Annotated in this window: 46 protein-coding genes and 1 rRNA gene; 17 read left to right on the top strand and 30 right to left on the bottom strand. The window is 46.0% G+C overall.

Annotated elements, in window-relative coordinates:
• Positions 1–92: 92 nt before the first annotated feature.
• The 6 genes from K384_RS08145 to K384_RS08120 all read right to left on the bottom strand — a co-directional run bounded on the left by K384_RS08145 (position 93) and on the right by K384_RS08120 (position 6,180).
• Entirely contained in the window at positions 93–794 is a 702-nt protein-coding gene (locus K384_RS08145; protein ID WP_038031254.1) for a WG repeat-containing protein, read from the bottom strand.
• Positions 791–1,753, bottom strand: coding sequence for a methyltransferase (locus K384_RS08140; protein WP_038031251.1), 963 nt, complete (start codon positions 1,751–1,753; stop codon positions 791–793). Before K384_RS08140 ends, K384_RS08145 begins: the two co-directional genes overlap by 4 nt.
• A complete protein-coding gene (locus K384_RS08135) occupies positions 1,743–3,179 on the bottom strand; it encodes a tyrosine-protein phosphatase (protein ID WP_169737636.1) in 1,437 nt (478 codons plus the stop codon). The genes K384_RS08140 and K384_RS08135 overlap by 11 nt, the downstream gene beginning before the upstream one ends.
• A 333-nt stretch (positions 3,180–3,512) precedes the next feature.
• Entirely contained in the window at positions 3,513–3,848 is a 336-nt protein-coding gene (locus tag K384_RS08130) for a hypothetical protein (protein WP_038031246.1), read from the bottom strand.
• 23 nt (positions 3,849–3,871) lie between these two features.
• On the bottom strand, positions 3,872–4,900 hold the full coding sequence (locus K384_RS08125; protein ID WP_038031245.1) for a radical SAM protein: 1,029 nt from the start codon (positions 4,898–4,900) through the stop codon (positions 3,872–3,874).
• A complete protein-coding gene (locus tag K384_RS08120) occupies positions 4,873–6,180 on the bottom strand; it encodes a glycosyltransferase (protein ID WP_051633251.1) in 1,308 nt (435 codons plus the stop codon). The genes K384_RS08125 and K384_RS08120 overlap by 28 nt, the downstream gene beginning before the upstream one ends.
• Before the next feature lie 277 nt (positions 6,181–6,457).
• On the opposite strand from K384_RS08120, the gene K384_RS13750 reads away from it, so the two are divergent.
• Positions 6,458–6,760: a transposase gene (locus tag K384_RS13750; RefSeq protein WP_051633250.1), complete on the top strand. Its 303-nt coding sequence runs from the start codon at positions 6,458–6,460 to the stop codon at positions 6,758–6,760.
• A complete protein-coding gene (locus K384_RS13395; protein ID WP_245605293.1) occupies positions 6,747–7,196 on the top strand; it encodes a transposase in 450 nt (149 codons plus the stop codon). Before K384_RS13750 ends, K384_RS13395 begins: the two co-directional genes overlap by 14 nt.
• Before the next feature lie 300 nt (positions 7,197–7,496).
• Here K384_RS13395 and K384_RS08110 read toward each other — a convergent pair whose 3' ends face one another.
• The 11 genes from K384_RS08110 to K384_RS08060 all read right to left on the bottom strand — a co-directional run bounded on the left by K384_RS08110 (position 7,497) and on the right by K384_RS08060 (position 20,353).
• Positions 7,497–8,057, bottom strand: coding sequence for a DUF3575 domain-containing protein (locus K384_RS08110; protein WP_038031242.1), 561 nt, complete (start codon positions 8,055–8,057; stop codon positions 7,497–7,499).
• 130 nt (positions 8,058–8,187) lie between these two features.
• Positions 8,188–9,351, bottom strand: a complete 1,164-nt coding sequence (locus K384_RS08105) for a cystathionine gamma-synthase (protein WP_038031239.1) — start codon at positions 9,349–9,351, stop codon at positions 8,188–8,190.
• A gap of 69 nt (positions 9,352–9,420) precedes the next feature.
• Positions 9,421–10,395, bottom strand: coding sequence for a polysaccharide biosynthesis protein (locus K384_RS08100; RefSeq protein ID WP_051633248.1), 975 nt, complete (start codon positions 10,393–10,395; stop codon positions 9,421–9,423).
• Between the two features lie 40 nt (positions 10,396–10,435).
• On the bottom strand, positions 10,436–11,641 hold the full coding sequence (locus K384_RS08095; protein WP_169737633.1) for a CgeB family protein: 1,206 nt from the start codon (positions 11,639–11,641) through the stop codon (positions 10,436–10,438).
• Positions 11,622–12,746 (bottom strand): DegT/DnrJ/EryC1/StrS family aminotransferase, encoded by a 1,125-nt coding sequence (locus K384_RS08090; protein ID WP_038031235.1) that lies wholly within the window; start codon positions 12,744–12,746, stop codon positions 11,622–11,624. The genes K384_RS08095 and K384_RS08090 overlap by 20 nt, the downstream gene beginning before the upstream one ends.
• Positions 12,747–12,750: 4 nt before the next feature.
• Complete coding sequence (locus K384_RS08085) at positions 12,751–13,500, bottom strand: formyltransferase family protein (protein WP_038031233.1); 750 nt, start codon at positions 13,498–13,500, stop codon at positions 12,751–12,753.
• Complete coding sequence (locus tag K384_RS08080; RefSeq protein ID WP_157630104.1) at positions 13,472–14,521, bottom strand: Gfo/Idh/MocA family protein; 1,050 nt, start codon at positions 14,519–14,521, stop codon at positions 13,472–13,474. The genes K384_RS08085 and K384_RS08080 overlap by 29 nt, the downstream gene beginning before the upstream one ends.
• Positions 14,505–15,281, bottom strand: a complete 777-nt coding sequence (locus tag K384_RS08075; RefSeq protein WP_038031230.1) for a class I SAM-dependent methyltransferase — start codon at positions 15,279–15,281, stop codon at positions 14,505–14,507. The genes K384_RS08080 and K384_RS08075 overlap by 17 nt, the downstream gene beginning before the upstream one ends.
• A gap of 8 nt (positions 15,282–15,289) precedes the next feature.
• Positions 15,290–16,573, bottom strand: a complete 1,284-nt coding sequence (locus K384_RS13845) for an ABC transporter ATP-binding protein (RefSeq protein ID WP_038031228.1) — start codon at positions 16,571–16,573, stop codon at positions 15,290–15,292.
• A gap of 9 nt (positions 16,574–16,582) precedes the next feature.
• Positions 16,583–17,458: an ABC transporter permease gene (locus K384_RS08065; RefSeq protein WP_038031225.1), complete on the bottom strand. Its 876-nt coding sequence runs from the start codon at positions 17,456–17,458 to the stop codon at positions 16,583–16,585.
• Between the two features lie 48 nt (positions 17,459–17,506).
• Positions 17,507–20,353: a PKD domain-containing protein gene (locus K384_RS08060; protein WP_038031222.1), complete on the bottom strand. Its 2,847-nt coding sequence runs from the start codon at positions 20,351–20,353 to the stop codon at positions 17,507–17,509.
• Positions 20,354–20,406: 53 nt separating this feature from the next.
• On the opposite strand from K384_RS08060, the gene K384_RS08055 reads away from it, so the two are divergent.
• Both K384_RS08055 and K384_RS08050 read left to right on the top strand, forming a co-directional pair.
• Positions 20,407–21,102 (top strand): hypothetical protein, encoded by a 696-nt coding sequence (locus K384_RS08055; RefSeq protein ID WP_038031219.1) that lies wholly within the window; start codon positions 20,407–20,409, stop codon positions 21,100–21,102.
• An 82-nt stretch (positions 21,103–21,184) separates the two neighbouring features.
• On the top strand, positions 21,185–22,048 hold the full coding sequence (locus K384_RS08050) for a hypothetical protein (RefSeq protein ID WP_038031217.1): 864 nt from the start codon (positions 21,185–21,187) through the stop codon (positions 22,046–22,048).
• A gap of 75 nt (positions 22,049–22,123) precedes the next feature.
• On the opposite strand, the gene rpiB is transcribed toward K384_RS08050, so the two are convergent.
• The 4 genes from rpiB to K384_RS08025 all read right to left on the bottom strand — a co-directional run bounded on the left by rpiB (position 22,124) and on the right by K384_RS08025 (position 29,020).
• Positions 22,124–22,564 carry a ribose 5-phosphate isomerase B gene (gene rpiB / locus K384_RS08045; protein ID WP_038031215.1) on the bottom strand — a complete coding sequence of 147 codons (441 nt, stop codon included), beginning with the start codon at positions 22,562–22,564 and terminating at the stop codon, positions 22,124–22,126.
• 46 nt (positions 22,565–22,610) lie between these two features.
• Positions 22,611–25,535, bottom strand: a complete 2,925-nt coding sequence (locus K384_RS13390) for a S8 family peptidase (protein WP_051633247.1) — start codon at positions 25,533–25,535, stop codon at positions 22,611–22,613.
• Positions 25,536–26,669: 1,134 nt separating this feature from the next.
• Positions 26,670–28,472, bottom strand: a complete 1,803-nt coding sequence (locus K384_RS08030) for a sensor histidine kinase (protein ID WP_038031211.1) — start codon at positions 28,470–28,472, stop codon at positions 26,670–26,672.
• 2 nt (positions 28,473–28,474) lie between these two features.
• Positions 28,475–29,020: a YfiR family protein gene (locus K384_RS08025; protein ID WP_038031208.1), complete on the bottom strand. Its 546-nt coding sequence runs from the start codon at positions 29,018–29,020 to the stop codon at positions 28,475–28,477.
• Positions 29,021–29,128: 108 nt separating this feature from the next.
• Here K384_RS08025 and miaB point away from each other — a divergent pair, with 108 nt between their 5' ends.
• From miaB to K384_RS08005, 4 genes are read left to right on the top strand one after another with little or no spacing between them, the layout of a single operon-like run.
• On the top strand, positions 29,129–30,625 hold the full coding sequence (gene miaB / locus K384_RS08020; RefSeq protein WP_038031385.1) for a tRNA (N6-isopentenyl adenosine(37)-C2)-methylthiotransferase MiaB: 1,497 nt from the start codon (positions 29,129–29,131) through the stop codon (positions 30,623–30,625).
• Positions 30,626–30,637: 12 nt separating this feature from the next.
• Positions 30,638–31,702 (top strand): nicotinate-nucleotide--dimethylbenzimidazole phosphoribosyltransferase, encoded by a 1,065-nt coding sequence (cobT, locus tag K384_RS08015; protein WP_038031206.1) that lies wholly within the window; start codon positions 30,638–30,640, stop codon positions 31,700–31,702.
• Between the two features lie 50 nt (positions 31,703–31,752).
• Positions 31,753–32,826, top strand: a complete 1,074-nt coding sequence (gene hemH, locus K384_RS08010; RefSeq protein ID WP_038031203.1) for a ferrochelatase — start codon at positions 31,753–31,755, stop codon at positions 32,824–32,826.
• A gap of 15 nt (positions 32,827–32,841) precedes the next feature.
• Positions 32,842–33,267, top strand: a complete 426-nt coding sequence (locus K384_RS08005) for a PaaI family thioesterase (protein ID WP_038031201.1) — start codon at positions 32,842–32,844, stop codon at positions 33,265–33,267.
• Between the two features lie 96 nt (positions 33,268–33,363).
• Here the strand turns inward: K384_RS08005 and rfaD are convergent, their stop codons facing one another.
• The 3 genes from rfaD to K384_RS07990 form a co-directional block, all read right to left on the bottom strand.
• Positions 33,364–34,329: an ADP-glyceromanno-heptose 6-epimerase gene (gene rfaD, locus K384_RS08000; RefSeq protein WP_038031199.1), complete on the bottom strand. Its 966-nt coding sequence runs from the start codon at positions 34,327–34,329 to the stop codon at positions 33,364–33,366.
• Between the two features lie 6 nt (positions 34,330–34,335).
• Positions 34,336–35,886, bottom strand: a complete 1,551-nt coding sequence (gene gltX / locus K384_RS07995; RefSeq protein WP_038031197.1) for a glutamate--tRNA ligase — start codon at positions 35,884–35,886, stop codon at positions 34,336–34,338.
• A gap of 113 nt (positions 35,887–35,999) precedes the next feature.
• Entirely contained in the window at positions 36,000–36,716 is a 717-nt protein-coding gene (locus tag K384_RS07990) for a hypothetical protein (RefSeq protein ID WP_038031383.1), read from the bottom strand.
• Positions 36,717–36,966: 250 nt separating this feature from the next.
• On the opposite strand from K384_RS07990, the gene K384_RS07985 reads away from it, so the two are divergent.
• The 5 genes from K384_RS07985 (at position 36,967) to K384_RS07965 (ending at position 42,827) form a co-directional block, all read left to right on the top strand.
• The gene (locus tag K384_RS07985; RefSeq protein WP_038031381.1) at positions 36,967–37,245 is read left to right on the top strand and encodes a co-chaperone GroES; all 279 of its coding nucleotides are present in this window, start codon (positions 36,967–36,969) and stop codon (positions 37,243–37,245) included.
• Between the two features lie 106 nt (positions 37,246–37,351).
• A complete protein-coding gene (gene groL, locus K384_RS07980) occupies positions 37,352–38,977 on the top strand; it encodes a chaperonin GroEL (RefSeq protein ID WP_038031194.1) in 1,626 nt (541 codons plus the stop codon).
• Positions 38,978–39,071: 94 nt separating this feature from the next.
• Positions 39,072–39,830 (top strand): YdcF family protein, encoded by a 759-nt coding sequence (locus tag K384_RS07975; protein WP_038031191.1) that lies wholly within the window; start codon positions 39,072–39,074, stop codon positions 39,828–39,830.
• A gap of 29 nt (positions 39,831–39,859) precedes the next feature.
• A complete protein-coding gene (locus K384_RS07970) occupies positions 39,860–42,388 on the top strand; it encodes a hypothetical protein (RefSeq protein WP_038031189.1) in 2,529 nt (842 codons plus the stop codon).
• A 67-nt stretch (positions 42,389–42,455) separates the two neighbouring features.
• On the top strand, positions 42,456–42,827 hold the full coding sequence (locus tag K384_RS07965) for a TM2 domain-containing protein (protein WP_038031187.1): 372 nt from the start codon (positions 42,456–42,458) through the stop codon (positions 42,825–42,827).
• Between the two features lie 92 nt (positions 42,828–42,919).
• Here K384_RS07965 and K384_RS07960 read toward each other — a convergent pair whose 3' ends face one another.
• From K384_RS07960 to K384_RS07945, 4 genes are read right to left on the bottom strand one after another with little or no spacing between them, the layout of a single operon-like run.
• Entirely contained in the window at positions 42,920–46,402 is a 3,483-nt protein-coding gene (locus tag K384_RS07960; RefSeq protein ID WP_051633246.1) for an efflux RND transporter permease subunit, read from the bottom strand.
• Between the two features lie 5 nt (positions 46,403–46,407).
• Complete coding sequence (locus K384_RS07955; protein WP_038031183.1) at positions 46,408–47,544, bottom strand: efflux RND transporter periplasmic adaptor subunit; 1,137 nt, start codon at positions 47,542–47,544, stop codon at positions 46,408–46,410.
• A gap of 35 nt (positions 47,545–47,579) precedes the next feature.
• Positions 47,580–48,944 carry a TolC family protein gene (locus K384_RS07950; protein WP_051633245.1) on the bottom strand — a complete coding sequence of 455 codons (1,365 nt, stop codon included), beginning with the start codon at positions 48,942–48,944 and terminating at the stop codon, positions 47,580–47,582.
• The gene (locus tag K384_RS07945; RefSeq protein WP_169737632.1) at positions 48,941–49,567 is read right to left on the bottom strand and encodes a TetR/AcrR family transcriptional regulator; all 627 of its coding nucleotides are present in this window, start codon (positions 49,565–49,567) and stop codon (positions 48,941–48,943) included. The genes K384_RS07950 and K384_RS07945 overlap by 4 nt, the downstream gene beginning before the upstream one ends.
• Before the next feature lie 179 nt (positions 49,568–49,746).
• Here K384_RS07945 and mtgA point away from each other — a divergent pair, with 179 nt between their 5' ends.
• Positions 49,747–50,526, top strand: a complete 780-nt coding sequence (gene mtgA / locus K384_RS07940; RefSeq protein WP_051633243.1) for a monofunctional biosynthetic peptidoglycan transglycosylase — start codon at positions 49,747–49,749, stop codon at positions 50,524–50,526.
• Here mtgA and K384_RS07935 read toward each other — a convergent pair.
• Positions 50,512–51,057, bottom strand: coding sequence for an RNA methyltransferase (locus K384_RS07935; RefSeq protein WP_038031181.1), 546 nt, complete (start codon positions 51,055–51,057; stop codon positions 50,512–50,514). The genes mtgA and K384_RS07935 overlap by 15 nt on opposite strands.
• Before the next feature lie 80 nt (positions 51,058–51,137).
• On the opposite strand from K384_RS07935, the gene mutS reads away from it, so the two are divergent.
• The 3 genes from mutS to K384_RS07920 are packed head-to-tail and all read left to right on the top strand — an operon-like array spanning position 51,138 to position 56,955.
• Positions 51,138–53,768: a DNA mismatch repair protein MutS gene (mutS, locus tag K384_RS07930; protein WP_038031370.1), complete on the top strand. Its 2,631-nt coding sequence runs from the start codon at positions 51,138–51,140 to the stop codon at positions 53,766–53,768.
• Positions 53,765–54,988 carry an ABC transporter permease gene (locus K384_RS07925; RefSeq protein WP_038031179.1) on the top strand — a complete coding sequence of 408 codons (1,224 nt, stop codon included), beginning with the start codon at positions 53,765–53,767 and terminating at the stop codon, positions 54,986–54,988. Before mutS ends, K384_RS07925 begins: the two co-directional genes overlap by 4 nt.
• A 56-nt stretch (positions 54,989–55,044) precedes the next feature.
• Positions 55,045–56,955, top strand: coding sequence for a GAF domain-containing protein (locus K384_RS07920; protein ID WP_169737631.1), 1,911 nt, complete (start codon positions 55,045–55,047; stop codon positions 56,953–56,955).
• A 474-nt stretch (positions 56,956–57,429) separates the two neighbouring features.
• Here the strand turns inward: K384_RS07920 and rrf are convergent.
• Positions 57,430–57,541: ribosomal RNA gene (rrf, locus tag K384_RS07915) — 5S ribosomal RNA — on the bottom strand.
• Positions 57,542–57,671: the final 130 nt, after the last annotated feature.

Genomic DNA, 57,671 nt, shown 5'->3' with positions numbered 1-57,671 from the left:
TGAAAAGACTATCAAACTAATTACTTTTTAAGAGAATATTTTTATCCGGTAAATCCTACATATTAATAGCTCACCAAATCCTATTATTGATATTAAATGTTTAATATTTTTTTCCCATTTTCATCTATGATGATTTTTTGATTGTCAAAAGTGGTCACTAATGCATAGCCGTTATAAAAAGGCTCTATCATTAAATACCTTTGGGAATATAATTCCATCCCTTGTTTATTGATATGAAACCAACCTTTTTTATCCTTTGCAATAGCAAATCCTTTATGAAATACGCCTAAATCTAAGAAACCTTTTTCATTCAAAAATTTTCCTTGTGTGTTAATATGCCTAAAAAGCCCATCGGAGCATTTTACGCAAGCATAGCCATCTTTGAAATCCCCTGCATATAAATAATTTTCTGAATAAACTCTATTCCCCTCTAAGTCAATGTGAAAATAAAAATTTTGATGATTTCTGACGGTGCAAAGGTTTTCTTGAAAATTACCTGCCCACGCATAATTTTGTGTATAAACGCGTTGTCCTTTCTCGTTGATATGAAACCATTCATTGGCTTTTACGACTGTAGCACGGTTGCAATAAAAACCAAATGCTCTGTCATACCGCTCGGGATACAATGGAGTCCCGTTGATTAGAATATGATACCAACCTGTTTCGTCTTTGACAGGTGCTAATCCCGGTTCGTGGAATTTTAATACGTTCAGAAACTTTTTATTAAAAAGCGGCTTCCCTTCATAAAGAAAATGAGTATTATCTTCTGATACTTTAATTTCTTTCCAATTCATATTTTTTTGAAAATTAAAATAGTTTGTAACTCGTTTAATGGCATTTCGTTATCTAATTGAAAGCCTGTACTTTCGCAAAGTTCAACATATTGTTGAGCGGTTCTTTCATAACTTTCACATATAGCTAACATATTCAATGAAAGCAAAGACAAATCAATTTTGATTTTATCAGAACAATTTTCAATAACATACAGAACACCTTTACTGTACAAGGCTTCGCAGCAGTTTTTTAAGATAAGTTTGGCTTTTTCGTCGTTCCAATCATGTAAAACTCTTGATAAAACAATGGCATCTGCTTGAATAGGAATTTTTTCGAAGAAACTTCCCCCAATTTTCTTGATATTAGAAATAGTTACGTTCTGTACGACTTGGGGCAAATCAAACAAAATACATTCAATACGAGGATTTTTTGTTTTAATACCTTGTAAAAGGGCGCCATATCCTCCGCCAACATCCATTATTGATTGGTACTGACTAAAATCTATTATATCGGGTAAATTCTTGTAGTCATCTCTGGCGTATTCATACATGGCTTTGTGATAAGTATCTAATTTTTCTGGGTATTGATTGAGGTAATCAAAAAAGGGCTTTTGATATAATTTTTCAAAGGAACTTTTTCCTGTTTTGATAGAGAATTCCAAGTTTTGCCAAGCAGTTAAGTGCTCTGCACTCCAGAGCATACAGGCATATTTTAAACTTTCAGGATTTTTTTCTGTAAGCAATTCCGATAAATCATTTATTTTGAATAAATCTTCTTTTTTATCTAAAAAACCGATGTGATGTAAAGAATTCAATAATAAAAGCAATGCATTTTCATTCCAAGAGTGTTCTGTTGCTAATTGTTTTGCAGTTTTATATTCTTGCAAATGGTCAAACAAATCAAGTTTACAAGCTGTACTAACTGCCATATATTTCCAATGTTCTGTAAAGAATGATTTAAGATTAATCTTAGTTTCCATTTAATAGCTTATATTTCAGTTGTTCAATTTGTGTTTCATGGAGTCCGCAGTCCATCAAATAGGGTACAATTCCTCCATGTTCATTGATGATATTCAACACCATTTCTAAACGATAAGGTTTAACATCAATTTCACTTGCCAAATAATCGGTATATATTATTTCCATAGGTGTATCTACGAGCAAATGAAGTAAAGAGACAAAAATACCAGTCCTATCTTTTCCTGCAAAACAATGAACAACAACCGCATCTTCTGCATTAATAATTGCTTCAATTGCTTTCTTAATTTTATCCTTACATCCGATTATGAAGAAACGATAAGCAATTTCTTCATTTGTACCATAATTATACTTTTCCTTAAACCATTCAGGTTGGTTCCAAGGGTCTAATTGTGCCATAACATAATTAATTTTCGAAAGAGTGTTATCATTATAGGGGGACTCGGCAATTTCTTTGTCTGCTCGTAAGTCAATAATAGTTTTAATATTCTTTTTATTGAGTAATTCTTGAAAGCGACTTTCATTCTGAAATAAACTCAATGTTGCACTTCGATAAATAACTCTACTTTTGATTTTTGGATTATAAGTGCTTATATCTCTAAAATTCCAAAAGAAATCACGTTCATAAATCCATTCTAGAAGTTGTTCTACTTCATCTTGTTTTTCTTTGTTTACAAGCGTTTTAATGGACGAATAAAAAAACTCTAATAATTTTCTCTTTTGGACATTTGCTTCAGGTAAATATAAAGTCCCTTTTAACTCATAAAAAGGATTTCGTTCTTGCTCCGTTAGTGAATTGACAACAAAATATTTTGGTAAAAAATTATATTTAATATCTCCTGTTGAAAGATGCTTAAGTTGTACAGCCACATGCAAAGCAATATTATAGAAAAAATAAAACTTATAGGCATCACTTCTACGGTGCATCGCTGAACAATTCTCAAATTCATAAATAAATTTATCTATTAGTTCTAATGCTCTATCATATATACCTTTCTTCTCTTTCTCAAGATTATAATTTTTAGTTATTGTGTGCAGATAATTCCTGATTTTTTCCTCCCAATAGTTATTTGCAAAAAGGATAGTTTGTTCAATGTTTGTAATTTCTGATCCTAGATAGTTTCTATTGATTTCGTCAATATCATTACAAATTTGAATTTCAATTTTAGGTTGATGGTTAAAATAAGCTACAATTTTATTTTTCAAAATCACATGTGTGATATAACGAATTTTATCTTTGAATTCATTTTTCAGAATATCAACTAAATTTTCAGCTTCAAAACTCCCATCTACCAAAATTTGAATATCAATATCTGAATTTGGATTTGCCTCGTTTCTTCCAAATGAACCGTAAAGTAAAGCTACTTGAACTCCTTTATGACTAGAAAATATGGCTCTCAATCTTTCAATTGTTTCAAGCTGCCTCATATCAATCATGTTATTTGAAATTTATTAATAAGGCTTAGCATGTTAAAGTTTTTTAGATGCAAAAAATATGTATTACTTGTTATGTTCTGAAAATCTGCATCATCACAGATATTTATCACAAAATCATCTAACCAATATTCACTTAAGGAGCATATATTTTCTGGTAAAACAGACTTCCATAAGAGTTCATCATTAGGTTCAGATACAACTGACTTAAAACTCTTTTCCATTAGTGGTACGTAGCATTTATTTAAGTAATAAACGGAACAGTTAATGGTTGCCCAATATTTTTAATGTATGTAAATTTTGGGTGTTCAGAACTAAAACATTTATTTATAAATTTAATGAATATGTATCCCAATCTAACCAAACTACATCATTAAATTCCTTTACGGCATTCAAAATTATCCAATGCTTCATTTTGTGAGCAGCATTAAACTTTATTTCATTCGGTGCGTCATCAAAAACTTTATGTACGTATAATCCTTTATCGGATAAAACTTTTGCCATTTCCTTCGTGTCTGCATAAAAAATAAGTTCTTGTCTATACCAGTAATTTAATTGCAATGATTTATCAATCTCTTGAATAACTTTATCTGGATAACTAACTTTACCATTTCTTCTGTAAAAGTATAAACCAGAAACAAATGTGACTTTTCTAGTATTCATTGTAATTCATCTCTTAATTTGTTCTATTTAGGTTTTCGCATATTACAAGTTTTACATAAATCCATTTTTTTATAGTTTTTTACAAGGTTTTGATAGGATTCACTCTGTAATACTTCTTCAAGAGTGGTATCCTGGATATTGCCAAAATATCCTAACGTCTTACGCTGTTCATCCGGTGCACAGCAAGGGGAAATAACTCCTTCAGCAGAAATCCAAAGTTCTTTATTTAGAAATGGGCATTCATAATGTTCTGGAACTTCATGTTGCTCTTCAGGTTGTAAGGGAAATATTTGTTCCAACAGTACTTTTTGTCCGTTGGGTCTTAAGAATTTTTCTCGTACCTGATACGCCTCTTCTACATATTGATTCCATTGTACTATGCTTTCGGGGCTTACTTTAACAGATAAGTGTTTAATTTCTTCAAAATGTGCCCATAGATGATGTCCTTTCACTCTGTCTACACCTAATTCTGCAGCTAAACGCACAATATCCGGCAATTCGTGCATGTTGTTTCGCATAAAAGTGAGTTGAAAAGTTACACGGCAGTAATGTCCTGTTTTTTGATAGTGTTCATCACGAATATTGATGAAAGTTTTTACATTTTGTAAGCTTTTTTCAAAGTTTTTGCCGATCATGACCTTTTCGTCTGTTTCCTTTTTAGCACCGTTCCAACTAAATTTTACATCCGTAGTGATAGGAACAATCCATTTTGCCCATTCTTCTACAGTTCTTCCATTCACTGAAGGAAAACTGCCATTGGTAGTAAGATTCATTTTTATGTTATACTTGTAACAAAACTCTACAATAGTGTCAAAATGTCTGTAAATTAAGGGTTCGCCCATCGTGGAAGGGATAATCTCTTTTACACCCAGTTTTTGCGCCTGCTTAAAGATTGGCTCTAACCACTCTTTAGGCATGCGCCTTCGCTTTCCGTTAAGTTTTTTACGAATATAATCCGAAAAAGGACTGTGCTCTTCGCACATGATACAATGAAAGTTACAATCCTCAGGATTGGTATCTAATGTTATTCGCCAGAGAGACAACTTTTGCATAGTTTTTTTTCTATTAGGCTTTCGTAAATTTTTTCTAATTCTCTACAATGACTTTGGATATCAGGAACTTGTCCGTCTTCAGAATACAGATATCCTCGTTTTCCGAGCTGTTTCATGATATTAGGATTCTGGACAGCATACTGCATTTTTTGTAATAAGGATTTGACATTACGATGTTCAAAGAGTAAGCCATTGACACCATCTTGCACATATTCAGCCATTCCTCCTACATTCGCAGTAATTACAGGAATACGGCATGCTTGGGCTTCATGAATCACCAAAGGAGAGTTCTCTGTCCATATACTTGGAACGACGATACAATCTATTTGGGAAAATACTTCATCGGCCAGGTTTTGGTTGATGTACTTTCCTTTAAATTCAATATTAGGGTTGGTAGCGGCTTGTTGCCTTAAAGCATTGGAACTTTGTTCATCTTTATAGCCCCAGATTAAGAGTTTTGCAGGCAATTGTAATTGATTAAATGCTTCAATAACCAAGTTGACACCTTTGGCAGGGATATGTGTGCCAATGTAACCAAAAGTAAAAACTTCATTAGATTTTTTGTGGATAGTGGGAGTAAGATAGTGTAAAGGGAAACCATAATCTAAATAGATGATTTTATCTTTGGGAACATGAAATTCATTTACGAAGCGGTTAAGTAAATATTTTGAAGGCGCAATAAAAAGGTCTGTTTTTGAGATAATAGCTTTAGTTTCTTTCATTCGTGCATTTATCCAGTTTGTCCAATATGCAATGTCTTGTTCTTCTAATTCGGGAATACCTGTGAAATAAGGACTGTAACAAATGGTTGCACATTTTTTATCTTCTTGTTTATCGCATAACTCCCAAACTTTGGTACCACAAGAGTTTCTTTGAAGGAATTGTCCTCTTGGACACATCAGCCAAAAATCGTGCAGGGTAAAAACAATGGGTATTCCATGGACATTCAGTACATCAATGATGCCCGTAGAAAGATGATTAAGATGTCCTACATGAGCAATATCAGGTTTTTGCTTAAGGAGTATTTGAGCAAAAGCAGCATCTAATTCTTTATGCCTGAAGCCATCTTTACCTTGTGCCATGTTCACATAAAAGAACTGAAGGTTTTCATGGCTTTTTTCATAGCGAACATGGAAATCAGGTAGATAAGGGTTTTCTTCGCGTGTCACTACGGTAACCTTATGTTTCTTAGACAGTTCATTGCATATAGATTGGCTGTAAACTTCTGAACCCGCATTATAATAAGGCGGATAACCATGTATGATTTTTAAGATATGCATAGAAAATTTGATTAAAATCTAAATACATTTATCGATTTAAGCCCAATTAAAAATACAAAAAAACATACTTCATAAAAATCAAATAATCCTTTTTTCAAATTTTTGACTATCATCCATATATTCATAAGAGATACTATCCCAAAAAGTGTGTAAAGTTGAACATTTCTAAATTTGAAAATGTAAACATTAAAAAACAATAACAATAGACGATGAAAAATCTAAATTTTACACAAGAGAAAGTTGCGAAAACCTTAGGAGAACCTGCTTTAAAAAAAGAATGATTTCCAAGAGGTTTAAAAAATCAGCTTTGAAGCGAGCATGCGGGCTGAAGGTGAACTCCATAACAAAAAAAGAAGATGATATGAGCAATGGACACCGCTATCGCAAGACCTTTGGACAAGGAAAACTACCGGAACTAAGAGTGCTGCGCAGTCGCCGGGGGAATTTCTATCCTATACTTTTGGCATTGTTGCGTAACCGGGAAGAAGAAGCCCGCAAACCGGAATTTAACTTGTGTGGTGCGGGGCTCACTACCGAACAGGTTGGGGAGATATTTGGAGACATTTATGGAAAACAATAGAGCAAGTCAAATCAGCCGGTTGTTTGAGTATGCCCGGTCGGAGGTTCAGGCGTGGTCAAGCCGGCCATTGAAATCATATTACCCCATCATTCTGATTGACGCAACTTTTATATACACCCGAAAAGCGGATCACGTAAACAAAGAGGCCTATTATACGATATTAGGTGTTCGAAAAGATCGCTCACGGCAGGTATTGGGCACTGTCAATTCCCCTACTGAAAGTGCTCAGGCATGGGAGGATGTTTTTGACGAGCTAAAAAGTCGTGTTCTTCAACAGAGGATGCCATATGGAAAAAAATTTCCTTCATCCCAACAATTATGCTCAATTCATTTGCAGAGAAATGTTCAAAAACGCGTCAAACCCAAAGATAAAGTCCAAGTAGCAGAAGGTTTAAAGATGTGTTCCGGACCGGCAACCGGCATGATAGCAGTATGAAGAGATGGCAACGTTGGATGAAATTTTGCCAAAAATGGGGGCATTATGCCAATGCTACCATTTTTTATTAGCAGTGCCCCGGAATACTTTCCCAAAGCTAAATTATGGGAAGAGTGAAAAAATGAGTAAAGTTGAAATTAGATTAAGAGACCATTACACACACAAAGATATACTACCGCACGGCTTTCAATCTACTAAAAAAGTATTTGCACGGTATTTTACTTTGCTTCATAAAAATGACTTTGGGACAATATGTTGCCACATTGCCCCAAAGCTTAAATAACAAGCTTCACGCTATGTTTAGAATGCAAAGCCGAGCATCAAGCCAAAACGCAAGCCAAAGCCGCTTCCCAAACCGGTGTTGAAATCATCTTCACTGCCGCTTTCTACCTTTACGTTGCCAACGTTGTACGAGGGTCCACCATAAAGTTCAAGTGTTACGGATTTGCCAAAATGCCACTGGCTACCAATAAGCAAGCCGGCACCTACAGAGCTCAATGTAGCCTTGGAAGTGTTGGAGTTGCCGTTGTCGTCACTTATCGTAGCTTCGAGGTTGTAGCTCTGATAACGTGGCGAAAGAGCCAAAAAGAAGCCTTGTACGGCATTGCCGGAAGGATAGAAACGGAACTCGGGCGTAATGCCAAAACCATTGAACTTGGTATCGCCTTGGTTCACCCCAAAAAGATACATCAAACCAAGCTGGGCACTCGTTTTGTCGCTCAAACCACGCTCATAGTTGAGATGAGCCGCACTCAGAAAAGGACTGAGTAAGTTCGTCTTGATTACATTTCTTTTTTCCGTTTGGGCAAACCCACCAAGGCTAAGCGCCACCAAAAACAAACTTAAGAACAGGTTTTTCATAATTTTTAAAAATTTAAATGTAAAACATGCTTATGCTTTTAGGCAAAGGGCGTGCCAAAAGCATTGGGCTGCTGAAATAATTGCAGCAGCCCAACATATTTAATTAAAAATCAAATTTTTATAACAAAAGTTACTTACTCACAGCTTGGAAAGCTTTTTCAATTGCCTGTGCCAAATCGGCAATGAGGTCTTCCACATCTTCCACGCCCACACTTAAGCGAATGAGCGTATCGCGCAAACCGGCTTTTTCACGCTCTTCTTTGGGAATGCTGGCATGGGTCATGGTAGCCGGGTGGCAACAGAGCGACTCTACCCCACCTAAAGACTCCGCCAAGGTAAAGACTTGCAGGTTGCTCATAAAAGCCTTCGCCAAGTCCATGTCGTCTTCTTTGAAAGTAAAAGACACCATGCCGCCAAAGTCTTTCATCTGTTTTCTTGCCACATGGTGATTGGGATGCGTTTCAAAGCCCGGATAATAAACTTTACCAACAGCGGGATGCTGTTCCAACCACTCGGCAATCACGCGCCCGTTTTCGCAATGTTGGCGCATACGCAGGTGCAGTGTTTTTATGCCACGTAAAACCAGGAAACAGTCCATGGGGCCCGGCACAGCCCCCACGGCATTTTGTAAGAAAGCAAGTTGCTCGGCAAGTGCCTCGTGCGAAGTAACCAACGCGCCCATCACCACATCGGAGTGCCCGCCAAGGTACTTGGTTACTGAGTGCATCACAATATCAGCACCTAAATCCAAAGGGTTCTGCAAATAAGGTGAAGCAAAGGTGTTGTCCACCGTCAACAGCAGCCCGTGTTTTTTGGCAATGCGTGCCACGCCAGCAATATCTATGATTTTCATGAGTGGGTTGGTGGGTGTTTCTACCCAAATCATGCGTGTGTTTTCATTGATATATTGCTCTACGTCCGCTACGTTTTCCATGTTGATAAAATGGAACTTCAAACCGTAGGTTTCATGCACACGCCGGAAAAGACGGTAGGTGCCGCCATACAGGTCGTTGGTAACAATGACTTCATCGCCGGGTTTAAGGGTGCGCATCAGTGTGTCGGTGGCTGCCAGACCGGAGCTGAAAACAAAGCCATATTTGCCGTTTTCAAGTGCCGCCAGGTTTTTTTGTAAGGCATCACGGGTGGGGTTATGGGTGCGCGAGTATTCATAGCCCTTGTGTACGCCGGGGGCCTCTTGTGCGTAGGTCGAGGTCTGAAAGATGGGGGTCATCACTGCCCCGGTCGAGGGATCAGGGTGTACGCCTGCATGTATGGCTTTAGTTCCGAATTTCATAGCTTATGTTTTTTAAAGTAAGAGAGAATACCTATGGTTCAAAGTTAAAAATAATATTGAAAGGGCAGCCTATACGGGCAATGCTTGGTTTAGATAAGCCCGGAAGGCTTCGAGCGAAGGCAGCAGGTGCCCCGCAGAACAACAACTGCGTGGAGTATCCAATAGTTTGGCTTGGTGCCGGAGCAAGCTTTCTGCCTCCGGGGGGGCAGAATATATGATGTAGTATGAGCGGTTTTCTGCCACACGCCCGTGCAGGCTTTCGTCAAAGAGTAACTCGTGAATTTTTTCTCCGGGGCGCAAGCCCGTGATTTGTTGAGGTGTATGCGGTTTCAGCCACCTGCCCAAATCTGCAATGCGCACCGCCTGCATCTTGGGTATGATTATTTCGCCCTCATGGGCATGATGCCGCACATATTCTATGGCTTGCAGCAACTGTGCCTCCGACAAGAAGAAACGGCTTGCTTCGGGGTGTGTAATGCGCAAGGTCTGCTTGTCGCTGTTCAATTGCTCAAATATCGAACCGCGTGCATTCACGAGGTTACCGGGACGCAAGATGCCAATGGCAGGCACCGGTGTGCGTTGCACATGGGCAATCAGCAGCTGTTCGGCGCAGCGCTTGGTGGCGGCATATACGCCGGCTGCCAAAAAGGCTTTGTCGGTAGAGATAAAGGTAATCTTGCGAACAGCATGCTGCAGGGCAGCAGTCAGCAGGTTTTGTGTTCCTGCTATATTGGTTTGTATGTATTCACCGGGGTAATGTTCTGCCAGAGGCACATGCTTCAGGGCGGCAGCATGCACTATTTCGTGGCAGGGATACTGTGCCAAAAGCTGTGTGATGCGTGCAAGGTCGCGTATGTCGCCTAATTCAAATCGAAGATGTGGATACTGTTTGCGTGGATATTGCTGCTGTAATTGTAAAATCTTTTGCTCATCACGACTAAGGGCAATCAAGGGGGTTTCGGGCTTTTTCGCCATCTGATATGCCAAAAAAGCCCGTCCTATCGAACCCGTCGCTCCTGTAAGCAGTGTGTATTGAGGGTGCATGTGTTTCAAGGTAAACAAGTAAGAGTCGGAAAGTCCTACTTTAAATTTTCTCTTCCAAAAGTTGTTCTAAATAAGGGACAAAGTCCAAGACTCGTTTACGAAAAGAATAGTTTTCCATTACTTTTTTTTGTCCGGCTTTAGCTATTCTGGCACATTCTTTTGGATGTTTAAGAAGATACTTCACTTTATCTAAACATTCTTCTTTGCTTTTGTAAGCTACTACTTCTTCATCAATTGTAAATATGTCATTTAAGTTTTCTTTATAGTCAGTCACCAAGCAAGTCCCAACTCCGGTAGCTTCATATAATCTCATATTTGCCGCTTCTGCGTTAGGAACAACATCTATATGTTTATTTAAGGTAATCATAGACTCAGCCAATACCTGATACATGTCTATACCAAAAACCCCCCCTTGATTGATGGGGGCAAGTTTCCAAATAGCCCACCATTCTTGCCACTGCCGGTTAAGCAAACGTTGCCTTTGAGGGTAAGCCCATGGGAACCACTCTTTTTTCTCGTTTTTTTTAGGGAAGTGTGCCCCCCATAAGCTTAATTTTATATGCTTACTTAAAAAAACCAGCAGTTCCATACGTTCTCTATGAGCCTTTGAGAAAATAGACCCCACGAAACTCACCTCATAACGCTTTTCCTTGACTTGTTTCAAAGAGTCCATGATGGAAGTTTCGAAGCCAAAAGGGAAATAATACGCTCGCTTACCGGCACTTTTATAAAAGTCAGCCGTTAAACGCAGTGGCGAAAGCATTAAATCAAACTCTTGGAAGCGTGCCGGGTCATGTAATAGTATTCCGTCCCACCCAATAACCATCTTAATAGAGGGGACCTGTTGTTTTATGTTTTTAAGAAAATGATTGTCAAAAACATTATAGTCATGAGCGAAAAGAATATCAGGTTGATAATGCGCAATTTGGTGCAAAAGGACCTCTCTTTGCCAATCATCAGATTGCAGTTTGACATGATGCTCTTCTGCCCATTTTAGCTGGAGGTCCTTACAATTAGTAAGCACTTCCTCTACTTCATACCCCCCTAAGCTTTCCAAGTTCTTTTTCCAAAAATCAGAAAACCCAAACAAAGCGCCCATGAGAGCCTGGTATTGCTGCTCATACGAGGCACTTCTCAAAGACGGGCTACGCTGATATATACTCGTTGCCCCCTGTGAATACATGGGGCTGCCTTTAAATACTTTAACTTTACCCATTGCAGGTTGATTAACATTGTTTTGATTCAAGGATTGCATCTTTCATGCAATTGACCACATAATAAATTTGCTCGCCTGTCAGCTCCGCGTACATAGGAAGAGATAAGATTCGCTTTTGCATAGCATGGCTTTTGGGGAAATCCTCCGGGCAATGCCCCATATAAGCATAACACTCAAGAAATGGCAGCGCTCTTGGATAGTGAATAGCAGTTTGAATGGAATGTTTAGCCAAATACTGCTTTATCCAGTCTCTTTGTTCACATTGCACCACATACAAGTGAAACACATGTCTCGTATTACCGCGCACCTTGGGTGGCAGAATGCTTCCTCCAAGCTGCTCCTGCAGTAATTGAGTATATAGGCGGGCATTGGCAATGCGCTGTTCTGTCCACAATTCAAGGTATTTTAGTTTGACAGAAAGGACAGCTGCCTGAATGGTGTCAAGGCGGCTGTTACGCCCCTCAACGAGATGCTCATGTTTTACCAGCTGTCCATGATTACAAAGTCTGCGTATGGTCTCTGCAATGCGCTCATCATCTATAAGTATTGCACCGGCATCACCATATGCTCCCAAATTTTTTCCGGGATAAAAGCTAAAGCAAGCGGCATGGCCCCAATTCCCAGCCTTTTTTCCTTCAATACTTGCTCCATGAGCCTGTGCACAGTCCTCTATAACAATGAGTTGATGTTTCTGAGCTATTTGCATAATAGCCGGCATGTTTGCTGCCTGCCCATAAAAATGAACCGGGATAATTGCCTTAGTCTTCGAGGTAATTTTACCCTCTATAAGTTGAGGGTCAATACAATAATAATCTTCTTCTACATCTACAAAAACAGGGACAGCGCCCACATTACTTACTGCCTCTGCAGTAGATATCCATGTATAAGCAGGAACGATCACTTCGTCGCCGGGTCCTATACCAAAGGCTTTTAGCGCAACTTCAATGGCATCTGTGCCATTGCCACACGAAACGCAAAATCTTCTGCCTATATATTGTGCAAATGCTCTCTCAAATTTAGCCACCCACTCTCCACCAATAAAAGAGGCTGAGTCGAGAACTTGCCAGATAGCTGCATCAATCTCTTCTTTTATGGAAAGATATTGAGCCCGCAAATCAACAAAAGAAACATTCATAGAACTAATCTTCCTTTAAATGAAACTCTATTTTTTTTCCTGCTATGTAAGTGTAAGGAGGAGGGAAGCCCGGCATAGAGGTAGCTCTAATGTGACGCTCAATTTTTTCTTTGGGCCACCTCCAATTTATACATTTAATCTGTTCTACTTCATTCCTGTAGTGAATAGATGTTCCATGAGTAGGGATTCTGTCACTTTGTGCAATAGGCTGATACTCTCCCCTGATGATATCTTCTATATGTTCTTGAAACAAAATAAGCGACTCCTCAAATGTCTTCTGATAAAGTTCTTTTACAAACACATCAGCAGGAATGGGGAAGCGCCGTTCAAACAAGATATCCCCTCCGTCAATATCTTCATTCATCACATGCAGTGTCGTTCCAAACTCTTTTGCTCCATCCAATATGGCAAACGAAAATTGATTACACCCCCGATATTCAGGTAAAGGCGCCATATGAAGATTGACAGCAAGCTGCTTGGCCTTTTGAATGTGTTTCTTCTTCAAGATTTGATGATACTGCACCGATATTAAAACATCTACGGGCGCCATCGTTTCAAGAGCAGCAATATCTTCGTATACGGGCACGCCAAAAGATGTTGCCAAGTCTCTGACACTTTTATTTTTATCAAAACGGGTATTGTCGTTTGTAAAAACAGCAGTCACTTTTATACCGAGCGAATCCTGCCGGGAAAAGAGATGTTGAAGGCACTCGTAGCCAATGGGCTTAGAACCAAGAAATATGACTGTCTTCATGAGAGGAACGCATTTGTGTGTAAATCTTGTCTATAATTTCAACAGTTTTCAGCCCCTCAAGGCCATTAGTAGCAATAACTCCTTGGTTGTTGAGCACCTCTATTACATTATCATACACTTTGTCGTGATTAGACATAGACCCCAAATACTTGCCATAGTTGTTAGGAGGGTTGCCGGGCGGCAAGTTTGAAATTTGATAGTTTTCTATGCATTGATACTCTAATTCATTCAAATACTGCCCTCCTATTTTCACAGTTCCTTTTTCACAGAATAGAGTGAGAGAGCCTTCCATATTTTGCCGGTAACTATTGACCGTGTAGTTGATAGTGCCAATAGCTCCATTATAAAACTCCAACACTACCGCGCCACAATCTTCAAACTCAATAACTCCTTGATGAGCTGCGTTTCTACCCACCGCAGCGACCCTCTTCACATCGCCTACCATCCAATAGAGAAGATCAATAAAGTGACTAAACTGTGTATAAAGAGTACCACCATCTAAAGCCTTGGTGCCTCGCCATGGAGAGCTGTTATAATATTCTTCATTTCTATTCCAGAAGCATGAAAGCTGCACACTCAGCACTTTACCCAATACACCTGCATCAAGTAGTTTTTTCACCTCTGCAACCGGTGGGTTAAACCTATTTTGCTTGACAATAAAAAGGCGCTTATTTGCCTTCTCTGCTTCATTGATCATTTGATGACAATCCAACACGCTTGTTGCCATAGGCTTTTCGCATACGACATGACAGCCAGCACGAAGTGCCAGGATAGTATGCTGGGCATGCAGCCCATTAGGCGAGCAAACAGCTACCACATCAATCGATTCACGGGCAAGCATTGTCTGTGCATCAGCATAAAATGTTGCACCATATTCCTTGGCCAGCTGCTCTGCTTTGTGAAGTTCTATATCACACACTGCCACCAGGTCGCCTCTATTACTTATATGGAAAGCATGCCTTTGCGCTATCCGCCCGCAACCTATAATAGCAAATTTCAATCTATTACCTTTCATTGTCATTCAATTCAATAATAGCGTAATTAATATTGTTCTTTTCCAAGTAACCTATTTGAATCTTTGCAGCGGGATACTCTTTCAAGGTACCTTCCCGGACAAATACTTCCCAGCTTTCAGGGCTCCAAAAATTAATGTGCCCTGCAAATGTATCCTTCCGCCCATCAGGTACTGTAAGCACCAACATCTCTTTTGTCATAGAAAGCAAATGACTAAGTGCTTTGGCAGGGTATAATAAATGTTCCAAAACTTCTGTACAAAAAAGAAGGTCAAAAGAAGAAGTATATTGCTCAAAGTCTTGGTAGATGTCAAACACATGAAAACTAATATGGGGAAAGCGTTGGGAGGCAACGCGAATAGCCGCTTCTGAAAAGTCCAAACCAGTCATGGCATACCCAGCCCCAGCTGGCTCTAAGCTATCAGTCAAATATGCAAGCAAATCTCCCGGTCCGCAACCTACATCTCCAATTTGTACACTCTGTTGTGCTTTTCGGGCAGTCAACTCACTTACTTTCTCCCTCACAAGAGAGATCACTTCTTTATAGAACTGCAACCGGTCAGGGGATAGGTACTGCCTTACAGCTTCTTCATTGGAGTAATACTCGTTGGTCCTTTGCCGGGTATTATGCTCAATAGCAGAATAAACCGGTATACCCTGTGCCATGGCTATAGGTTGTTTTTTTGCTTTTGAGTGAGTCGGCAAGCGCCTAATATCGTATCCTAAACCATGAAGTATTTTCTTTATAACCTTTTTCAAAAAAGTCATTTTCTAAGTTATTTATGTTTCCACATGTGTTCAAAGAGTACTCCGGGGTGACTTGCAGGCACTACTTGACCTGTTCCGAAAAAATCGCCATTTTCTACACACAGTACACACGCATCTTCGAGCCAGTCTTGAATTTCCCCTTGGCTTCGAATCATTACATTTAAAATATACTCTCCTGATGTAAGAGGGAGTCGCGGAATATGACAAAGCAGGCGACCTTCACCTGTAAGTTGCTGAAAATTGCTGCACAAATACTCGGTAGAAAGAGTAGTAACCACAGTCCCATCGAAACGCCGTAAAGAGAGGGCTACCATCACATCTTGCAGGGGGGCTTCTCTTGACACCTTATAAGCAAGCTCTATATTGACAGCCTGCCCGGTAAGTATGGTATCTATTAAATTGCCTTGAGTATCTGTAATGCATAGCTCTTGGACCCGAATCTCTCCTCTTCCACTTCTATCATTCCGGCTCATTAGCGGTATCGATACTTGTTGTCTTACCTGCTTCGCATAATATTGAATGACCTCATCTATATTCTGTGACTGATACACTACTCGACCTTTATCCAAAACAACACCTGAATGACACAGATGCTGTACACTCGCCATGTTATGACTCACAAACAGCACTGTGCGCCCCTGCCCGCTGCTCACTTCTTTCATTTTACCTACTGCCCGTTTTTGAAATTCGGCATCTCCTACCGCCAATACTTCATCTACAATGAGAATATCGGGCTCCAAGAAAGCAGCTACGGCAAAGCCCAGCCGCACACGCATACCTGAAGAGTAGCGTTTCACCGGGGTGTCGGCATACTTGGCAATACCTGCAAAGTCAATAATATCATCTAACTTTTCTTTGATTTCCCGGCGGCTCATGCCCAGTATAGCGCCATTCAGGTAGATATTTTCAATGCCTGTCAGCTCCGGATGCATGCCGGTGCCAACCTCCAGCAAAGAAGCTATGCGTCCTCTTATTTTCACACGCCCGCGTGTAGGAGGCGTGATTTTAGAGAGAATCTTCAGGAGTGTGCTTTTTCCTGCCCCATTCTTGCCGATGATACCGATTACTTCCCCCTCTTTGATTTCCAGATTGATATTTTGTAGCGCCCACGTATAGGCGTCTTTTGTTTTATGGTTTAAATGATTGCTTTTATCCAAAGGTACGGTAGGGTCTTCCTTGCCCCGCAACTTGGCACTCAGACGCTTCAAATCATCCCGCAAGGTAGTGGCTCCTATCACCCCCAAACGATAGCGTTTCCAGACATCCTCTACATGTATTACTGTTTTTGCCATACCTCTTTGTTATACTGTATCTACAAATATACGCTCAACCCGGTTGAAGCTCACAACCCCTGCCAGCAAAACCACCACACACATAAACACGCTGTAAGCAAACCAAACAGGCTCAAAGAAACCCTCACCCAATAAAGCCAAACGAAACAATTCCATCAACGAAGTCAAAGGATTTAAAAGCAAATATTTTTGCCATTGAGGCGGCACCATCGATAAAGGGTAGATAACAGGCGTAGCATACATAAGCAGCTGCACCCCAAAACTCACGGCATGACGCAAATCATGATACTTGGTAGTCATTGCCGAGATGATGATACCCATTCCCAAGCCCAATATAACCATCAACAAAACCAACAAGGGAAGCAGGGAAAGTGCCCAAGACAAGTGAATGGGTGCCCCTTGCCAAAAGGCATATGCCGCGAATATCAAAAACAAGCCCAATTGTATCAAAAAGCCAATACCTGCGCTTATCACCTGCGACAGCGGCATGACCAAACGGGGAAAATAAACTTTTGAAAATATATTTTGATTGGCAACGAAGGTATCTGCGGTGGAGGTAAGGCATTTGGCAAAATACCCCCAAAATGTAGTGCCACACAAATAAAAAAGGAAAGGAGGAATGCCATCCGTCGGCAGCTTGGCTATATTGCCGAAAATCACCGTGTAAGTCAAAGTGCTCAGCAGCGGCGTAATCAAGTGCCACAAAGGACCTAAAATGGTTTGCTTGTACTGTGCCACAAAATCGCGCCGTACCAGCAGGATGACCAAGTCTCTATAACGCCATAATTCTCCGATATTCAGTTGCCACCAAGGTTTGTCCGGCTCTATCACTTCCGTCCATTCTTGCTCTTGCGATGCCAAGTTCTTCACACTATGCTTTTCCATGAATTTTTAAACGCTGTTCATTTTTCAAAAATAGGAATTTTAGTGTTTTCAGCGTTGAATGATGATTCGATATACAAAGAAACGCTGCCCGTCACTGATTTTCAAAAAGTAAAGACCGGCAGGCAAAGACGAAGTGTTCACCTCATATTCAGCGGGTGTGGCAAAAGAATCGAAGCGGTACTGCCATACCTGTTCTCCCCGCGTATCGTAGAGCCGGCAATCTACTGCCACTTGCCGGTCATGTACCCAGCGAAGCCTAAATGACTGATTCGCCGGATTAGGTGCCGGTGTGTAAACATAAAAACCATCCCGGGTAGGTATGCATTTTTCGTTGTCTGCCGGCTGGGCGTCCTCATAGTTAAGCAAGTCCACCGAGGCACAAAGGTAATTCCTGTTTATTAAGTCTTCTCCCGTGAGCGAGAGGGGTACTTCCACCTCCTGTGATTGCCCACTATTAAGCAGTGCAGAAACAGTAGTGTCTGCGACAAGCTCCCCGCCGGCAGTCAGGCTTATTTTAAACGAAGCGATGGCAATGTTTCCATTATTGGTAACCGTCAGCTTAGCCGTCTTTGCATCGGCAGGCAGCCACAGGCTGTCCAAGACTAAATCACGATCCAGCTTGCCCACTTCTATATCTTTTGCAAAGGAACTACTGCATCCATCCACGCTGGTAGCCGTAAGCTCTACCCGGTAAATGCCGGGCAATGCATAGACATGCGAGGGGGACACGGCTGTAGATTGCGAGCCATCGCCAAAGTCCCATATGAAACTTACTCCCCCACTGCTCTGATTGAAGAAATCGATGCTCAGAGGATTGGTTTCAGAGGGGGCGCTTGTAAATAAAACCACCGGCAACCCTTTCACATCCACATTCTGACGATACAGATTATCACAACCATTGGGCGAAAATACACGCAAGCTTACTTCATGCATTCCGGATGTGGAAAAGAGCAGGAAAGGGTCCGCTTCTGTACTCACTACTTGCCCATCGATAGCCCACTCGTAAGCAGTGATGCTCCCTGTGCTCTGGGAAAAAAACTGCACGGCACTGCCCTGACAAATCAAGGCAGGGGGCTCAAAATACGCCACAGGACTCTCAATAATAGAAACCGTTTTTGAGACAGAAGCCATACAGCCACCGGCATCTTGGATGGTCAACTGCACGAGATAGTCCCCCGGAGCAGTGTATATCTTTTGGGGATTGGCTTCTACGGCATAAGTACCGTCGCCAAAGTCCCAGTAATAACCATTTATTGCATCAGGCGGGTTGAAGCTCCATGTGCTCATGTCCTCAAAAGTAAGCTCGTTATTCACACAAGCGTTGCCCGTATATTGAAAATCAGCCACAAGGGCATCTGAAATAGAAACAGTTTTCACTGCTGTAGTCACACAGCCATTGAGTGCCTGCGCCGTAAGCGTTACCGTATAATTGCCGGCAGAAGCATAGGTATGCACTGGGCTCTCGGCATTCGATACCGGACTGCCATCACCAAAGTCCCATGTCCATTGTGAGATATTGGCAAAATTGCCGGCACTGTTGTTTGTAAAAACAGTAGTTGCGCCCAGACACTGTCCGGAAAAACTGAAATCTGCAACAATGCTGTTGTTATCGATATTTAAATTGTCTTCGTAGATAGCTTGCGTTCCATCTCCTTGTGTAGCCACCATGACCACACGCCGGCTTCCTAATCCATGATAACTCACCATAGGGTTGGGGTCCGTTGAGTAAACGTCGCTTGCATCGCATGCATCAAACGACAAACGATGCACAACGCGGGTATTATAGTTCGCCGCCCACAAATGCAAAATACCCTCGTAAAAGTAGCCTGTTATACCTTGCACATATTTTATCGATGTATTTTGAGTTTGGACCATAGGCGTAGAAGTGATGTCTCCGGAAAAAGCTACATACTTTACTTCTCCATTAGTACTAAACTGAGTACTAAACTGCGATAAAAAGACAGTATGCACTTTTTCACCCACACGCAAGCTGTAGCTTCCTCCCGGGCGGCTGAGCCCGATTGTGGCACTTCTGTCATATACAGTGGGCGTATTTTCAAGTCCTGCGGCAAAATCCAAAAGGTATATTTTATTTCCTAACAACCCCAACACCCACGCATATACCCTGCCGCAGTCTTCAAAAACGTCAACATTCCATATATAATCACCTGCGGAAAAGCTTACTTCTTGTATAATGCTGCTTGCATCAATGTTGTTCGTAATGGAACTGCCAAATTTCACCACATAAAGTTTGTTGCTTGTGGCATTGGTTATTAGCATATAATAATTCCCGCCTTGCTTTACAAGTTTAAGCCCCCGGCTCAGCGCCGGCAAGCCCAAATCTCCCAAACTGGTTGCCGTAGGCGTGTTGCCGAGGCTATTGCCAAAGCTGAGCCTCACAAAAGATTTGCTCCCGCCCGTGTACCCTGTGTTTGCCACAATGGCATACCATTGCCCGTTTTCTTGGATAAAAGAAATAGGTTCCGGTTTATCAAAAAAACTTAAATTAAAACGCTGTGGTATTCCTTGTGGGGCATTGAGTGGCGAGTTACCCAAGCGGACGCGAATCAGTTCGTTTGTTTCACGGCTGGTGGTAAACAAATAATAATTATTGCCATCGAGCAGTAACTGAGGATTGGTAGGGACCGAACCATCCAAGAGCAAGGCTTCTGTAACAGAAGGCGCCTGCTCCAGCGCATCGGTGCAGAAATACCACTCCCAGGCGTTGGCAGAAGGCGCCGGATTGCTCAATGCCACGGGGCTGTCCGGACAAGCAGAAGCGGGTAGTCCAAAGCCGGTAGCGGTATCTACCGTGCACTGCGCAATTGCATCATACGCTGCAAAAGAAAGCAGGCTAAATAATAAGAGAAAGAGCAAGCCTCCACTAAGCCTCATAAAGCCAAATATTTTTTACTATATACGTTTGCGTATGAAAATGTCATTTCAAAATGGTGACTTCCGGACTAAGATACATAAAAATAGAAGGAAAAGATGTGGGGCGTGTCCGGCTGGTATTTCTGGGCGCAGGTCAAGAAGTCGGCCTCTTTGGCAAATATTTGTCTTCAATGCCCCCCCACCCCACTTACCTTATTGAAATACAAAAAATCGCTCCTATCTCTCTTTTCCGGCAGCTTAAAGAAATCACTTGGGGCAGTGAAACCGAAATCATAGGTTTAAGCATGGGGGCACGCATAGCCCTGTGGGCAAGTATTGCACTTCGCCCGGCACAGCTCTCGCTGATTGCCCCCGAGGGCATGCCTGCACACCCGCTGCTTTATTGGATGCTCCGTCCCCAAGCAGGCTTTCTATGGGATTGGTGGCATGCCTTGCTTCCCTTGATGCGCAAACACAGACACCATATCATGCAGTTTTTGGGCGCATATCCTCCCTTATCTTCCCAAAAACTTCGTACGCTGCGCGAACACTGGAGCGTTGCCGCCGCTTTTGAAGTATCGCCCCGTGCCCTTGAGTTGCTGACGCCTGTCCCCGTAACCATTTACCTCCCGGAACAGGACCGGCTTATTGCCTCAAAAAAGACAAAGCGTTTTTGGAAATCTTACCGGAATGTCGAGTTTTTTTTCACACATGAAACCCATGCAAACGCCCTGAAAAACCAGTGTTTCAACATTGTTTACAAAGAGTAATTTCAAAAAAATTACGTGGATTAAACCATCGTATAACTTTTGCATCTAAGAAAGTGAAGTCAAACCCAAAACACGAAAAACTATGAAACGAGTATTTTGGAAGTATGCAACGGTAGTAGCCCTTGCTTCTCTTGTAGGCTTGAGTGCTTGCAACAAAAAAGATGACGAGCCTACCATTCCCGAAGATGCCTATGTAGAAGACGGCAACGACGTACAAGCCGAGTTCGATGACTTGGAAAGCATCTCCATTGATGCTACTCTGCAAGCAGAAGCAGCTGCCAAACCTTCTGACGAAGGAGCGACCGCCCGTGCCAACGGCGTTGTGCGTGGTTGTGATTGTGTTATCACAATAGATAAACCTAATAAGAAAATCACCATTGATTTTGGTGAAGAAGGCGTGAAGTGTCAAGACGGACGCACACGCAAAGGAAAAATCATTATCACCTATACCGGTCCTTATATGGAGCCCGGCAGCGTAATTACCACCACTCCTGAAAACTATTTTGTAAGCAACCGTCGTGGCACCGGTTTTGTGCAAGTGGTCGGCACCAAAACTGTAACCAACATCACCCAACAAGGTGGCAATCCTACTCACCGTTTGGAAGCCGATGGTAAATTAATCTTCCCCGGCGGACTCGAAGCTTCTTGGCAGTCAACACGTGTGCGCGAATGGGTAAGCGGCTATGAAGACATTCAAAAATTGGACAACTCCTTTGACGATGTCTTTAAAATTACCGGTGAATGGTCCGGTACTGACCGCCGCCAACAAACTTACAATGCCGAAATATTAGAGCCCTTGACTATCAAAACCGAGTGTTTCCTCAGCCAAAACTATATGCCTGTTTCCGGTGTAGTGAGAATGGAAGGACCTCGTGCCATTCATGTAGTCAACTACGGCGAAGGCGAGTGTGACAATACCATCACGGTCACCATCACCAAGAAATAAGCCCAACATGCTAAATACCAAAAAGCAGCTACTTTAAAGTAGCTGCTTTTTTATTGTTGCAAACTGTACATGCATTCATGCGCAAGCTATTTTATTGACACGCCTTTCATGCCGTCCGCCTTCAAAGCCGGTCGTCAAAAAGGTTTTGACCATAGCTTTAGCTTCTTCCAACGACACAAACCGGGCAGGCAAGCAAATCACATTCGCATCATTGTGCTGACGCGCCAAGCGGGCTATTTCTTCGTTCCAACAGAGAGCAGCCCGTACCTTCGCGTGTTTGTTGGCTGTCATGCACACCCCATTGCCGGAACCACAAATAAGAATTCCCCAGTGTGCTTTTCCCTCTTCTACTGCTTGTGCTACAGGATGGGCATAATCCGGATAATCCACCGACTCGCTGCTGTGCGTTCCTACATCTTCAATCCGGTAGCCTGCTTCCGTAAGCATTTTTTTGATGGCTTCCTTATATTCAAAACCGGCATGGTCTGAACCAATAAAGACTGTTTCTTTTTCCATGATTCAATATGATTGCGTTGATTTTCCTTTTACAAAGTTAAGGAAATCATTCAACAAGCAGGCGAAAATGATGCATACCGCCATGCACAGAAAGCTGTAAAATATATAAACCACGGGACAGCTCATGCAGGTAAAAAGACGTTGCCCGTGGCATTTCGCCTTGCCTTAATAGTTTTCCGTCATAAGTATAAAGTTGCCACTTCAGGGCTCCTGCTTGTGTTCCGTCTGCACGGATCTCTACATGCACCGTTCCCCTGCTTGGGTTCGGATACAATCGAATTGCCGGCAACTGGCTGGTATCCACCGCTGTAGGGCTTTCTGCCACCCCCACAATAGTGACCCGCTGCCAAGCGGCAGGCAACAAATGGTCAAAGTCATAAGAAGCATTTTCCACGAAAAAGACGGTTTCGGAAGGAAAAGCATTCACCAAGTAAACCATTCCTGCCCCGCTTTGGTATAGGCTGCTGTCTGCCCGGTAAAAATGGAAGTAGTTGCCGCCGGCCGGAGCCACAGATGCAAGATGCACGGCATCGGATTCGTGTACCTCTATTCTATCCGGCACTTGTGCCGGCAAACAGGTACGCAAAGCAAGAAAACGCTCACGCGCCGCTATATACAAAGCTCTCAAGCTGTCGAGCGAAGGCGCAACCAATACCGCCCAAGCAACCCAAGCAGAGTCTTGCGCTGCAAGCTGCAAGTGCACCGTGCTCATCGCTGCCACATCGGCACCGCTACCGCCCGCCTGCCGGCGCTCATTCTCCATGGATGCCCACAGCTCGGCATCGGAAAAACCATCGTTCAGGGCAAGGCTGCCATTAGCACCATCTACGTCAAAGGCGTAGTAGGTCGTATCCACATTGCGAAAAGCATATAACAAGCCGATACCTGCATAATGCCCTTTATTGTCATAGGCATACAACATGGGCAACTGCTCATCCAGTTTGCATTCATTGAAAGTAGCATCGGGCAGATCAAAGTCATAGAAAACGCCTACCCGGGCCGTGTCTGCAAACGACTGATGATTATGCACACGATATTCTTGGAAAACGGCACCGGGCAGAAGCGAATCGATGTATAAGCGCTGGGTAACAGAGTATTTCGGCGTATTGTCCGGTTGAAGGAATGCATGCATCGCCACAGGGCTAAGCCATGAAGCCGTCGCCTGAAAATCGCTGTTCATACTGCCGGCATAGTCCGGCACAGTCCTCCACAGGCTGTCCTGTGTGGTAGCCATCACAAAGCCGGCAGCCCGCACATAAATGGTGTCATTCACCCGCATTCCCTGACTGTAGGGGTAGTCGTAAACTGCCAAATGCCCCGTTTCGCTATACCAATAATCCAATACCGCCCCGGCCATTGTGGGATAGAGTGGCGCAAATCGCAACTCTACGTATTCACGGAAAATGCCTTGGTCGGCCGTATATTCAACTTCTATATAAGCCGTATGGGCAGCCGGCATATCGGCAGCCCGTTCTATAACCAAAGCAGCTGCCGGCGTCTCCTTAGTTTCCATAGTAGCCATATCGCCTATATCTGCGGTTGCCGTAATTACATTCACATAAGGCGACAGGCTATTGATGCGCACTTGCACGTTCGTAGCCGGTGTCAACAAATTGGTGTGCTTCATATGGATGGCATACCGGTTGTTGCCCAAGGCATATATGAGCGGGTCGGACGGGCGCACGGCAAACGCATTGGTTTCTGTCAGTGCGCGGTAGATGTTCAAACGTCCCTTGCCCAACTTACCTTCAAAGCCCGGATTCAAAGCATCGATTTTATCGGTAGTTGCCATCAAGCGTGCCATCACTTGATAAGCATTCAATCCGGGGAAGTGGGCACGCACCAAAGCAGCGGCGGCACTCACTTGGGGTGCTGCAAAAGAAGTGCCCGAAATCGCAGTGGCAGGGCTGTAGTAGTCACTATCACTACGACTGTAGGTAGAGTAAATAGCTTGTGCAGGCGCTGCTATGTCCATATGGTAACCGAAGGTGCTGCCACTGCCCCAGCTTCCCCATTTTTGGTCGTTGGCATTCGTGCCGGACACGGCAATCACCTCCGGATAAACAGCAGGTGACCATTTTTCATCTTTGCCGCTGTTGCCGCCGGCAGCAACCAGTACAATATCGTAATAATCGACCATCAAGCGCAGCAGGTCGCGCTCAAACTCCGACTCCGGTTCTGTGGCTGTAATAGGACGCCCAAAAGACATATTGATGACCGAGGCACCTTGCGCCGCTGCATATAGCAGGGCACCGTCGAAGTTGAAATAAGTGAAATCGTCCGAAATGGCTTTGATAGGCAGATAACGGCAGTGAAAACCTGTGCCGGCAATGCCCTTGGCATTATCGGGGGTGGCACTGCTTACACCTGCTACCACCGTACCGTGATAAATACCTGTAAGGTCAGTATCATTGTTTCCCACGTCATAGTAAGCCGGATGCAGGTTGGCTTGCAAGTCTTCATGGGTGAGCCGGAAGCCGTAATCCACAATGGCAATTACCACCGACGGGTTGCCTTGCTCCACATCCCAAGCATCCAAGGCACCGATTTTATCGAGATAGTATTGGTAGTTAGGCGCACTGGCAGAGTCTAAGCCCGGATCATTGGGCGTATAAAGCGGTTGGTATTGATACAGCGGTTCTGCGTAAATTACTTCCGGCAAGCGCCGCAATGAATCAATGGCTTGCAGCAAGACATCCTTACTGCCTGCTTGAATAGTAAACAGCTGCTCCAAAAGAGCCGGTGGACGCTTGGCATAGGCATAGCGCCGGTGGCTTTGTTGCGGATAGCGTGGGGTAATTTGCAGGTGCTGCCCCTGATGTTTACGGGAAGAATGCGTATTTTCTTGCCACTTCTTTATTGCCGTGGGTTTTATCTTTACTACTCCGTAAAAGGTTTCCTGCTTATCTGACTGCCCCACAGCAGTCAATGGCAGCAATGCGATGAAAAAAAATACTACGATGCGCCTCATTAGCTTTTGCCATTTACTTTCTATAGTTCTTAATACCTTAAATTAAGAAAATGAAACCTTTTCGCTTAGCCGGCCATCAAATAGTTGTAGTAACAAGCAACTCTTTTTTGCTGATTGCGTGGATATTTGCCAATATTTATGGCATAGCCTACACCAACGACTCGGTCCATTTTGCAGCAGCAGGGCGTTCGTTCTGGCAAAGCGGGCAGTGGCTCACTGCCGACGGACAGGCGCTCGCGCACTGGCAGCCGTTATATCCCACACTGTTAGGCATTTTTTTAAATATTCCTTCCGGAGTTTTTATACTTCACCTCGTATGCCTTTTAGCGTTTATGCGTGGGCTATGGCTGCTCAAGCGCTCATTGCATTTGCCGGGGTGGGCATATGCCGCTATTCTGTGTCATCCGTTGGTGTTGACTGCTTTCTCGTTTGTGTGGACCGAAGCATTGGCGCTTCCTTTGCTTCTGTGGTTCCTTTGGTATTATATCCGCTTCCGTAATGCTCCTTTCAAACAACGCCTTCCCGCCTTCTTCTTAATAGTTGCCATAAGCTGGTGTCGCTTTGCCTTTTTGCCTGCCATTTATACTTTATTGCTCCGGGATGGACTCGCCGCCTCTGCTAAAAAAGAACGGTACTTTGCCGGTCAGCTGTTCATCGCCAGCTTGCTGGCCGTAGCTTTGTGGATAGGCTATGCCTATATGCATCAAAGCGATATGTTGCATAATTATGGCATGTGGGAAGGCAACTGGCGTCAAACCTTTATTTTTTACCTCTATGCATGGGGTAATTATTTTTTGCCTGCCACCGCTCAAATGCTGCTGCCCGTCGTAGCTTTTTGCAGTATGATATTGTTGAGCCGGTCTTTTCTTCGCGCCTCTCCCCCACAAGCACGCTATTTTCTTACTGCCGCCGGGGTAGAGCTGCTTTTTCTGCTGCTGGTAAACATACAGTCTTATGACGACCAAGTGCGCTACCTCCTGCCCGTTTGGGTATTTTGCCTGTTGGGCATGGGTGCACTTCCACTCATGCACACGCAAACGGCAAAGACAGTGTTCATTGTGTGGTGGCTTAGCCTGCTTGTCCGTGATGGGCATCATGCAATGCGCTGGCATGAAACCAGACGCCCCCCGGTAGCTACTGTGCAGCTGCCGACTCATATTCATGAAACGGCGCTTGTGCCAAAGGCAAACGCACATAAAAAGTGGTGCTTTTACCCGGCTCCGAGACAAACAGGATGCGCCCCCCTAAACGGCTGACAACCTTTTTCACTATGTAAAGTCCCAAGCCGGCCCCTTCGGAACGCTCGTGTCCCCGGTAAAACATTTTGAAAATATGGGGTTGAATTTTCAGCGGAATACCGACACCATTGTCTTCTATGGAAAGTATCAGGTTGCTATCCTGCACTTCGGCAACAATGCGTACCATAGGATGTGGTTTGGCGTAGTCAGCATACTTTAGCGCATTGCTCAACAAATTATTGATTATCAAACTCAAACTAAATTTATCTATCATAACCTCTGTATCGAACCTTACCTCATAGCGTATATCCACACGTTGGTCTTGATTCAAGTAATCATAGTGCTCTATGCTCTGCCGGATGAGTGTCTCCACATCTATCGGCTCGGCTTCGTTGTTATGCGCTTGGGTTTCAGAAACTGCCACTACCAATTGAATGGTTTCATCCAGCCGCTCAATACTTCGCTTCAAGTGTCCCACGCATTGCTGCACATTGTCTGCTGAGGGGTTGAACTCCATTAATTGTACGATTCCCAAAATTGAGCGCAAAGGTGCCCGCAGCTCATGCGAGGCATGATATACGAAGTTATCCAGCTCGTCGCTCAAACGCTGCAGCTCATTCATGTTGTGTTTCATATCGGAAATATCCTGCACCACCACTTCTGCCATGTTATTACCGGCTTTCTTGGCGGCAATCAGCCCCCATAAGTTTTTATGCTGCTGCACACGCAGAAGTGCCTCTTGCGGTGCCACCCTTCCCTTGCTTTGCAGTTCTTCTACAAAAGATTCATAAACCGTGCGCTGTGCGAAGAAACCGGCAAAATGACAAGCATTGTCCTTTAGGTTCAATATTTCCTGCGCCTTGGGACTGCTCTGTACTATCTTATTGTTTGATAAATCCACCAGCAAAACCCCTATCAAGTCGTTATCAAATAAGGCTTTGTACAATCCCTCTTGGCGCTCCAAATCCAGCTGTTTTTGGTGTAGCTCTTTCAATTGCCGGCGTATGGTACTCAGGATATAAGCAACCCGCCGGTACAACCAACGCACCTCCTTCGACGAACGGGGCGGCGCATCGACTATGCGATAAGTACGGTTCTGTACGGCGGCATACAATGAGCGCTCCAATTGAACAATTGGTTGAATCAGGCGGCTTCTCAAAAAAGCCGACAAAGGCAGGCCACACAGCAACAAACAGCTGATAAACAAAATAGCACTGTTCCAAAACTGCTCCTCTTTAAAAGTGCGCAGCTCTTCGGTACTCACTCCGGCGCGAAGGTACCCCAGCAGTTCCCCGTGAATTCCTCGAATCTCTGTCCGTATGTGCAAATACTCTTCCGTCCAGGATAAACTATCACCGGACAAATTGCCCGGAAAATCACAGCCGGCAGGTGCACTTATCCACAAGGTGCCGTCTGGTGCTTCCAGCCACACACACTTCACGGCTTTCAATGCGGCTATCTTCTCAATAAATTCCTTGGCTGCCTCCGGTTGTCCTAACTCTATAGGGGCAATACAATACTCGGCTGTCATGCGTAATTGGCTGAGGTAGTAATACACAAAGTGGCGCTTGTGCTGCTGGTAGCTGCCATGAAACATAAAATAAAAGCCCAGCAAGAGAGAAGCCCCTACTGCAATAAGAGTATAAAGTGTAATGCGCTTGTCTAAGGTCCAATACCTGCTCTTCCGTATTCTTATCATGATCACTTCACTACTTTTGCCAGCTTCAGCAGCCTGAAGTTTGCTACGAAGCCTTTTTGTGTGAGGATTCTTGTGTTTATTTCAAATTTCACTTTCCCCTCCGATTCGAAAAAATTCACCATGCTTATTTTTTGAGCATAGCCCGGAGTATCACTTACGATTAAAGCGCTGCTTTGTTGTATGTAAGGCAATATGTCTTGCAATCGTGCATCGGAAAGCCGCCCCAACCAAATAACATCAAAGGGGACGTGCAGCATGTCGTGCTCATCCCGGATGGGAACCACCTCAATCCCCCTTGCCTTTGCCATGCGTTCAGCATATGACTTTTGCAGCACATGCAACACCTCTGTGTCTTGGTAAACCCCAATCAAGAATACATTGTCACGAGGGCGGTGCAAGGCGGGCCATTCAATGAAATCGAACATCTTGACCAACAAAGCTGCTTTCAGCTGCAGCTCGTCTATTTTTTCGGTTTGCGCATAACCCGGCACAAGTGCCCCGCAATACCCCAACAGGTAACAAATAATTTTGAACCGTAAGCCATTCATGAAATGTTTGTGCAATAACAGTAGAGCTTCATAAAGGCAAAATACAAAACTTATCACTTATTTCCTTGAAATTCCTAATTTTGCAAGATAACTCATTGCATGGAAGCTATGAAACAGATAGTAAAAGATATTGACTTGATTCAGTCAGCAGAGGGCGAAGCTTGCGAAACAGTCAAAACCACCCAAGAGCAAAATACCGGCAAAAGCCGTAAACTGTATATTGAAAGCTATGGCTGCCAGATGAACTTCTCCGATAGTGAAATTGTAGCAGCCATTCTGCAAGAGCATGGATTTGACACGACCAGCGAAGCACAAAAAGCCGATGTTATCTTTCTGAACACTTGCGCAATACGCGACAATGCCGAACAACGCATTTGGAAGCGCCTGCGCGAGCTGGAATCCTTAAAAAACAAAAAGCCGGGCTTGCTCGTAGGGCTGCTGGGCTGCATGGCCGAACGGCTGAAAACCAAATTGCTTGAAGAAGAAAAAATCGTTGATATCGTAGCCGGACCGGACGCCTACCGCGACTTGCCCCATCTGGTGGCAGAAGCCGAAGACGGGAACAAGGCAGTCAACGTATTCCTCTCCCGCGAAGAAACCTATGCCGACATCAACCCCGTGCGCTTGAATTCCAACGGTGTAACCGCCTTCATATCTATCATGCGAGGCTGCGACAACATGTGCACCTTCTGCGTGGTGCCCTATACACGTGGGCGCGAACGCAGCCGTAACCCTCACTCCATCGTGCAGGAAGCACGCACCTTATATGAACGTGGCTACAAGGAAGTAACTTTGCTTGGCCAAAACGTGGACTCTTACTTTTGGACCTCCCACCCGCAAATAACATCGCTGAACGAATACCGTAAGGCGCTCAAACGTGGCGAGGACCTGAGCAAGTACGAGCAAGTCAACTTTGCGCACTTGCTCGAGATGGTCGCTCAAATAGCGCCGGACCTGCGCGTACGCTTCTCTACCTCACACCCCAAGGACATCACCGACGAGGTGCTTTACACCATGCAACGCTACGACAACATTTGTAAATACATACACTTGCCCGTGCAAAGCGGCAACAACCGTATTCTGGAACTGATGCGCCGCACCTACACTCGTGAGTGGTATCTGGAACGCGTGGCAGCCATTCGCCGCATCCTGGGCAATGAGTGCGGTTTGTCCTCCGACATGATTGCCGGTTTCTGCAGCGAAACAGAAGAAGAGCACCGCGATACGCTCTCGCTCATGGAAGCGGTCAAGTTCGACTTCTCTTACATGTTCTACTACTCTGAACGCCCCGGCACACCGGCAGCCAAGCGCCTGCAAGACGATGTGCCTTTGGAAGTAAAGAAAAGAAGACTGCAAGAAATCATTGAGTTACAAAATAAACACTCTTTGGAGCGAAACTTGATGGACGTGGGCAAGGTACATCGCGTATTGGTAGAAGGCTATTCCAAGCGCTCCAAAGAACATCTGTTCGGGCGCAACACTGCCAATAAAGTGGTTGTGTTTCCCAAAGAAAACTATGAAATTGGCGACTATGTGGATGTGCTGGTAGAAGAGTGCACCAGCGCCACGCTCATCGGCAAAGCCGTGGGCAAATGGACCCCTTAACCCCAAAAAGCTATGAAAGGATTTGTCATAGAACCACTCTCTACAAGCTTTGCCAAGCAAGTACAGGAAAAAATTGACAACAAAACCAAGCCATTGGGAGCTTTAGGCAAGCTTGAGGAGATGGCCGTGCAAATTGCTACCATACAACAAAGCCTTACGCCTACCCTTCGCAATCCTCACATACTGGTCTTTGCCGGCGACCATGGCATTGCGGCCGAAGGCGTAAGTGCCTATCCACAAGAAGTAACTGCCCAGATGGTAATGAACTTCGTGCGGGGCGGTGCTGCCGTGAACGTATTTTGCCGGCAAAACCACCTGTCTTTAAAAGTGATTGATGCCGGTGTAGCCGCCGACTTCCCGCAAGACCTCCCTATTGTGCATGCCAAAATAGCCAAAGGCACCCGCAACTTCCTTTATGAAGCGGCCATGACCGGGCAAGAATTGGAACAAGCCATTCAAAAAGGCAGCGAGCTGGTCAAAGAGCTCCACAAAGCAGGTTGTAATGTAGTGGGCTTTGGTGAAATGGGCATTGCCAATACCTCCTCGGCTTCTGCCATCATGAGTGTAATTACCAAACAGCCCGTGGAAGTATGCGTAGGCAGGGGCACCGGACTCAACGATGAGCAATATCAACATAAAATTGAAGTATTGCGCAAAGCCTTGCTGCATCATCAACTAAACAGTAACGATCCCTTTGAAGTACTGCGCACTTATGGCGGTTATGAAATTGCCATGATGTGCGGGGCTATGTTGCAAGCGGCAGCCCTGCATATGCTTATCTTGGTGGATGGTTTCATCAGCTCCGTGGCGTTCCTGGTGGCCTATAAGAGCAACCCCTACATACGCCACTATGCTATTTTTTGCCACACCTCTGCCGAACAAGGGCATCAAAAGTTGCTTGAATACATGCAGGCACAAGCTATTTTGCAATTGGGCATGCGCCTGGGCGAAGGTAGCGCTTGTGCGGTGGCCTATCCGGTGGTGGAATCGGCGGTGCGCTTCCTCAACGAAATGGCAAGCTTCGATGAAGCCGGTGTTTCCAACCGTCAAGACATAGAGTCTGATACCTGTTTGTAACTTTTTGAAAGGGGGCGTGGTTTGTAAAAACGGAAGTAAACAAGAGACAAATGAAAAAAGCCGTATTACTGGTAAACCTGGGCACACCGGATGCCCCCTACACCCCGCAAGTCCGTCGTTATTTACGAGAATTCCTTTTAGACGGTCGCGTGATTGACATTCCCGCCCTTTCGCGCTGGCTGCTGGTAAACTTAATCATAGCCCCCTTCCGGGCACCGCGTTCTGCCCGGGCTTACCGTGAGCTGTGGACCCCGGAAGGCTCGCCGCTCAAGGTATATGGCGAACGTCTTCAATCCCTGCTTCAAGACGCCCTGGGCAAAGAGTATGATGTGTATTTGGCTATGCGTTATCAGCACCCCTCCATGCGCGATACCTTGGAAGAAATGCGACGCCACGCTTACGACCAAATCATTTTGCTGCCTCTTTTCCCTCAATACGCATCGGCAACTACCGGCTCTGTCATTCAGAAGTTTTACGATGAAACACGCCACTGGCAAAGCTTCCCGTCGATCAGCATCGTTTCTCACTTCTACAACCACCCTGCTTTTGTGCAAGCGCTGGCTATGCGTGCACGCCCCTATGTAGAAGCCGACCAATACGATTATTTTGTTTTTTCATACCATGGCGTGCCCGTGCGTCAGATACAAAAAGCAGATATGCACGGTTGTTGCCTGTCATCGAGCGACAAGACTGCCGCAGGCTGCTGCAACCGCTTGCATGAAAACAACCACCTCTGCTACCGGGCTCAATGCTTCGCAACCACCCGCCTGCTTGCCGACGCCCTGCAATTACCGGCCGAGCGTTGCATTACAGCCTTTCAGTCGCGCTTAGGCAAAGCCGAGTGGATTCAACCCTACACCGAAGACGTCGTCCGTCAATTGGCAAGCCAAGGGGCGAAAAAAGTGCTTGCGTTTTCGCCGGCATTCATTGCCGACTGTCTGGAAACCACCATTGAAGTAGGGGAAGAATACAAAGAATTATTCGAAGAGTTGGGCGGTGAAAAGTGGGTGCTGGTAGAAAGCCTCAACGATTCCCCCGCCTGGGTCGATGCTCTGCGTCAAATCATCGAAGAAGCCACGTTGCGTTTGTCTTCTGCCGAACAGAAAATAACCACCGACAACTAAAAAGCATACAAACACATGGCACTTATTGAAATACTGAAAAACATGGTGGGCAAAGAAATGCCCGAACAAGCGCCCCCCGTGACCAAATGGCTGAATTTTGTTTTGCGCAAAGTAGAATCGGGACACGTAGTTGCCACCATGGAAGTGCGCCCCGATATGGTAAACCCACTGGGGCTGCTGCATGGTGGTGTGCAAGCAGCGCTGCTCGACGAAATCATAGGCATGATGGTATCTGCCTTGGAAAAAGACAAACCTTCGGTGTCGGTCAATCTCAACGTTGACTTTTTGGGCAAGGCACGCATGGGCGAAACAGTTGAAGTAGAAGCGCAGGTAATACGCCAAGGACGCCAATTGATACATGTCGTGGGCGAAATACGCAATGCCGAAGGAAAGTTGATAGCCAAAGCAAGCAGCAACTTGCTGAATATAGAGATGAAATAACCGGCTTGATTCACAAACAACAAAGCCCGTGCGCCGCTTATGCAGCTACACGGGCTTTTGCTTTTATTCTAATCCCGCACAAAGAAAAGCAAAATTTCAATAATACTTACCGGGCAAAAGGTAATTTTGCACATAATCGGCAATGCCCTCTTCCAAAGAAGTAAAAGGCTTGTCATAGCCTGCGGCACGCAGCTTGTCCATCTTCGCTTCGGTAAAATACTGGTACTTATCGCGTATGTCTTCGGGCGTATCGATAAACGAGATACTTACCGGTTTGTTTAATGCGCGAAACACCGCTTTTGCCAAGTCCAAGAAGGTGCGTGCCTGCCCTGTGCCCAAATTGTAAATGCCCGGGTGCTTGCGCTGCTCCATCAGGAAAAGGCATACGTCCACCACGTCCTTCACATAAATAAAATCGCGCATTTGCTTGCCGTCTTCAAAGTCCGGCCGATGCGAGCGGAACAGCTTCATGCTGCCGGTTTCGCGAATTTGGCGAAAAGCATGAAAGACCACCGAAGCCATACGCCCCTTATGGTATTCGTTGGGACCATATACATTGAAAAACTTCAAGCCGGCCCAAAAGAAAGGCTTCTGCTGCTGCTCCAGCACCCACAGGTCAAAACGCTGCTTCGACCAACCATAAGGGTTCAGCGGTTGCAACTTAGGAATCAACCGCTCATCGTCGGAATAGCCATACTCGCCCATGCCATAGGTGGCTGCCGAAGAAGCATAGACCAAAGGTATTTGATAGCGCGTGCAAGCCTGCCACACCTGCTTGGAATAGTTTACGTTCAATTCTTCAAAAACCGCTTCATTGAACTCGGTCGTATCGGTGCGAGCCCCCAAATGAAAGACAAATTCCACCGTCTTTTCATGCCGGTGCAGCCAGTCTATCAGCTGTTCACGCGGCACATATTCCACAATAGCCTTGCCTTGATAATTGGGGCGCTTGTCTTCGCGCGAAAAGTCATCAACGGCTACTATGTATTTGTAGCCGGCTTCATTGAGTCGCTGAATCAAACAACTGCCAATGAAACCGGCAGCTCCGGTTACTACTATCATGATTGCTTATGATTTAGCCGGTATCCCCAAAGTATCAATGGCGTACTGCAGGCGCTTGACAACCTCTTCCTTACCCAGGATGTCCAGAATTTCCACTAAGTCGGGACCTGCCATCTGACCGGTAATAGCCAGACGCAATGCCGGCATCACCTTGCCTATTTTAACCCCTTGCGCGGTGGCTGTTTCCTCCAGCAGCTGCTTCATGGCAGCCCCGTCAGAAGCACCGGCAGCCTGCAGTTTTTCGGCAAAGTCTTTCAGTATGGCAGCCGCTTGTTCGTTCCAACGTTTCGCCACTGCTTTTTCATCGAAAGAGGCAGGCGCCACGAAAAAGAAAGCTGCTTCTTCCCATATGTCCTTGGGGAAGGTAATCCGCTCTTTCATCAATTCGCAAATGCGGACGGCTTTTTCTTTGTCAATATCGGCAACCTTGATGCCCGTATTGGCTTGCTCCAAGCCTTCGAAGAAGAAGGGAAGCAGCTCTTCACCTGATTTTTTTCGCAAATATTGTTGGTTAAACCACTTGGCTTTTTCAAAGTCGAAGCGTGCACCTGACTTGGTGATGCGCTCCAAGCTAAACTCTTGAATCAGCTCTTCCAAGGTAAACAGCTCCCGGTTGTCGCTGGGGTGCCATCCAAGCAATGCCAAAAAGTTGATAATGGCTTCGGGCAAGAAACCCCGCTCACGATAACCTATCGATACATTGCCTTCTTGGTCGGTCCATGTAAGTGGAAAAATGGGAAAGCCCAACTGGTCAGCTACCCGTTTGCTAAGCTTACCATTGCCGTCGGGGCGTAAAATCAGGGGCAGGTGTGCAAACTCCGGGGGCTGCCATCCAAAAAACTCATACAACAGCACGTGAATAGGCGCCGAAGGCAACCACTCTTCCCCACGAATCACATGGGTAATTTTCATCAGGTGGTCATCCACGATATTTGCCAAGTGGTACGTGGGCATGCCATCCGACTTGAGCAACACCTTGTCATCCAAAGCAGAAGCATGCACTACCACCCAGCCGCGAATATGGTCTTTGAAGCGGATTTCTTTTTTATGAGGCACTTTCATGCGAATGACATAAGGCTCGCCCGACTCGATACGTGCCTTCACCTCTTCGGGGGGCAACGTAAGCGAGTTCTTCATGCTCATGCGCGAAATGGCATTGTAAGAGGGATTTTTTGATTTGGCGGCTATCAAACGCTGGCGCATGGCTTCCAGCTCTTCTTCCGTATCGAAAGCATAATAGGCATTGCCTTCTTCTACCAGGCGCTCAGCATATTGACGATACATTTCTTTACGCTCCGACTGGCGGTAAGGACCATAAGGCCCACCCACTTTGGGGCTTTCGTCAGGGGTCAGCCCCAGCCATTCCAGGGCTTCGTAAATATATTCCTCTGCGCCGGGCACAAAGCGTTTCTGGTCCGTATCTTCTATGCGAATGATAAACTTGCCTTCATGCTTCTTGGCAAAAAGGTAATTGTAAAGGGCAGTTCTCACACCGCCAATATGCAAGCCACCGGTGGGGCTTGGGGCAAAACGAACACGCACTTCTTGTTGACTCATAGTTTTCAGACATTTGGCGCAAATGTACAAAACTAATCAGGAACAAAGAAGCGAGCCCGCAGCCAATTCGCGAGCCCGCTTCATCGAAACTGACAATATGACAGCATGTCAGCCTATGCCGCCCAGCGTGCCAGATGCTTCATGAGCAGGCGGCGGGCAATGGGCACCACCGTTTCTTGCAAAGGGCACTGCACCTTGGCCACAATCAAGAAAGTAGCAGGCTGCGGCAGGTCTTTGTACTTTTTGATGAGCTGTACCTTCACACTTTCATAAGTTTCTGTTTTTCTCTTTTCCACCTCTTCCAAAAGATTCAAACGCACCGTACGGTACTCTTCGTTCGGCTCGAAAAGCGTGCTTTGATAAAGATAGACCTGCACCGCCTCGGTGCCGTCGAAATGCAAGAGCAAATAGCCCTCTTCATTGCGCAGGGGCTCAATGCCCACCGGCGACAAGACCATATGCTCTTCCACGTATTTATAAATATCTTCGCCTTCTTTCATCACCCGCTTAAGCTCAGGCAGTGCAAATAAGATGATTTCTTCAATCACCTGCATGAGCTCGTCATCCTTCACTATCTTTTCATATTCCAAAGTCAGGCGTTCAAAATCTGCCTTGCTGATGATTTGGGGGAATTGCTCATAGAGCAAGGTCTTGTTTTTTTTGACATTGAGAAGATTTTGGTAGTGAAACACCAAATCGGAAAGCGCCGGATACAGCTTTACTTCTCCAAACTCGCGGCGCACTTCTTGCAAATACGCCAATAGCAGGTACTTCTTGTACTCGAAATCCATCAGACCACTTGTCAGCCAATCCACACTCAACTTTTTCATAGCTAAAAACTCTTTTTTGTAAAATATGACAAACATTAAACAACAAAACGACAAATATTTTACCAAAAAAATCAAGCAACACAAAACAATTCACAACATAGAAAAGTAAGAAACACCTGACATTTTTACAGTTTCCAACTGACAAGTAGGGAATTGGCACAAGAAGTGCTATACACAAGGGCGAAGTGTTCAACTTCTAAAAAGTGTAAGTGCTATGAGCGCAGCAGTTGAAACCAAAAACACCAACAACATGACTCAAGTAAACATTAAGCCTTTGGCTGACCGTGTGGTAGTGGAACCTCTACCCGCAGAAGAAAAAACTAAAGCCGGTATTATCATTCCTGACACTGCAAAAGAGAAACCTCAAGAAGGTGTGGTAGTGGCTGTAGGTCCCGGCAAAAAAGATGAACCCATGACCGTAAAAGTAGGTGACCGCGTGTTGTACGGTAAATATGCCGGTACCGAAATCCACATCGACGGCAAAGACTACCTCATCATGCGTGAGTCTGACATCTACGCTATCATCTAAGCATAGATGTAATTTTATTGCTGAAAAAGACGACACGCAACCCGGCTTTCTGAATTCATAATTACAGTAACAGTAAATGTTTAACCTTTAAAAACGGAAAAGAACTATGGCTAAGAATATTCTTTTTGATGTAGATGCTCGCGAAAAGCTGAAAAAAGGCGTTGATGCATTGGCAAACGCCGTAAAAGTAACCTTGGGTCCCAAAGGACGCAACGTTATTCTGGATAAAAAATTCGGTGCTCCTGCCATCACCAAAGACGGTGTGTCGGTAGCTAAAGAAATCGAGTTGAAAGACCCCATCGAAAACATGGGTGCACAACTGGTAAAAGAAGTAGCTTCAAAAACTGCCGACAACGCCGGTGACGGTACCACCACTGCTACCGTATTGACCCAAGCCATCTTCAACGCCGGCTTGAAATACGTGGCAGCAGGTGCCAACCCCATGGACCTGAAGCGTGGTATCGACAAAGCTGTAGAAGCTGTTGTTGAGCACCTCAAAAAACAATCTAAAACCGTTGACAACTCAAACGAAATCGCTCAAGTAGCTACCATCTCTGCCAACAACGATAGCGAAATCGGTAAGATGATTGCCGACGCTATGGAAAAAGTGGGCAAAGATGGTGTAATCACCGTAGAAGAAGCCAAGGGCACCGAAACCGAGGTGAAGGTAGTAGAAGGTATGCAGTTTGACCGTGGCTACCTGTCGCCTTACTTCGTGACCAACCCCGACAAGATGGAAGCTGAGCTTGAGCGTCCTTACATCTTGATTACCGACAAGAAGATTTCTTCGCTCAAAGACATGCTTCCTGTACTCGAGCAAGTAGCTCAAAGCGGCCGTCCGCTGTTGATCATCGCTGAGGATGTGGAAGGTGAAGCTTTGGCTACTTTGGTAGTGAACAAGCTGCGTGGCACCTTGCGTGTAGCTGCCGTGAAAGCGCCCGGCTTCGGTGACCGTCGTAAAGCTATGCTCGAAGACATCGCTATCTTGACCGGCGGTACCGTGATTTCGGAAGAACGCGGCTACAAACTCGAAAATGCTACCATCGAGTACTTAGGTCAAGCTGAAAAAGTAACCATCGACAAAGACAATACAACCATCGTAAACGGTGCCGGCAAGTCTGAGGACATCAAAGCCCGCATCAACCAAATCAAAGCTCAAATCGAAACCACCACTTCTGACTACGACCGCGAAAAACTGCAAGAGCGTCTGGCTAAGTTGTCCGGTGGTGTAGCTATCCTCTATGTAGGTGCTGCTACCGAAGTAGAGATGAAAGAGAAGAAAGACCGTGTGGATGACGCTCTGCATGCTACCCGCGCTGCCGTAGAAGAAGGTATCGTGCCCGGTGGTGGTGTAGCTTTGGTGCGTGCTATCGAAGCGCTCGAACAAGTGAAAGTAGAAAACGAAGATCAGCAATTGGGTGTGAACATCATCCGCACTGCGCTGGAAGCTCCGCTGCGCACCATTGCTTCTAACGCCGGTGCCGAAAGCTCTGTGGTAGTACAGCGCGTAATGGAAGGCAAAGGCGACTTCGGCTACAACGCACGCGAAGACAAGTTCGAAAACATGATTGCTGCGGGTATCATCGACCCCACCAAAGTAACCCGCCTGGCACTCGAAAACGCTGCTTCTATCGCTTCGTTGTTGCTGACCACCGAAGCTGTGGTAGCCGAGCTGCCTGAACCTAAGAAAGATGCGCCTGCTATGCCCGGCGCCGGCATGGACATGATGTAATCTGAAACAGAAGCCTCTTTCATAAAGTAGAACGGGTGGCATTTGCCGCCCGTTTTTTTATTTTAGGGGAGTGATATGCTCAAACTGCAAATCGATGTTTTTTGTTCTATCGAAAACGCTCTATTACCTGGCCATGCCTGCCGTATGGCTGCTGCTGTTGGCGGCTGCTGTGCTATGGGTGCGGCGCCCCATCGTGAAGAAGCGTCTGAGCATTTTGTTGCTATGCTTGCTACTGCTTTTTACGAACCCTTTTGTTATCAACCAACTGATGCGCCGGTGGGAATTGCCGCCACGTCCCTTGCATGAGCTGCCCTCTTACGATGTAGGCATTGTGCTGTCCGGCATTGTACAAACCCACCAACAGCCTGCAGACCGGGTATATATGCAAAGAGGCGCTGACCGCCTGTTGCATGCTCTTCTCTTGTACCGCAAAGGCATCATAAAGAAAATACTGATTAGCGGGGGTAATTACGACAGCACGGTAACGCCCGAGGCAGAGCAGTTAAAACAAGTTTTATTGCTGGCAGGCGTCCCAGCAAAAGACATCATTGTGGAACCCTACGCTCTCAATACGGTTGAAAATGCCCGTTATACAGCAGTTCTTTTGCGCGACCACCTCCCGCAAGGGCGCTATTTGCTTATCACTTCTGCTTTTCACATGCGCCGGGCACTGGGCTGTTTCCGTCAGGCAGGCATCGAGGCTGACCCCTTCCCCGTGGACTTCTATTCCACCCCAAAACAAACATACTGGCTGCTGTGGATAGCCCCCAATGAGCAAAGCATAGCCCTATGGGGCGTTTTTATTCACGAATTGATAGGGTATATAGTGTACGATATTTTAGATTATCTTTGAAAGGCTTGTAACATAACTTACTACCAAAGATGAATTGGCGTAAAATCACCATACTGATATTTCTGTTTTTTGCTTTGTTTCTCAGCTATTACTTCTTGTGGGTTTATCCTCAACGTTATCAGTATTCTACCGAAAAAAGCATCCCGCATCAAGAGGAAATGCTTTTTTATTTCCCTACGACGGCACTCCTGCTCAATTACTTGGAGCAAAGCCCCTATGCGCGTTATATCATCAACCGGCAGACCCCCGAAAGTGCATGGCGCTTGCTGCGCCTTTTACTGCAAAGCGACCCCAAACGCACCGCCTGGCTTAGCGCTGATTTTCAAAACCCTCAACAGACAAAGGGCGTGCTGTGCATTCCCCTGCGTGACAAAGAGCGCAGCAGTATTTTATCCAACATAGAATCCTTGTTTGCCCGCGACTTCATCAGTGAGGATTATCAACTGGAAGGACGCCGCATCTTGCGGCTCGAAGAGCGCCAAAGCAAGCGGTATATTAGTTTTTGCGTGGAAAAGAATTACCTGCTCGTCAGCTTCACCGCCGACTACCTGGAATATACCCTCCGCCATAACTACTGGGGACAACCGGAACGTTTACAGCGCATTTTTCATCCCGAAAACCACACTAAAGCAATTAGCGTCTTTTTCCGCTTTCATCTTATCGAGCGCTTTCAAAGAGGCATCGAACATTTGTTTCACGATGCGCCCGCTGCCAACACGCTCATTTATGCACAGCTGACACCCGCAAACAGTGGTTGGTGGCTTAGCGGTAACTTTTTGACGCCCGGCTATGCCGTACATGATCTCAACCGTTGGCGACATGTATCACCCGGCGGCTTTCGTCAGGTGCATTTGATTCCCGACTTCCTTACAAGTATTTACAAAGTAAGTATTGTGCCGGGCTATGGCAACCCGGCTGCCATACCGGATGCCCCACCGCTTCCATGGGTAGGTGGTGAAATGTGTTTTTACACCGACAGCTTGCAAAAGAGCCGGTCTATAGCTTTCTTGAGTGTGCAGAGCCGTGGGGCGCTTGAAGAGCACTGTCGTCGCCTCAAGCACGAAGCATTTTTACATGATGTAGTTTTTGCCATTCGCGACAGCATGCGTGCTGCCTTACAAGCCCATCTGCCCCGTCAATTTCCGGATTTGAGCATTTATTGGGGGGCTTTGCTGGATGAAGGACGTTCCTTGCTTGTATCGCCCAGTGCCGACCTGCTCGAGGAAGCCATCCATTACTACCGGCAGGAGCGCACCTGGGGTAAGAATGTATCTACCATGCAATATCTGCGCTCCATTCCCACCGAGCAGGATATTTGCTTTATTCAGCTTCCGGACGAGTACAGCGACGCACTGATGCAGCAACTGCCCTTACCGGCCCTGCGCGGATTGGAGCTGAACATGACCCCCGCCGAAAGCAAAATATTTATTCAGCTGGGGCAGGAAGAAGCTGTCATGTCTTTAGACTCCAACGCTTCTGCCGAAACTTCCACCGGAAAAGTCGAACAGCTGTGGGCAGTGGAAATAGGCGATGGTATTTTAACCGGCGTGCAAAGAGTAGAAAACCACACAAGCCCCCATCCGGATATTTTGCTGCTGAATGACCTTCAAGAAATAGCTTTGCTGTCGAGAGAGGGTAAACTGCGCTGGAAAAGAAACCTGCCCGGGAACCCGGTTACTCCTGCCATAGAGGTGGACTATTACAACAACAACAAATATCAATACCTCATTGGATGCGAGCAGCACCTCGCTTTGTTTGACCGCCTGGGGCGGCCTGTCAAAAACTATCCCCTTCCTTTGCCCCTGCAATCTCAACTGCGCCACCTGAGTGTGGCAGACTACGACGGCTCACATAACTATCGCTGGGTAATCAACAATACCCGCGACGAAATTTTGTTGCTTAACAAAGAAGGGAAACTGTTGGCAGGCTGGAACCCCAAGCGCATCGAAGGACATATGGTACAACCCACGCACCATTTCCGCCATGAAAGTAAGGACTATTTTATAGTCTTGCTACGGGAAAACGGATGCCTGTTGTTAAACCGTCGGGGTGAGCCTTATGCGGGCTTTCCTGTGGCTTTGTCTGAACGTCCTACGGATTATTATGTAGATGCCCGGCGCGGACTCATCTACATCATTGGCGAAAAAGGGTTGCTTCATGTTTTGAACACCCAAGGCAACACTATAAGCAAACTGCAACTACCCCGCAAGGAAGGCAGCTTCTTTAAAATAGTGCACCACTCATCGGGCTTTTGGATTGTAAAGCAACACTTAAATGAATTAAGCCTTTATTCGCCCAAAGGCGATTTACTATGGGAGCAGCGCTTCTCTGCCACTGACGACATGAAAATACAAGCATTCCGGCACCGCAACCGCGACTACTTCCTGGTGATAGAGCCCGGTGTAGCTCTTGCCTACCTGCTCAACCATAAAGGCGAGTTTGTAGTCAATAGTATAGAGAAGGTGCAAAATGCCTGTGCACTTTCAGCCGGTGAATATGTTGAGGTGTCGGCTATTTATGGAAACACCGCCAAGCTGTTGCGTGTTTCTTTAAAGTAGAGCGAAAAGAAGTGCTAACTTTTATTGCTGCTACCACACTAACAAGCAAACTATTGAGTTCAAAAGAATGAAAAAACGCCTGCTGACAGCCGTACTTGCTTTCTTGTTTGGTAACTTCGGAATACACCGGTTTTATTTAAACCAACCGGGCTTGGGGATTCTTTACCTGCTGACTTGCGGACTGCTTGGCATAGGCTCTATCATCGATACCATTGCTTTCCTGCTCATGGATGATGATGTATTTGATGCCCGGTATAATACCCACGCCTTTCTTTCAAACCGGATGAAAGGTGGTTTAAAGCAGAGGAGGCTTCCACGCAAACAACAAAGTTTATTGGTTGCCAAGCAACTGAAAGAGCTGGAAAGCATGTATGAAAAAGGGAGCATCAACTTCGAAGAGTTTGAGTATTTAAAGCAAAAGCTATTATCGGAGATATAAAAAAACACCTTTTGTTTTTCTAAACAGCAAAAAAGGCACAAGCAATGCTTGCGCCTTTTTTCTTATACCTTTAAAAAGGAGGAGGTATGTAGTTATACAGAGATTGCTTCTTCTTTCGCTTCCGTTGTAGCTTGCACCTTACGCTTGCGCAAGCCGGCCTTCAGGCGGTCGGCAATCATATACATCACCGGCACAATCACCAGGGTCAAGAAAGTGGCGAAAGTAAGCCCAAAAATGACCGTCCAAGCCATAGGTCCCCAGAAAAGCGCGTTGTCGCCACCGTAGTAAATATTGGGCTCGAAGCGGGCAAACAAACCAAAGAAATCGATGTTCAACCCAATAGCCAATGGAATCAAGCCCAGAACGGTAGTGATGGCTGTCAGCAATACCGGGCGCAGACGGGTTTGCCCTGCTTTGGCTACTACTTCCACCAAATCCTTGCGTGAAAGGAATTCTTCATCTGCCAATCCCAGTTCTGCTTTGCGGCGCTTGCGGGTCAAATTGGTGTAGTCGATCAACACAATGGCATTATTCACCACCACACCGGCCAAAGAAATGATACCAATGCCGGTCATAATTACGACAAAGTCCATTTGGAAAGCCACCAAGCCCAAGAACACCCCAATGGTACTAAACAGCACCGAAGTCATGATGATGAAAGGCGCCGAAATAGAGTTGAACTGCGTAACAATAATCAAGAAGATAGCAAACACCGCAATAAGCAACGCCTTCATCAAGAACTGCATGGATTTTTGTTGTTCTTCTTGCTCACCGGTGAACTTCACAGAGTAGCCCTCAGGCAACTCCAGGTCTTTCAACTCGTTTTTGATTTGCTGCACTATCTCGTTGGCGTTGTATCCCTCTTTCACGTTGGAATAGATACTAATGACACGGTCGAGGTCTTTGCGCTTCACCGAGCCATAAGTCGAAGAATAACGCACCTTGGCCACTGCCGAAATGGGAACTTGCTGTATTTGCCCGCGATTGTTGCGGAAAGTAATGTTTTTGTTGAGCAGCGCATCGAGGTCGTGGCGGTACTCTTCCTTCAGGCGCACATAAATGGGATATTCGTCTTCGCCTTCTTTAAACTTCGACACCTCTTTGCCAAACAGTGCCGTACGTATTTCATTGGCAATAGAATAAGTCGATACTCCGAAACGGCGTGCTTTCTCGCGGTCTATTTCCACTACCAATTCCGGTTTGCCGGTTTCAAGGTCTGTTTTCAGCTCTTCAATGCCCGGAATGCCCGCCGCCTCAATGCGGTTAATCACTTGTTGAGAGATGGCAATGAGTTTATCGTAGTCCTCGCCTGCCACCTCTATGTTGATGGGCTTACCAACAGGTGGTCCGCTGCGGTTTTTCTCTACCGTAATAACCACGCCCGGGTATTTGTTCAATGCGCGGCGCACGTCCTCCATCAGCTTGGCAGTAGATACGCCCTTGCGCAACTCATAGTCCACGAAGCTAATGGTGATTTTGCCTTTATGTGGTGTATTTCCCCCTTGACTACCGAAGCCATCTTCGCCGGTACCTGCTCCTACCTGTGCAATAAACGACTCAATCATGAAATCGTAGGGCTTGAGCAACTCCATCAAGTCTTTTTCTATCTGCTCTACCTGACGATTGGTTGCTTCGATGTCGGTACCAATCGGCTTTTCTATAAATACGTTGATGTACTCCGGCTCATTCACAGGGAAGAAGTTCACTTTGGGTGCGCTGATACCCAACAGCATAATAGAGAAAATCAACAGTAAGAAGGTGCCTCCGAGGAAGTAATAGGGGTTCCGTCCACGAAGGGCAAAGCGTATAAAACGCGAGTAAACCGCTTCGATGCCGGGCAACAGGGTGTCCTGGAACCAGTGCGTCGCCGGAATAAGCGCATATTGATAAATCAGGGTAAGCAAACCGGCAGTTACGAAGATGTTGGGAAGGGTGAAAGTGCTTAGCGCACCGGCAAGCTTCAATCCAAAGAATGCAAGTCCAATCAGCGTAAGGGCTATGCCCACTTTAATGGTTTTCGGGCTGCGCGACGCTTTGCCGTCGGCGTCGTCTTTGCGCATGAACAGCACGGCAAAAGCGGGGTTGATAACCAAAGCAACAAAAAGAGATGAAGACAAGGTGATAATCAAAGTGATGGGCAGGTACTTCATGAACTCCCCGATGATGCCACTCCAAAATGCCAAAGGCACGAAAGCCACTACGGTAGTAACCGTGGAAGCAATGATAGGCACAGCCACTTCACCAACACCTTCTTTTACTGCTTGCAAAATGGGCTTGCCTTCTTCCAACTGCCGGTAGATGTTTTCAATAATCACAATACCGTTGTCCACGAGCATACCCAATGCCAAGATGAGCGAGAAGAGCACCATCAGGTTCAGAGTCACGCCGGCCGCATCCAGTATCATGAACGACATGAACATGGACAAAGGAATGGCAATGCCCACAAACAAGGCATTACGCAAGCCCAAGAAGAAGAGCAGCACAAGCACCACCAAAATCACCCCGGAAATGATGCTGTTTTCAAGGTTTGCCAGCTGCGAGCGCGTACGCTTCGATTGGTCGTTGGTAATGGTTACCTGCAAGTCTTCGGGGAATTTTTTCTGCTTGGCAACTTCAATGATCTGCTTGATTTTGTCGGCGGCATCAATCAGGTTTTCGCCGCTTCGCTTCACCACGTTAATAGTTACCACCGGCAGACCTGACGAGCGGGCATAGCTTTCACGTTCTTTATAGCTGTTTTCCACATACACGTCGGCAATATCTTTCAGGTAAACCACTTCGCCCCGCTCCTGCTTCACCACAATATTTTCTATTTGCTCGCGGTTTTTGAATTCGCCATCGATGCGGATGGTTCTACGGAAGTCGCCTTCTTTGATATTACCACCCGAAAGGGTGATGTTTTCTTGTTTAATGGCGTTTTCAATGTCCATGAAAGACACCTGACGGGCTTCCATTTTGAAGGGGTCCACTTCTATTTTCACTTCGCGCTCAAGTGCACCCCGTATGGGAGCTTCCGATATTTCGGGCAGCTTTTCAATTTCGTCTTGCAAGTACTCGGCATACTCTTTCAGGGTTTCCACATCATAGTTGCCCGATATGTTGATGAACATGATGGGGATTTCCGAAAGGTTAATGTCAAACACATTCGGGTCGGAGGGCAAGTCGTTGGGCAACTCGGCTCTGTCCACTGCGTCTTTTACATCCTGCAATGCCTTTTCCACTTCCACATCGGGGTTAAACTCCACGATAATGGTTGAGTAGTCCTGAATGGAAGTGGACTTTATGTCCTTCACCCCGGAAATAGATTTGATTTCTTTTTCAATAGGGCGTGTAACCAGGTTTTCCATATCGATGGGCGAGTTGCCGGGGTAAGGCGTACCTACGTAAATAGTAGGTATCACAATCTCCGGGAAAGTCTCTTTGGGCATTTGTACATACGACATTGCCCCAAAAAGCACAATCAAGACGGTGAGAATCACCACGCTGGTCACATTGCCCACCGCAAGGTTGGTTAAGCCGAACTCTTTTTTGATATCCGGCTTTTGCTCGTTTATATTTTGTTTGTTGGCGCTCATGGTCGTTAAGATTTGGCGATTTTCACTTTTTTACCTTCCGACACAAAACGGAATCCTTCATTCACCAGCACTTCGTTGCCTTCCAAGCCTTTCAATACCTGTGCTTTGCCATCGTACACACTGCCTATTTCAATGTTGCGGCGCTGCACGGTCTGTGTGGTAGTATCTACAATGTACACGAACTTTCCGTTGGCATCTTCCTGCACAAGGCTCACGGGCACTACCACGGCGTCGGGCACTTCGCTGTCTTTGAGCTTGACTATAGCCACCATTTCAGGCTTGATTTTTCCATTAGGATTGCGCAAGGCTACTTCTACCCGGAAAGTGCGGTTGGTGGGGTCTATCACTTGTCCTATGTAAGTGATGCGTGCTTTTTGTGTTTCTTGCAAAGTGGGTAGCTCTACCACCACTTCGTCGCCGGTCTTTACTTGGTTCAAATAAGCTTCGGACAAGTCTGCCACCACTTTAATTTCATTGAGGCTTACCAAGCGTGCAATGGGGGTTGCTTGTGCGGCCACCTCGCCTTCTTTGGCAAAAACCTCATCTACGATGCCGCTAAAAGGTGCACGGATAACCGCCAAATCAGCTTGCGCCTGCAAAGCTGCCAATTGGCGTTCCAGCGCCTCTTTATTGGTTTTTGCTTGCAGGTACTGCACTTCGGTGCCTATTTTTTGCTCCCACAAGCGCTTTTGTTTTTCAAAAAGCGTGGTGGCCAGTTCTAATTGAGACTTTACTTGCTCTATGTTCTTCAAGATAACGTCCACATCTTGGCGGGCAATCACCTGTCCGCGCTTCACCACCTGCCCTTCTTTTACATATATCTTCACGATTTTGCCCACGGTTTGCGGTGTAATCAGCACATTTTTTTCGGCCTCTACGCTGCCGCGTGCTTCTATGTAGTGGGCAAAGGTGGTGCGCACCACCGGCAAAGTGGTTATCAAGGTGCGGTCTTCGAGCTCCTCTTTAAAAGCCGGGTCCAGCGCAGCAATTTCTTTTTCCAAGGCTTTTACTTCTGCCTCCAGCTTTGCCAGCTCTTTCTTTTTCTGAATAAGCTGCTCCCGTTTGGCAGCCAAGTCGTCTTTTTTGGCACCACAGGCCACTGCAAAAGCAAGGATGCTTATGGCTATCAAAATTCGTTTCATATCGATGTGCGTTTTTAAAGGATGAGTCTTGTGTTTTATTCTTGAACCAATGTACCTAAGGCTTTGTCTAAGTCGATTTTGGCACTCCATGCCTCATACAAGGCATTGTAGTAGTTTGTTTCTGCTTCCTTGAAGGCTGTTTCTGCATCGATCACTTCCAAGTTGGAACCCACGCCTTCCTGATACTTGATGGCTGCAATGCGGGCCACTTCTTTGGCAAGTTCAAGGTTGCGCTTTTGTGCCTCCAATGAGCTGATGGCATTTTGGAAGTTGATTTGTGCCTGCATGACCTCCATTTGAATGGCTTGGGTCAGCTGGCGTTTGTCTTCTTCCAACTTGGCAATTTCTATTTTGTTTTGCTGTGTCTTGTATTTTTTCTGCAAGCCGTCGAAGATAGGCACGTCCAAGCGCAGCCCAACGAGCGAATACTCAAACCAGCGGTTTTCGAAGTCGGTATATCCATCCAGATTCTGTCCGGCGAAGTTGGCACCTATAGTAGCAAAGGCGCTAAGCGTAGGCAGGTAGCCGGAAAGCACGTTTTTCTTGTTCAGCTCTTGCAAGTGAATGGCCTGCTCGGTGAGCTTGTACTCCGGCCGGTTCTCTACCGCTGCTTCCGCTTGCAGCATTTCTTGGGTCACTACGCTCAACTGAAAATCGGCAAGCGTTTGTGATAATTTCAGGTCTTGCTCTAAGGGCATGCCCATTTGGAACTTCAAAAGCACATAGCTCAAATTCACCAGGCGGCTCACCTTTTCATATTCGGCACGCAGGTTGTTGCGTGCTACTTCCACCCGGAATACATCTATCTCCTCTGCAAAACCTGCTTCATTCAGCGCTTTGGTTTGGATAAGCAACGAGTCGAGGCGCTGCAAGTTGGCTTGCAACAAGCCCAAGCGCTCTTCATTGATCAGTACATTTAAATAAGCTTTGGAAACTTGTTGTGCCACTTCTACTTTCTTGACTGCCAATTGACGCACGGAAAATTCCTTGTAAGCACGCGATGCCTGCAAGCCCACGAAGTAAGAGCCGTTGAAAATCAATTGGGTGGCCGTAATGGAAGCATTGCTGTTGTACTTCGGCTGGAAAGTAACGGGCATAAAAGTGCCGGGCTCCCCTCCAAAAAACTCAGCAGGAATAAAAGAGCGCTGCACGTTGATGTTGTCGATAAACTGAGCCTGCCCATTGATTTGGGGTAAGCCCACCCCCACGGTTTCACGCACCTGCGCGGTTGCTTTCTGCACGTCGTACTGCGCTTTGCGCATAGCGGCATTTTGCTCCCAGGCATACTCTATGCACTCCTGCAAGCTCATGGTGGCAGCCTGCTCCGGATTGCGCTCTTCTTGTGCATAACTTACCCAAGATGCACAAGAAAGCAGTGCCACAAAGAGGTATTTTTTCATTTGTTTAACCATAGTTTTCCTTCTTCTTCATATTGTTTGACAAGTTGTAAGCCTTTTTCGGACAACACGCCGTAGATAAAATGTTTGAGCAGTTCTTCCTGCACCTCTACGAAGTGAAATTTTTCGGGCGGAAACACCTGCGGGTTGAAGACAATAAATACTTGCTCTACCCGCATGGCTGCCAATATGTCGGGGCGGATGTCAGAGCGATAAACCCCCTCTGCTATGCCGCGCTTCAGGTTTCTTTCCACCTGTTCGCGAATCACCTCATTTTTATACTGATGAAAGAATTGCCACGCCTCCGGAAAGTAGCGCTCCAGTTCATACAAAAAAGTAGGCTTTAAGGTGGCAATGACCGTACGAAAATGTTGGAATATCAAAACAATCTCTTCTATGGCATTCTGAGCCTTTTTGCGTGCCTCTTCTACCACACAATAGTCTTCCTCCATCTTGCAGCTGATGGCTTCTTTCACCAATTCCCGTTTGTCTTTAAACAGCTGGTAAAGTGTTCGTTTCGACATAGCCAAGGCCCTGGCCAAATCGTCCATTGTCACGCTGCGTAAGCCATACATGCGAAATAGCTCATCGGCCTTTTGTATCACTCTTTCTTTTGCTTCTTCCATGTAATAAGCCATTGGTTTCAAACGGTACGCACAAAACTATGAAAACTTTTAAAACCACAAAAGTTTTCATAGTATCAAAAGTACTCGCCTTTGTATAAGATTCCACAACAGAATGCACTTTTTAATCGATAAAGTGTGTTTATCTTCGCAAGTCACTGAAAAGCAAAACCATAGAATCTATGGAAACACAAAACACTTTTCCAAATGATATATTAAGCATTCCGGTTATTCCGGCGCCTGCCGTAGAGGATAAGCAGGGGCGTCACCGGTTATATAAGAAGTTGCGAAGCTTTGCGATATATGTACTTTTATCGGTTCATTTTTACATTTTTATACTCAAATGGCTGCCGGTGCCCTATACGCTCACCATGCTTCAGCGCAAGATAAGCTGCCGGGGATGCTCCATCAATTATCAATGGGTGTCTTATGAACACATGTCGCCATATGTTAAAATAGCCGCCGTAGCCTCTGAAGACCAGCGCTTTCCTTCTCATTGGGGCATTGACTGGGAAGCTGTACGCCAAGCTTATCGCGAAAACCAATGGCGAAAAAAGAGGGGCTTGCCTTTGCGTGGCGGCAGCAGCATCAGCCAACAGGTGGCTAAAAACGTATTTTTATGGCAAGGTGGGGGGTATTTTCGCAAAGCGTTGGAAGTGTACTTTACCTATGCCATTGAATTCATATGGGGCAAGCAGCGTATATTGGAAGTGTATTTAAACGTAGCGGAAACGGGGCCCCGGTGCTTCGGGGTAGAAGCAGCCGCACGACGTTATTTTCACAAGCCGGCACGAAAGCTTAACTTATATGAATCGGCGCTGCTCATTGCCGGTCTGCCCAATCCCATACGCTGGAACCCGGGGCGCCCTTCCGCCTGGCTCTACCGCCGGCAGCAACATATCATACGCCAGGTGCATTTGCTTGGCGGCTATGCCTATCTTCGAGATTTAAGGCGTTTTTGAAGCAAAAGCATGCTGCCAATAATGCCAGCAAACAATACCCACCGTTACCGACACATTCAGCGAATGCTTGGTGCCAAATTGCGGAATTTCAAGCGCCATATCCAGCAAGGGCAGCACTTCTTCCGACAAGCCATACACCTCATTGCCGAACACAAAAGCGTATTTTTCTTCTGCGGCAGGGCGAAAGTCCTGCAAATAAGTGGGGCTGTCGGTTTGTTCTACCCCCACAATGCGATAGCCCTGTTCTTTAAGTAGCTTGATCGCCTCGGCTGTCTGCTCAAAGTAGTGCCACTCTACCGACTCGGTAGCCCCCAGGGCTGCCTTATGGATTTCTTTATGGGGTGGTTGCGGCGTAATGCCACAAAGATATAGCGCCTCTACGGCAAAAGCATCGCCGGTGCGGAAAGCAGCCCCTACATTGTGGGCACTGCGCAAGTTGTCGAGCACCAACACCACCGGGTGCTTCGGCTGATTTTTAAAAGTATCTACATCTACTCTTCCGAGTTCTTCGAGCTGCAGCTTGCGTATCATTCTCTTCGGGATTGAAAGTGTAAAAAGACGTAACTTTGTTGGTAGTGTATCAAATGAGTGAAGGAATCAGCAAAAGCGTTATGGCAAAAAGCAAGACCAAAGAAACGCCCTTGATGCGGCAATATTATGCAATCAAAAAGAAATATCCGAATACTATCCTGCTGTTTCGTGTGGGTGATTTTTATGAAACTTTTGGCGAAGATGCCATTCAAGCCAGCCGTATATTGGGCATCACGCTTACCAAACGTTCCAATGGAGCTGCTTCGGAAGTAGAACTGGCCGGTTTCCCGCACCACGCACTCGACAACTACCTGCCCAAGCTTATCAAAGCAGGCAAGCGGGTGGCTGTCTGTGACCAACTCGAAGACCCCAAGCAGGCAAAGGGCATTGTCAAACGGGGGGTTACAGAATTGGTTACTCCCGGGCTCTCGCTCAACGACCAAGTGCTGGAAACCAAGAAAAACAACTACCTCTGCGCCATTTGTAAAGAAGGCGAACAGTTTGGCGTGGCTTTCCTCGATATTTCCACAGGTGAGTTTATGAGCGGGCAAGGCAGCCTTGCCTATGTGGAAAAGTTATTACAGAGCTTTGCCCCTGCCGAAATCCTTTTTCCTCAACCTATCAAAAAAGAGTTTCCGCTGCTCTTTGGCAGTGAGTGGAATGTGGAATACCTCGATGACTGGGTGTTCACTCTTGACTTTGCCGAAGATGCCCTTTGTCGTCATTTTGAAGTAACGACCCTCAAAGGTTTTGGGGTTGAACACTTGCCGCTGGGGGTTACGGCTGCCGGTGCCATTCTTCACTACCTAAGCATCACAGAACACCACCACATTGCCCACATACGCCATCTGGCACGCATCGAAGCAGAGCAATACGTATGGCTTGACCGCTTTACCATTCGAAACCTTGAGCTTTTACGCCCGCAACACGAAAATGGCGTAGCGCTGATTGACGTACTCGATGAAACGGTAACCCCCATGGGGGGGCGCCTGCTGCGCAAGTGGGTAGTGCTTCCTTTGAAATCGCCCGAAGCCATCCGGGCACGCCTGCTGACGGTCAAAGCCCTGCATGCCGATCGCAGCCTGTTGGAATCTTTACGTGCCCATATGAAACCCATCGGTGACTTGGAACGCCTGGTATCAAAACTGGCTACCGGACGCATCAACCCCCGTGAACTGCGCGCCATGGCAAAGGCACTGTGTCAAATACAGCCTATCAAAGATGAGCTGGCAGAAATTCTGGCCGAAGACCACGAGCAGTCTTTTCATCAGCTGCACAGCCTCTGGCAACAAATGGACGACTGCCGCGAGCTTGCCGGTCTTATATTGAAAAGCCTGATAGAAAACCCGCCCATCAGCAGCACACAGGGCGGCATCATTGCCGAAGGCGTCCATGCTGAACTTGACGAGCTGCGCAACCTGATGAACAACGGCAAGGAGTATCTCGATAAAATCCTGGAACGTGAAATTATTCGCACGCAAATTCCTTCGCTTAAAATAGGTTTCAATAAAGTATTTGGTTATTACTTGGAAGTAACCAATGCCCACAAAAGCAAAGTGCCCAACGACTGGATTCGCAAGCAAACACTCGCCAACGCAGAACGCTACATTACCGAAGAACTCAAAATATATGAAGACAAAATACTGCGTGCCGAAGAACAAAGCATCGAACTGGAAGCACAGCTCTACCGGCAACTCGTAGAGCAAGCCTTGCCCTACATCGGACGCATACAACAAACCGCTCAGGCGCTTGCTCACCTCGACGTACTTGCCAACTTTGCTTACATTGCTCAATTGTACGGATACCACTGCCCCGAAATAAACGACGGGCACACCATCGACATCCGGGAAGGGCGGCACCCGGTCATCGAACGCTCGTTGCCCATAGACGAGCACTATGTGCCCAACGACCTTTACCTTGACCGCGATACTCAACAAATTCTTATCATCACCGGACCCAATATGGCGGGTAAGTCTGCCCTCTTGCGCCAAACAGCTTTGATTGTACTGATGGCGCAAATGGGGAGCTTCGTGCCGGCAAGCCAAGCCCGTATTGGTGTAGTAGATAAGGTATTTACCCGTGTGGGCGCTTCGGACAACCTGGCGAAGGGCGAATCCACCTTTATGGTGGAAATGACCGAAACGGCTTCCATCATGAATAACCTGAGTGACCGCTCGCTTATACTGATGGATGAAATCGGACGGGGAACCAGCACTTATGACGGCATCTCTATAGCATGGAGCATCGTTGAGTACTTGCATAACCACCCGCTTTATCGTCCCAAAACCCTTTTTGCCACACACTACCACGAATTGAATCAATTGGCAGAGCATTTGCCGCGCGTCAAAAACTTCAATGTAGCCGTCAAAGAACTCAAAGACAAGGTCATATTCTTGCGAAAGCTGCAGGAAGGCGGCAGCGAGCACAGCTTTGGTATTCATGTTGCCAAGATGGCGGGCATGCCTTCGGGCATCGTACGGCGGGCAGAAGAGGTACTTAGCCTGCTTGAAGAAGAAAAGATGCATCACCGGAAGAAGTCCAAACGGCTGACAGCCGCAAGTCCTGCCATGCAACTGCAGATATTCCAAGCCCATGACCCGCAATGGGAAAAAATAAAACAGTTCCTGGGCGGTCTTGACCTGAACACACTTACACCCCTCGAAGCCCTCATGAAACTCAACGAGCTAAAACAAATGATGGAGTCCGAATGAAAGTAAATGCTACTACCTGGCTTATTGCCCGGCGCTATTTCCGTTCGCGCAAGCGCCAAAAGTTCATCAACCGCATGACTACCCTCGCCTGGCTGGGCGTAGGCGTCAGCACAATGGCCATGCTGCTGGTGCTGTCTGTATTCAACGGACTGGAAGACTTGCTACGCCAACAGTTTAGCAAATTCAATCCTGATTTAAAAGTGTTGCCCGCCCAAGGAAAAACCTTTTTACTAAACGACAGCCTCAGGCAAAAAATCAAGCAAACAGACGGCATCGATACTTTTAGCGAAGTGATTGAAGATGAAGCCGTGGTGCGCTACCATGAAAAACAAATGGTAGCACGTATCAAAGGCGTAAGCCACAATTACGGTGAAGTAAGCGAATATCCCAAGCACATGGTAGCAGGGCGCTTTGTGCTACAAGAAGACGATTACTACTTTGCCATCATAGGCTACGGTGTTTATCGCACCTTGAGTTATGCATGGGGCGACATCAACCCCTTGGAAATATGGTATCCGAACCGCAAGGGAAAAATCACCCTAACCGAACGGGACCTCCAAAAGGGACTGATTCAAGTAGGCGGCATTTTTGAAGTAGAGTTTGAGCAAGATGCCCGCTACATATTGGTACCACTTCCGTTTGCGCAAGCCCTCATGCAATACGAGCAAGAGCGCTCGGCACTCGAAATCAAAGCCAAGCAGGGAAAAGTCGCTGCTCTGAAAACTCAACTAAAAAAGCGATTGGGCGATGCTTTTTTGGTACTTGACCGGGAAGAGCAGCAAGCCGATATCCTGCGTGCCATCCGTACGGAGAAGCTCTTTGCCGGCTTGGCATTGGGCGTTATTTTATTGATTGCTGCCCTTAATATATTTTACACACTATCCATGGTGGTCATAGAAAAATCAAAAGACATAAGCATTTTATGCAGCATGGGCGCCCCGGAGCGTTTCATCCGGCATGTTTTCTTGTTGCAAGGCGCCATGATTGGGCTTAGCGGTGCTTTAAGCGGCATTCTGCTCGGCAGTTTTATTGTATGGCTTCAGGAGCGCTACGGTTTTATTAAAATGGGCGTTGTCAGCAGCATCGTCGAAGCGTATCCTGTGCGCTTGGCCTGGCAAGATGTGTGCACCGTAGGTCTTTGCATGATATTACTCACCATTGTTTTGTCGTATATCCCTGCACAAAAAGCCGCCCGCTCATTTCGTATAGAGCGGCTTTAAAATTTCAACAAAATGATTAACTTGCTTATAGAGCTGCAATGAAATCGCCACACGCCATGAAGCAACAACCTACACAGAGCTATATACAAAGAGGCATTTTGCCGTCCATCAAATTCAACTCAATTCAAGCGAAAGCCACTTTGTTGCTCATTGCCTTGGTAGTCCTCACCCTGGCAAGTTACTTACTGGTTTTTTACCTGACCAACTATCTTGCCCGCCATCATGCTTGGAGCGAAGTAGCCCGGCGCAATGAGTTGAGCGTACAACAGATGGCCTCTTGGGCAGAAAAGGTTGCTGCCGGCGAAATGCAACTCACAAAAAAAATAGAACAGGAAGCCATTGCTTTTCAAAACCGGCTCGACATCCTCAAAGAAGGCGGCGAGGTGTATATCACACAAAAACGCCTGCAACTGCCGCCCGTGCGTGGCGAAGCACAAAACAAGCTGATGGAGGTAGAAGTATTATGGAACAACTATAAGAAACAGCTCGATATTCTTATTACGCAAGAGCCCACCGTGCCTGCTATAGACAGCAGCTATAACGAGTTTGGCATTGTGGAATACACAGTACGAAAAGTGCCCAATCGCGACAGGCAGGCAGCCATCGTGTACATACGCGACAATAGCTTTAATCTGCTAAAGCAAACCTCCGAACTGGGCGACATTTTAGCGGCCGCCTACTATGATGCCAAGAGCCGTGCCACACAAAACCTAATCATTGCCTTCCTCATTTACGTAGGCCTCTTCGTTGTTACCTACATTCAATTCAAGCAGTCACTCATTACCCCCATACGCCGTATTGCAGCCGCCGCCGAGCGATTGGCAGCAGGCGATGTCAATATTCACCTGCACATAAGGCAAGAAGACGAGGTAGGCAAATTGGCCCAAAGCATCAATGCCCTAAGCAACAGCCTGCGCAATGCAGCGCACTTTGCAGACGAAATAGGGCATTACCGTTTCGATGTAGCATTCGAAGCACGCAGCGATAAAGACCTGCTGGGGAAAGCATTGCTTGAAATGCGCGACAACCTCAAACGTATCGACGAAGAAGCCAAGTTAAGAGAATGGCACAACCGTGGCATCGCTATTTTTAATGAACTATCGCGCACCGAGTTCAAAGAAATCGACGAGTTTGGCTATCGTGTGATTTATGAACTCATACGCTACTTAGACATTGTGCATGGGGCTTTCTATGTGGTAGAAGAAGAAAAAACCGGAAGGCGCTATATTCGCATGGCAGCCTGCTATGCTTATGACCGCCGCCGTTTCGATGAAGTTCAGTTCGAACTGGAAGAGGGCGTAATCGGACAAGTCGTATATGAAAAAGACAAAATCATTTTGCGCAACCTGCCGGAAGGCTACTTGCAAATAAGTTCCGGTTTAGGTGAAAGTAAACCTAAAATGTTGCTGGCAGTGCCACTAAAAACAGAACAAGCCGTGTTTGGTGTGCTGGAGCTGGCTTCATTTCGCGAATTTCAACCTCATGAAATCGCCTTCGTCGAAGAGGTAGCTGAAACCGTAGCCATGTCCATCGCTTCTGTGCAAATTGCTGAACAAACCCGCAAACTGCTACAAGAAGCACAAGAAACTGCCCAACAAATGCGGGCACAAGAAGAAGAGATGCGCCAAAACCTCGAAGAGCTGGCTGCTACTCAAGAAGCGCTCGCCAAACGGGAGCAAGAACAAAGAGAGGTGATAGAAAGATTGCGAAATGAATATGAGTCACGCCTTGAAAGTGTCTATAAAAGGGAAAAGCAGCTAAAAAACCAATTGCAAGAAGCGCAGCAAGAAATGCAAACTTTACGTGTGAAGATGGCCGAACTGGAAAGACAGCGCGACGAATTGCGGCGGGTAATTCATCAGTTACGCCAAGACGACAAACTGGCACGCCAGGCGCTCAAAGTCAAAGACGAAGAAATTGCCGAACTAAAAGCCCAAATAGAAGAGCTGAAGAAAAAGAAAGGGTAAAGCAAAACCTTTGAGCGCCCCTCTTGTCATTTCGAGCGCCCTCTTGTCATTTCGAGCGCATGCGAGAAATCTCTTTTTGCTTCCTGTGGCTTGGGTTGGTGAGATCTCTCACTCGCTGTGCCCGTTCGAGATGACAAGAAGCGTGGGGGGAAAAATAACATGCTCCGCTGTGCCCCGTTCGGAACGATAAACCACGCTTCACACTGTCGAGGCACTCCCTCTTGTCATTTTGAGCGCCCCTCTTGTCATTTCGAGCGCATGCGGGAAATCCCTTTTTGCTTCCTGTGGCTTGGGTTGGTGAGATCTCTCACTCGCTGTGCCCGTTCGAGATGACAAGAAGGAAGAAGGAAGAAGGAAATCGAAAGAACCAAAAAGGCAGTTACGGAAGAATAAAAACCCGGCTGTTTTGGGGCTTACACCTCATACCCCCTAAAAACAAAAAAACCCCCTTTTCCAAGGGGGCTTTCAGTGTTCATGTGGCGGCGACCTACTCTCCCGGGTGTGACCCCAGTACCATCGGCGCTGGAGGGCTTAACTTCTCTGTTCGGAATGGGAAGAGGTGTTCACCTCCGCTCATGCCACCAACAATATCTTTATCAATACCTTTCAGCTCTCAACATACTGTTCATATCGAAGACTACAACCACGCAAAGAAGTCTTTCGGGGTATTAGTATGACTCGGCTCAACGGCTCTCACCGCTTACACCTGTCACCTA

It is taken from the genome of Thermonema rossianum DSM 10300, from assembly GCF_000426825.1.
Lineage (GTDB): Bacteria > Bacteroidota > Bacteroidia > Cytophagales > Thermonemataceae > Thermonema > Thermonema rossianum.
Note: the sequence above shows the minus strand (reverse complement) of the source record. Positions and strands in the feature narration are given on the sequence as shown.

Bases quoted from the DNA above. Each gene is read 5' to 3' on its own strand.
- K384_RS08145 (WP_038031254.1), bottom strand. From the start codon at position 794: ATGAATTGGAAAGAAATTAAAGTATCAGAAGATAATACTCATTTTCTT.
- K384_RS08140 (WP_038031251.1), bottom strand. From the start codon at position 1,753: ATGGAAACTAAGATTAATCTTAAATCATTCTTTACAGAACATTGGAAA.
- K384_RS08135 (WP_169737636.1), bottom strand. From the start codon at position 3,179: ATGAGGCAGCTTGAAACAATTGAAAGATTGAGAGCCATATTTTCTAGT.
- K384_RS08130 (WP_038031246.1), bottom strand. From the start codon at position 3,848: ATGAATACTAGAAAAGTCACATTTGTTTCTGGTTTATACTTTTACAGA.
- K384_RS08125 (WP_038031245.1), bottom strand. From the start codon at position 4,900: ATGCAAAAGTTGTCTCTCTGGCGAATAACATTAGATACCAATCCTGAG.
- K384_RS08120 (WP_051633251.1), bottom strand. From the start codon at position 6,180: ATGCATATCTTAAAAATCATACATGGTTATCCGCCTTATTATAATGCG.
- K384_RS13750 (WP_051633250.1), top strand. From the start codon at position 6,458: ATGATTTCCAAGAGGTTTAAAAAATCAGCTTTGAAGCGAGCATGCGGG.
- K384_RS13395 (WP_245605293.1), top strand. From the start codon at position 6,747: ATGGAAAACAATAGAGCAAGTCAAATCAGCCGGTTGTTTGAGTATGCC.
- K384_RS08110 (WP_038031242.1), bottom strand. From the start codon at position 8,057: ATGAAAAACCTGTTCTTAAGTTTGTTTTTGGTGGCGCTTAGCCTTGGT.
- K384_RS08105 (WP_038031239.1), bottom strand. From the start codon at position 9,351: ATGAAATTCGGAACTAAAGCCATACATGCAGGCGTACACCCTGATCCC.
- K384_RS08100 (WP_051633248.1), bottom strand. From the start codon at position 10,395: ATGCACCCTCAATACACACTGCTTACAGGAGCGACGGGTTCGATAGGA.
- K384_RS08090 (WP_038031235.1), bottom strand. From the start codon at position 12,746: ATGAATGTTTCTTTTGTTGATTTGCGGGCTCAATATCTTTCCATAAAA.
- K384_RS08085 (WP_038031233.1), bottom strand. From the start codon at position 13,500: ATGAAGACAGTCATATTTCTTGGTTCTAAGCCCATTGGCTACGAGTGC.
- K384_RS08080 (WP_157630104.1), bottom strand. From the start codon at position 14,521: ATGACAATGAAAGGTAATAGATTGAAATTTGCTATTATAGGTTGCGGG.
- K384_RS08075 (WP_038031230.1), bottom strand. From the start codon at position 15,281: ATGACTTTTTTGAAAAAGGTTATAAAGAAAATACTTCATGGTTTAGGA.
- K384_RS13845 (WP_038031228.1), bottom strand. From the start codon at position 16,573: ATGGCAAAAACAGTAATACATGTAGAGGATGTCTGGAAACGCTATCGT.
- K384_RS08065 (WP_038031225.1), bottom strand. From the start codon at position 17,458: ATGGAAAAGCATAGTGTGAAGAACTTGGCATCGCAAGAGCAAGAATGG.
- K384_RS08060 (WP_038031222.1), bottom strand. From the start codon at position 20,353: ATGAGGCTTAGTGGAGGCTTGCTCTTTCTCTTATTATTTAGCCTGCTT.
- K384_RS08055 (WP_038031219.1), top strand. From the start codon at position 20,407: ATGGTGACTTCCGGACTAAGATACATAAAAATAGAAGGAAAAGATGTG.
- K384_RS08050 (WP_038031217.1), top strand. From the start codon at position 21,185: ATGAAACGAGTATTTTGGAAGTATGCAACGGTAGTAGCCCTTGCTTCT.
- rpiB (WP_038031215.1), bottom strand. From the start codon at position 22,564: ATGGAAAAAGAAACAGTCTTTATTGGTTCAGACCATGCCGGTTTTGAA.
- K384_RS13390 (WP_051633247.1), bottom strand. From the start codon at position 25,535: ATGAGGCGCATCGTAGTATTTTTTTTCATCGCATTGCTGCCATTGACT.
- K384_RS08030 (WP_038031211.1), bottom strand. From the start codon at position 28,472: ATGATAAGAATACGGAAGAGCAGGTATTGGACCTTAGACAAGCGCATT.
- K384_RS08025 (WP_038031208.1), bottom strand. From the start codon at position 29,020: ATGAATGGCTTACGGTTCAAAATTATTTGTTACCTGTTGGGGTATTGC.
- miaB (WP_038031385.1), top strand. From the start codon at position 29,129: ATGAAACAGATAGTAAAAGATATTGACTTGATTCAGTCAGCAGAGGGC.
- cobT (WP_038031206.1), top strand. From the start codon at position 30,638: ATGAAAGGATTTGTCATAGAACCACTCTCTACAAGCTTTGCCAAGCAA.
- hemH (WP_038031203.1), top strand. From the start codon at position 31,753: ATGAAAAAAGCCGTATTACTGGTAAACCTGGGCACACCGGATGCCCCC.
- K384_RS08005 (WP_038031201.1), top strand. From the start codon at position 32,842: ATGGCACTTATTGAAATACTGAAAAACATGGTGGGCAAAGAAATGCCC.
- rfaD (WP_038031199.1), bottom strand. From the start codon at position 34,329: ATGATAGTAGTAACCGGAGCTGCCGGTTTCATTGGCAGTTGTTTGATT.
- gltX (WP_038031197.1), bottom strand. From the start codon at position 35,886: ATGAGTCAACAAGAAGTGCGTGTTCGTTTTGCCCCAAGCCCCACCGGT.
- K384_RS07990 (WP_038031383.1), bottom strand. From the start codon at position 36,716: ATGAAAAAGTTGAGTGTGGATTGGCTGACAAGTGGTCTGATGGATTTC.
- K384_RS07985 (WP_038031381.1), top strand. From the start codon at position 36,967: ATGACTCAAGTAAACATTAAGCCTTTGGCTGACCGTGTGGTAGTGGAA.
- groL (WP_038031194.1), top strand. From the start codon at position 37,352: ATGGCTAAGAATATTCTTTTTGATGTAGATGCTCGCGAAAAGCTGAAA.
- K384_RS07975 (WP_038031191.1), top strand. From the start codon at position 39,072: ATGTTTTTTGTTCTATCGAAAACGCTCTATTACCTGGCCATGCCTGCC.
- K384_RS07970 (WP_038031189.1), top strand. From the start codon at position 39,860: ATGAATTGGCGTAAAATCACCATACTGATATTTCTGTTTTTTGCTTTG.
- K384_RS07965 (WP_038031187.1), top strand. From the start codon at position 42,456: ATGAAAAAACGCCTGCTGACAGCCGTACTTGCTTTCTTGTTTGGTAAC.
- K384_RS07960 (WP_051633246.1), bottom strand. From the start codon at position 46,402: ATGAGCGCCAACAAACAAAATATAAACGAGCAAAAGCCGGATATCAAA.
- K384_RS07955 (WP_038031183.1), bottom strand. From the start codon at position 47,544: ATGAAACGAATTTTGATAGCCATAAGCATCCTTGCTTTTGCAGTGGCC.
- K384_RS07950 (WP_051633245.1), bottom strand. From the start codon at position 48,944: ATGAAAAAATACCTCTTTGTGGCACTGCTTTCTTGTGCATCTTGGGTA.
- K384_RS07945 (WP_169737632.1), bottom strand. From the start codon at position 49,567: ATGGAAGAAGCAAAAGAAAGAGTGATACAAAAGGCCGATGAGCTATTT.
- mtgA (WP_051633243.1), top strand. From the start codon at position 49,747: ATGGAAACACAAAACACTTTTCCAAATGATATATTAAGCATTCCGGTT.
- K384_RS07935 (WP_038031181.1), bottom strand. From the start codon at position 51,057: ATGATACGCAAGCTGCAGCTCGAAGAACTCGGAAGAGTAGATGTAGAT.
- mutS (WP_038031370.1), top strand. From the start codon at position 51,138: ATGGCAAAAAGCAAGACCAAAGAAACGCCCTTGATGCGGCAATATTAT.
- K384_RS07925 (WP_038031179.1), top strand. From the start codon at position 53,765: ATGAAAGTAAATGCTACTACCTGGCTTATTGCCCGGCGCTATTTCCGT.
- K384_RS07920 (WP_169737631.1), top strand. From the start codon at position 55,045: ATGAAGCAACAACCTACACAGAGCTATATACAAAGAGGCATTTTGCCG.